This window comes from Arthrobacter sp. Soil764, from assembly GCF_001428075.1.
In the GTDB taxonomy this organism is placed as follows: Bacteria; Actinomycetota; Actinomycetes; order Actinomycetales; family Micrococcaceae; genus Arthrobacter.
The window spans coordinates 112879-169252 of record NZ_LMSI01000024.1; the positions used below are offsets into that span (position 1 = coordinate 112879).

The window sequence follows — 56374 nt, forward strand, 5'->3', positions numbered from 1 at the left end:
CGCTCCCGCCGTCCAGGGCGTGGTGGTGATCGCCACCGTGGTGGTGGTCGCCGTCAACCTGGTGCTGGAGCTGGCCACCAAGTTCCTCGACCCGAAGTTGCGTGCCTCATGATCCCAACAGTTGCCCCGGCCCCCGCCGACGCGGACCAGGCAGGAACTACGACGCCGGCAGGAACGCCCGCGCGCAATGCCGGCAAAGCGGCTATCACCAAATTCTCCCGGCACCGGCTGTTCACCTCACCGGGCGCCGTGGCCGGACTGATCTGGCTCGCGGCCATCGTCATCGCATCACTGACCGCTCCGCTCTGGCTGCCCTTCAAGACCGAGGACCAGGATTTCACCGCGGTCCTTTCCGGCCCCACCGCCGCCCATTGGCTGGGCACCGACGAACTGGGCCGGGACATCCTCAGCCGCATCTTCGCCGCTGCCGCCGGAACCTTGGGGACGTCGATGCTCACGGTGATTGTCGGCGTCGGGCTTGGGACTGTCCTGGCCATGCTCGCCGCCGGAGCCGGCACGCGGACCGAAGCCGTGATCAGCAGGGTCACCGAAATCATGATGTCCCTGCCGGGAACCGTGATCATCCTGGCCGTCATTGGCGCCGTGGGAACCAACATCCCGGTGGTCATGGCCATCCTGGGCATCCTGATGTCCGCAGGCATCTACCGCGTGATCCTGGGCCAGGCCAAGTCCCTGCAGTCCCAGCTCTACGTTGATGCAGCCAAGGTGGACGGCGTCGGCCCGCTGCGGATCAGCCTCCGCCACGTCCTGCCCGGACTGGCCAACACCATCGTGGTCCAGGCCGCGCTCATCTTCGCCGTCGGCATGCTCATCCAGGCCGGCCTGGCGTTCATCGGATTCGGGCCGCCCATCCCGCAGCCCAGCTGGGGCGGCATGATCCAAGGGGCTTCCCAGCACGTCTATGACGCCCCCTGGATGATGGTGCCCACCGGTGCCGTGCTGGCGCTGACCGTGCTGTCCGCCAACGCCATCGGCAACGCCCTGGGCAAGGCACCCAACGCCGCCGCCCCGCACCTGCCCTCCGCTGCGGCGCGGCGGCAGCGCGCCAAGGCCGTCGCCGCCATCGCCGCGGCGGCGCCGAAACCAGAAGACCAGGCTGCAGGGGACGGAGCCTCCCACAGCGCTGCCCCGGAAGGCACGCTCAGCGTCCGCAACCTGTCCGTCGGCGTCGACAGTGCAGGTGCAGGCAACGGCGTCCGCCTGGTCACCGACGTCTCCTTCGAGGTCCAGCCCGGCACCGTCCTTGGCCTGGTGGGGGAGTCCGGTTGCGGCAAGACCATGACCGCGCTGTCCCTCCTAGGCCTGCTTCCCTCGGGCGTCAGCGTCACCGGCGGCCAGATCCTCTGGAACGGGAGGAACCTGGCGGCGGTGGCGGACAGGGACATGGAAGCCGTCCGCGGCCGCGAGATCGCCCTGATCAGCCAGGAACCCATGCGGGCCCTGGATCCCATGTTCACCGTGGGCTACCAGCTGACCGCCACCATCCGCCGGCTCCGTGGCATGAACCGGGCCGAGGCACGCAAGGAGGCGCAGAGCCTGCTGGAAAAGGTGGGCATCGTGGACGCCGCCCGGATCCTGAAGACTTACCCGCACCAGATCAGCGGCGGCATGGCACAGCGCGTGGCCATTGCCCTGGCGCTCTCCGGACAGCCGAAACTGCTGGTGGCGGACGAACCCACGACCGCGCTGGACGTCACGGTCCAGGCCGAGATCCTGTCCCTGCTCCGGAGCCTGGTGAAGGACACCGGCATGTCCGTGGTGATGGTCACCCACGACCTCGGCGTGGTGGCGGACATCTGCGACCAGGTGGCCGTGATGTACGCCGGCCAGGTGGTGGAAAACGGCAGCACCCGGGCCGTCCTGGACCACCCCCGCCACCCCTACACCCTGGCCCTCCTGGCCGCCGACCCGCACGCCAACCATGCGGACGACATGCCCGAGCGGCTGGCCACCATCAGCGGACAGGTGCCGCAGCCCAAGGACTGGCCGTCCGGCTGCCGCTTCGCCGCCCGCTGCCAGTTCGCCGGCTCCGCCTGCCTGGAGCCCGTCCCGCTGCTGCCCTCCGGTACCGGCGAAGGACTGGTGCGGTGTGTCAAGGCGGACCAGCTGGCCGTCGAGGGCATGGACTGGCTGGCCACGGACGTGCCCGCCTCCCGCGCCCTGCAGGTCACTCCCAGACAGAACCTGCGCACTCTGAACACCATCGTTGAAAAGGACCCGGCATGAGCACCACAGTCACCGAACGCCGCGGTTCCACGCCGCCCGCCGCCACCACCCCCATCCTTGAGGTCAAGGACCTGGTGGTCCGCTACGGCAGGGGCCGGAAGGCAGCCGCCGCACCGGCCGCCGTCGACCGCGTCAGCTTCAGCATTGCCCCCGGTGAGACGGTGGGCCTGGTGGGGGAGTCCGGTTCCGGAAAGTCCACCATCGGCAAGGCCATCCTTGGGCTGCAGAAGGTCTCCGGCGGGTCCATCACCTACCAGGGCAAGGACATTACCTCCGCTGGGGCAGCCCAGCGCCGCGCTCTGGGCGGGGAACTGCGGGCGGTCTTCCAGGACCCCAATTCCTCCCTTAACCCGCGCAACACCATCAGCACGTCCCTGGCCGAGCCGCTGCGCCTCCGCGGGGTGTCCGCAGCGGAGGCGCGCACCAGGGCCGGGGACATGCTGGAACGCGTGGGACTTCCGCGCGAGGCCGTGGACCGGTACCCCAGCCAGTTCTCCGGCGGCCAGCGCCAGCGCATCTCCGTGGCCCGCGCCCTGATCTGCGACCCCCAACTGGTGGTCTGCGACGAGGCCGTCAGCGCCCTTGACCTGTCCACCCAGGCGCAGGTGCTCAACCTCCTGGCCGACCTCCGCGATGAACGGGGCCTCAGCTACCTCTTCATCGCCCACGACATCGCCGTGGTGCAGTTCCTGGCCCAGCGCGTGGTGGTGCTCTACCGCGGGCAGGTCATGGAAAGCGGACCTGCCGCCGCGGTCACGGAAAACCCGAAGCACCCCTTCACGCAGGCCCTCGTGGCCGCATCCCCGGTGCCCCGGCCGGCGGAACAGGCGGAACGCAGGGAAGCCCGCGAATCGCTGGGCGTCCGCACCGGGGCAGCCGCGGTCCCCGGGCCCGGCGGGTGCCCCTTCCGGCTCCGCTGCCCCCTGGCCACCGAACTGTGCGCCACGGAGCGGCCCGCCCTGCGGCGGGTGGGTGCGTCCGACGTCGCCTGCCACTACGCCTGACAGCCCATCCACCACCAGCCTTTGACCAGCTTCCACCAGAACGGAACCCCTTTCCCCATGACCTCCACCCCCTGGCAGGCCGCGATGATCACCCCCGAAAGCGACTTCGACGGCGCCCCGCTGCTCCGGAAGGAGTTCACGCTTGAACAGGGGCACGGCGGCATTGCGAAGGCCACGCTCCGTGCCACCGCATTCGGCGTCTACGAGGCGTTCATCAACGGATCCCCGGTGGCTGAGGACGTCTTGAGCCCCGGCTGGAGCTCCTACGAGTGGCGGCTCCGCTACCGCAGCTACGACGTCACTGCCCTGGTGGGGCCCGCCACGGTGATTGGGGTGGAACTGGGCAACGGCTGGTACCGCGGGCGGCTGGCCTGGCATGGCATGTCCAACCTGTACGGCAACGAGCTGGGCTTCTTTGGGCAGCTGGACATCGAGTTCGACGACGGGCACATCCAGTCCATCGCCTCGGACACCAGCTGGCAGGCAGGCCCTTCCGCCACCACCTTCAACGACCTTTACGATGGCCAGACCATCGATGCCCGGCGCCGCCAGAAGGGCTGGGCGGAGCCCGGATTCTCACCCGGCACTGACTGGACTGGCGTCCGGGAGCTGGCGTTCGACGGCGGCAGGCTGGCTGAGCCGGTGGGCCCGCCCGTGGTGCGTGCCGGCGTCGTGCGTCCCGTGGAAATCTTCACCTCACCCTCCGGGAAGACGCTGGTGGATTTCGGCCAGAACCTGGTGGGCTGGCTGCGGTTCACCGTGCAGGGCAATGCCGGAAGCAGCATTACCGTGCGGCACGCCGAGGTCCTGGAAAACGGCGAGCTGGGCGTCCGGCCGCTGCGTTCGGCCAAGGCGGCGGACACGTTCATCCTCTCCGGCGGCGAGGACTCCTTCGAACCGACCAAGACCTTCCACGGCTTCCGCTACGCCGAAATCACCGGCTGGCCAGGGGAGCTCACGGAGGATGTTCTGGAGGCCGTGGTGGTCCACTCAGACCTGGAGCGCACCGGCACCTTCGAATGCTCCAACGAGCTGGTGAACCAGCTGCACCGCAACATTGTCTGGGGGCTGCGGGGCAACTTCCTGGACCTGCCCACGGACTGCCCGCAGCGCGACGAGCGGCTCGGCTGGACCGGCGACATTGCGGTGTTCGCCCCCACCGCAGCCTACCTCTACGACGTCAAGGACTTCCTGCAGGACTGGCTGCTGGACCTCGCCGCCGAGCAAAAGGCGCAGGACGGCCTGGTCCCCATCACCGTGCCGGATGCCCTCAAGTACTGCCCCCAGCCGGCCGAATTCCCGGCACCGGAGTCCTCCGCGCTCTGGAGTGAAGCCTCGGTCTGGGTGCCCTGGGCGCTGTGGGAGGCCTACGGTGACCTGGGCGTGCTGCGGAACCAGTTCGACTCGATGGCCTCGCACACCCGCCGGGTGGAGGGGCTGCTTTCGTCCACCGGGCTGTGGGACTCTGGCTTCCAGTTCGGCGACTGGCTGGACCCGGACGCCGCGCCGGACCAGCCCTGGGCGGCCAAGGCGGACACCGGAGTGGTGGCCACGGCCTGCATGTACCGGACCGCACGAATCACCGCACAGGCTGCCGGGCTGCTGGGAAAGCACGACGACGAAGCCTACTTTGACGCGCTCGCCGCCCGGGTGCGTGCGTCCTTCGCCGAGCACTACGTGGCGGCCGACGGCACCATCCGCAGCGACTGCACCACGGTCTACGCCCTGGCCATTGCCTTCGACATCCTGGCCACGCCGGCGCTGCGGGAATTTGCCGGCAACCGCCTCGCCGAGCTGGTCCGGGACAACAACTACCGTGTGTCCACCGGGTTCGCCGGGACGCCGTTCATCACCCACGCACTCACCGACACCGGGCACGTGGACGAGGCGTACCGGCTGCTGCTGGAGGAAGGCTGCCCGTCCTGGCTGTACCCGGTGACCATGGGTGCCACCACCGTCTGGGAACGCTGGAACTCCATGCTCCCGGACGGCACCATCAACCCCGGCGAGATGACCAGCTTCAACCACTACGCCCTGGGGGCCGTGGCGGACTGGATGCACAAGGCCATCGGCGGCATCCGGCCGCTGGTGCCGGGCTACGCCAAGGTGCTCATCGCCCCGCAACCGGGCGCTGGCATCGACTGGGCCAGGACCTCCCTCAAAACTCCGCACGGAACCGTCCGCGTGGAATGGAAGCACGACGGCGGCACGTTCCGGCTCAAGGCGACGGTCCCTGGCGGGGTGGCTGCCGACGTCGTCCTTCCGGATGGTGAGCGGCACCCAGTTGTGGGCGGCACTCACAGTTTCAGCGCCCCTGCCGCCCTGGCCGTCCCGGCGGGGGCATAGCCGTGGCGGGTCCGGCGGAGCTGCTGGTCGTGGACAACGACTTCGGCGGCGATCCGGACGGGCTCGTGGCCCTGGCGCACATTCTTTTACGGTGCAGTCCGGATGTGACAGTCATGGTGACCACCTCCCCTCTGGACCCGGGACTGGCCGAAGCAGCCGGTGCTGACCCCCTCACCACAGCCAGCCAGGGTGCTGAGATCGCCGGGCAACTCCTGGAGCTGATGGGGATCAAGGACGTCCGGGTGATCGTGGGCGCGGAAGCGCCCGGGACCGGCGGGGACCAGGTCAGCGCTGCGGCGCGGGCAATTGTGGAGATGTCCGGCCGTTTTGAGCGGACGACGATTCTCTGTGGCGGACCACTGACCAACGTCGCCGCAGCGCTGCGGCTGGACCCGGCGCTCTCGGAAAAGGCAGCACTGGTATGGGTGGGCGGCACCCTGGCCGACGCGGAACGCGGCGAATACAACTCGGACACTGACGCCGCCTCAGCCGCGGAGGTGGCGGCCTCAGGGATGCCCCTGGTCCGGGTCCCGTACGAGGAATACACGCAGATGACTGTCGCGGTGGATGCGGTGAAGAACGAGCTTGCTGCCGCATCACGGGTTGGTTCCTGGCTGGCGGAGCGGCTGCTTGACGTCCCGCCGTTCGTGCAGTTGGGCAGCACCCTGACCCTGGGTGACAGTGTCCTGGTGCCGTTTGGGCCAGGCCCAGGACCAACCGGGATCGCTGCTGAATGGGGAACCGTCATCCACCGCCAAGTGGACAGTGCCGGATTGTGGAGGGACCTGATTCGTCATCTGGTGGGAGTGCGTTAACTGCCCGTTCCTTTAGGCAGCTATAGGGGGATTCCACCTCTGGATCGCCCTGTTGCCGCGTGATACTTTGACCGTCTTACGCCGCACATCGGAACTATCCAGAAGGAGCGCCGGCTCATGAGTGATACCAATTCCGCCGGAAACGTGGACGTCGTGGACATCCTGACCAGCGACCACCGGGACATGATCGCGCTGATCGGGCAGATCAAGGGCACCACCGATGAAACGCAGCGCAGGGACCTGGCCGACACCCTGATCGCGGAGGTCATGCGCCACGCCGTGGCCGAGGAAATGTACGTCTACCCGGCCATTGAGGACCACGTGCCCGACGGTCACGACGAAGTGGAACATGACAAGAAGGAGCACCAGGAGATCGTCGAGCTGATGAAGCGGCTGGAGAAAGTGGAACCTTCGGAGGCCGGCTTCATGGACCTGGTCAATGAGCTTGAGGCACAGCTGAGCCACCATGCCAACGACGAGGAGTCCGAACAGTTCCCGAAGCTCCGCCTCCACATTCCCCGCGAAAAACTCGTAGACATCGGCGAAAAGGTGGAGAGGGCGAAGAAGCTGGCGCCAACCAGGCCGCACCCGAGTGCACCTCATTCCGAGCTGTTCCACAAGACCGTGGGACCAGGGGTGGGCATGGTGGACCGGATCCTGGACAAACTCACCGGCAGGCACACGGACAAGTAGACCGGCGGCAATCTGCGGTTGGCGGCACGGGTCTGCGAGGATGGGCGAAAGACCCTTTCCCAGGAGGACCCGTGCCGTACACCGTTGACTTCAAGAACGTCTCCACCGTAGGCCTGGAATCGTCACCGGTGGCGGATGCCTTGGCCGGGCTGCGGGCCAATGAGGCGCGCTATTACAAGAACAAGTACGACCACGACTTCACCGTCACACCGGCCGGAGACGCGCCGGAGGTGCTCGAATACGTGAACAACATCCTGTCCACGGAGCGCAAGCTAGTGATTGCCTCCAAGCCGCTTGAGGTTTCCTCATTCGAAGTGGACGGGCTGCGGATGGCGTACGTGTTCTACGAGTCCGGGCTGTCAATCAACGTCATGTACGCCCTCGAGGACGGGGGCAAGCGCGCTGTCGGGTTCAAGCTCTCCGACGGCATGGATGTTCCGGACGAGCTCGCTTCCAGCTTCAAGTTCGCGCGGCAGAAGTCCAAGCTGGCAGGCACCATCCGCGGTTCGTACTTTGTGATCAAGGGCGAGTACTGAGAGTTTGATCCTGCTCCTAAATGGTCACGTTAAGTGCCGCTGTGTAGCCCGCCGCGGCGGAGCCGGTCATGGTGGCCAGCTGGTAGATGCCGCCGTCGTCCCCAAACACGTTGTCTGACTGCAACGTGGTCCGGGTCATGTTGGTGACGCTCTTTTCGTATCCTGCGGTTGCGTACACGTCGTCACAGGCCGCTTTGGTCAGGGCAATCTGCGAGACGGCGAGCACCTGGCCGGCGGCGGTGGCGTTGTTCATGGATTCGAACACTTCGAAGTGGATGTGCGGCCACCGTCCGGCGTAGGCACCGGGGAAGATGGACGTGAAGGTGACCTGGCCGTTGGCGTCTGCCTCCTGGACGCCGCGCAGGTAGTTTTCGTTCCTGAGGCTGGAGTCGTACATCGAGTACTTGCCGTCGCGGTCGCAGTGCCAGGCGTAGACTGCGGCGCCGGCAAGCGGTGTGCAGCCGTTGGCGTTGTCCAGCACAGTAAGGGTGAAGGTCAACGGGACACCCACCGCTTTAGCTGACGCCGAACCGAAGCTCGAGGTGATGTCCTGCCGCACCACGCCGGAGGCTTCCAGCACGTTGGGACCGTTGGAGCCGTCGCCCGGGTACGGTCCCGCTGTTTCCTTGGGAATCTCCACGCCGCACTCGGCAATGGCGCGGGTGATGGTGGGGGTGGACGTGGCGGAGGACGATGCCGTAGCCGACGCCGACGCGGTGGAAGTCGCCGTCGTGGTGCCGTCCGCGGTTGACGGCGCAGCCGTGGTTGATCCGCCGGGGCTGCAGGCAGCGAGAGCGACGGCGGCGCCGCCGGCACCAAAGAACATGCCGAGTGAGCGGCGGCTGATCATCGTGGACAGGTCGAATTCGAGGCCGCGGTCGTGATCCGGGTGCGGCTGCTGCGCGTCTTCAGGGAGCTCATTGCGTTTGTGCGAGGTGGTCATGAACCCATCAAAAGCCACCGCACTATGCATCTGGTAGGCGCATTCTGTGAGCGGGCTGTGAGGTAGCTGCCCGCGGGCATTAAGTCCGGAGCCTTCGCCCCCTACCCCTGCGAGTGCGTCCGCGCGTCGGCACTGACGACAGCCTGGTGCCCCAGGTTCCGGGACACGGCGCGCGCGGCCGCGCGGACGGCCGGGGCCAGCACGTTCGGGGGAGTGGACCCGTCCGGAACCACGATGGACAGCGACGCCACCACGGAACCCTGTGCATCGAAAATCGGGGACGCCACGGAGACGGTCCGGGACGGGACGGTGCGGCGGATCATGGCGATGCCGGTGCGCCGCACGTCCGAAAGTGTCCTGCGCAACTGGCCTTCCGGCATCTCGGGCACACCCGGCTCGTTTTCCGGCGGCCGCTTCAGGATGGTTTCCTGGAACTGTTGGTCCGCGCCGGCCAAAAGAACCAGGCCGATCGCGGTGGACCGCAGCGGCGCACGTCCACCCACCCGGTAAGCCACCTCGGTGGCGTCCTTCCCGGACAACCGCTCGATCAGAACCGCCTGCTCGTTGTCCCGTACCGCCAGCAGGACGTGGTGCCGGGTGACTTCGAACAGGTCCTCAAGATAGGGGAGCGCGATCTCCCGCACCCCGTGCCCGCGCGGGGACAGCGACGCCACTTCCCACAGCCGGACCCCCACCACGTACCGGCCGTCGTCGAGCCGTTCCAGGGCTCCCCAAGCCACCAGCCGGGCGATCAGCCGCAGCGCCGTGGGGGCGGGCATGTCCGCGTAGCGCGCCAGCTCGGACAGGGTCAGTGCCCGGCGCCGGTCGGAAAAAACCGCCAGCAGGCTCAGTGCCCGGTCAATCACCGGTTCGCCCTGTTTGGGCCGTTTTCCGCGTGCCGGCGGGGTTTCCGTTTCCGGAGTGACAGTCATGGCAGGAGTTCCTAGCGCCGTTGATAGCTGCAATGGCAGTGAGCTGAACCACAATACTATTCCAACCATTGAAAGAACCCTGTGGAGGGGAAGTGGTGGCGAACGAAGCTGGAACTCCCAGCAACCGCGCTTCAGGAGTTCCGCCGCATGACCGCCCCCACCCGGCTTCGGGCCGAGCACCTGTCCGAGGCGATGGGACTGACCATTACCGTGCCGCGGCTCAGCTGGACCCCGCCCGCCGGGACCGCCCGCCAGACGGCGTACCGCATCACCGCGGACAACGGCTGGGACACCGGGAAGGTTGATTCTGCAGCCTGCGCCATCCCGTACGGCGGCCCGGCGCTCCACTCGAGGGACCGGTTCGAGTGGCGCGTCCGTACCTGGAACGCCGACGAACACGGCACCGAATCACCAAGCGACTGGTCCGAACCGATGCCCGTGGAGCTGGGCCTGCTGCATGCCGGGGACTGGACAGCGCAGTGGATAGGCCCCGAAGAACCGGAAATAGGGGCGCCGGGGGAGCGGCCCGGGTACGCCCTCACCAAGACCTTCACCCTCCCGGCCGCCCCGCACAAGGCCCGCGCCTACGCCACCGCCCAGGGCATCTACGAGCTCTTCATCAACGGCCACCGCGTCGGCGACCAGCAGCTCACCCCCGGCTCCACCAGCTACAACACCACGCTCCAGGTCCAGGCCCACGACGTCACCACGCTGCTCCGCGAAGGCAGCAACACCATCCGCGCTGTGCTCACCGACGGCTGGTACCGCGGCACCTTCGGGTACACGCGTGACGCCGACATGTACGGCACACACACCGCTTTCCTTGCGCAGCTCGAGCTTGAGTCCGCCGCCGGCAGGCAGGTCATCGGCACTGACGGCTCGTGGCTGGTGTCCGCCACGGAGATCGTCAGCGCCGACCTCATGGCCGGCCAGCGCGTCGATTTCAGGACGGCCGACGCCGGGAGCCCGTCCCAGGCGGGCACCCGCGGCACTGGTGCCCAAGCACTAAAGCTGCTTCCCGCCGTCGTCCGTCCCGGCAGCTTCGACGCACTCACCGGACCCCTCGCGCCGCCCACCCGGGTGACGCAGGAGCTGGCCCCGGTGTCCATCACGAGGCTGGCCAACGGCAGCCAGGTGGTGGACTTCGGCCAGAACATCCACGGTTGGGTCCGGCTCACCAGGCTCGGGCCCCAGGGCCAAACAGCCACCCTGGAATACGGCGAAACGCTCGGGGCAGACGGCGACGTCACCCGGGACCACCTGCGCCCCCTCGACTTCCGGACGCCCGGTGCCTTCCGTGACGCCGGCCAGGTGGACACCGTCATCTCCTCTGGGGCCGAGTGCGAAGTCTTCGAACCGCGGCACACCACCCACGGCTTCCAGTTCGTCTCCGTCCAGGGCCTCGCCGCGGACGTGCAGCCGTCGGACATCACCGCCTGCGTGGTCCGGACCGACCTGGAACGCATCGGTACCTTCCGTTGCAGCGATGAACGGCTGAACAAGCTCCACGACATCGTTGAATGGAGCTTCCTGGGCAATTCCTGCGAGGTTCCCACCGACTGTCCGCAGCGCGAAAAGGCCGGCTGGACCGGGGACTGGCAGCTGTTCGTCCCCACCGCTGCCTACCTCTACGACGTCACCGGCTTTTCCCGGAAGTGGCTGCGCGACGTGCGTGCCGACCAGTGGGACAACGGGATCATCGCCAACATCTCGCCGTCGCCCGGGCCTGCTGTCACCTCGGCTGGGTTCATGGGCTTCACCAACGGCTCCGCCGGCTGGGGCGACGCGATCGTGATGGTGCCATGGGAGGTCTACCTCGCGTCGGGGGACGCCTCAATCCTGGCGGAGAACTGGGAAGCCATGAAGCGCTGGCTGGGCTTTGTCCGCGCCACCGCCGAAACGCACCGCCACGATGCCCGGGCCGCCGCACGCACCACCCCCGCATCCCACGAGCAGTACCTGTGGGACACCGGCTTCCACTTTGGCGAATGGATGGAACCGGGCGGGCCGGAGCCTGACCTGTTCGCCGCCCGCACCGCCGATCACGGGATCGTGGCCACCGCCTACTACCGGCACACCACGGACCTGATGGCCCGCATCGCCGGCGTCCTGGACCTGGCCGCGGAGGCCGCCGAGCTGGCAGAGCTGTCAGACCGGATCCGGGACGCGTGGGAGACGGAATACCTTGATTCCTCCGGCCGCGTCACCCGGGCCAGCCAGGCCAACTGCGTCCGTGCCCTCGCGTTCGGCCTCGTCAGCCCCGGGCAGCGCCCCACCGTCACCGCCCAGCTGGCGGACCTGATCCGCGAGGCCGGCACGCACCTCGGCACCGGGTTCCTGGCAACGCCCTACCTGCTCCCGGTCCTTGCCGACAACGGTGAACTGGACCTTGCCTACGAACTCCTGATGCAGGACTCCGAACCGTCATGGCTCACCATGGTGGACCGCGGCGCCACGACCGTGTGGGAGCTGTGGAACGGCATCGATGCAAACGGCACCGCGCACCAGTCGCTCAACCACTACAGCAAGGGCGCCGTGGTCTCCTTCCTGCACCGCTACACGGCGGGGCTGCGGCAGGCTACCGGCAGCGCGGGCTGGGAGCGCATCGTCATCGAGCCGCGCCCCGGCGCCGGCCTGACGTCCGCGTCCACAACGCACCAGGGCCCGCGCGGCCTGATTGGGGTGGAGTGGGGGACGGACGACGGCGTGCTGACGCTCCGTGCCACCATCCCCGCCGGCACCGCCGCGGAGGTGCGGCTGCCCGGCGAGCCGGCCGCCGTCGTCGGGCCCGGGCACCATACTTTCCTCGCCGGAACCGGCGCGGACACCGCACGACCTGAACTGATGAGGAGCACACTATGACAGTGGACAACGCTACCGACGTAATGGACCCGTCCCGGGACATGTCCAGGCCCGGAGGCAGGAAGGTTCCGCCGTTCCCCGTCTTCGATGCGCCGGGAACCCCTGAGCACGTCTCAGACGTCTCCTCGGTTTACCGTGAAGTCACCTACGCCAGGGCCATCGGGTTCCGGCCGCTGAAGATGGACATGTGGCTGCCCCGCAAGGCTGCCGGCCCTACCCCGCTGGTCCTCTGGGTGCACGGCGGAGCGTTCCAGCTGGGCGACCGCCGGCAACTCCCGTTCACCTTCGCGCCCGACTCCGTGTTCCGGCTGCTCAACGAGGCCGGCATCGCCTGCGCCACGGCGGACTACCGGCACTCCCTGGAAGCCCCGTTCCCGGCGCAGCTCCACGACCTCAAGGCCGCGGTCCGCTACCTCCGTGAGTTCGCCGCGGCCCTTAACATCGACCCCGACCGGTTCGGCGCCTGGGGCGAATCCGCCGGCGGCCACCTGGTGGCGCTCCTGGGCCTCACCGGCAACCGCGGCGACCTGGAAGGCGGACTCGGCGCGCAGGGGCACCCGAGCAGCGTCAGCGCCGTCGTCGATTTTTACGGCGTTTCCTCCCTGGTGGACATTCCCCCCATCAACACCCCCGACGGGCTCTTTCCCCCTGCACTGACTGCCGCTGTCCCGCCCGGGAGGTCGCTGCAGCCGGAGAACATGCTGGTGGGCGGCTCGGATGACCCGGAACTGCTGGCTGCGGCCAGCCCCGTCAGCCATGTGACCCCTGACGCCGCGCCGTTCCTCCTGGTCCACGGCGATTCGGATGGGCTGGTCCCGCATTCGCAGACCGACCTCCTGGCGGCCGCGCTCGCCAAAGCCGGGGTGGAACATGACGTGGTGACCATTATGGGCGGCGACCACTGCTTCTTCGGCGCCGAGGACCAGCTGGACACCATCCTTGCCACCGCCGTCGACTACTTCTCACGGAAGCTGGGAACACCATGACATCCCGGACAGAATCAGCCGCGGCGTCTGCCGGGCCCTCCCGGAACGCCAAGGGGGAGACCGCAGCAGGTTTCGCCGAGTACCTCGCCAGCCCGGAAGGCCCGCAGTTCCTGAACCCGGATGCCGTGCGCTCGCCGGGCCCGGATGTCCCCATCCGCACGGTGACCGCCGATGGGCGGCACGGCCCGGTGGGAATCCGGATCTACGGCGAACCGGCCGGCACGGACAGCCCAGCCCTGGTGTGGCTGCACGGCGGCGGGTTCGTCAGCGGCAGCGTGGATATTCCGGAGTCCGATTACCTGGCCCGGGTGCTCGCGGGCCGCGGGACCCCGGTGCTGTCCGTGGACTACCGGCTGGCCCGCGACGGCGTGTCCTTCCCCATCCCGCACGACGACGCGTTGGCAGGGTGGTTCTGGGCCCGGAAGAACGCCGAAACCCTGGGACTGGACCCCGACCTGCTCTGCCTGGGCGGTGCCGGCGCCGGCGGCAACCTGGCCGTGGGCGCCGCGCTCTATCTGATTGACGCCGGCAAGCCGCTGCCCGCCAAGCTCCTGCTGGCCTACCCCTTCCTGCACGCGGAACTTCCGCCGCCCGCCGGGGGACTGGACCCGGAGGTCATGGCCGGGCTGCCCAGGCACCTGCGGTTCACCGTGGAGGACTGCATCCGGACGGCAGAGAACTACGTGGGCGGGCCCGTCAGCATGGCATCGTCCTACGCGATGCCCGGCTACGCCGATCCTGCCGGACTTCCACCCACGGCTCTCCTGGCATGCGAGTACGACGACGCCCGCGGCTCCACCGAGCTGTTTGCCTCCGCTTTGGAACGGGCCGGGGTACCGGTGTCCTACTTCCTCGCCCAAGGCGCGGTCCACGGCCACCTCAACCACACGGCCGGCCTGCCCGAGGGGCAGGCAGCCCTGGATTTCCTGGCCGGGGAACTGGCCGGGGCTCGACGGGCGTAAGGGTATGGACGTCCGACGGCGCTGCCGGCACCTGGCCTAGCCGGGATTGGGGCTGCCTTCCACCACCGAAGCATGGCTGTGGGACCAGATGTCCCCCATCTCCTCGGTGGACTGTTCCACGATCCGGCTCATGGCAGCGTGCGCGGCGGCTGCCTGGCCCCGCTGAATGGCGCTGGCCACGTCCACGTGCAACTGCAGCGCCTCATGGTCCGGAAGGTGGGGCATCAGGCCGTGCTGGGTCCGGCCTGCCAGCACCTCCGCCACGAGCTTGTGAAGCTGCGAAAACATGAGGTTGCCGGAGGCGTTGAGGACCGCGGCGTGGAACTCAATGTCCAGGCGCAGGAAATCGTCCTGGTCTCCCCGCTGCCCGGCGGCCCACAGCCGGGCGGCCATGGAAACCAGGTCGCTGGCCTGGTCCAGGGACGCGCGTTCGGCGGCAAGCCGGGCTGCCTGCGGTTCGATGGCGCCGCGCAGTTCGTTCAGTGCCCGCAGCTGTTCCAGCCGCTTGGCCGATGCCAGCCGCCACCGGATCACCTGGGGGTCATAGAGGTTCCAGCTGGCCTCCGGCTGGACCACCGTGCCCAGCCGACGGCGTGATTCCAGCATGCCCATGGAGGACAGGACGCGGGTGGCCTCGCGGATCACGGAGCGGGACACCTTGTGCTGTGCCTCCAGCTCATCCAGCCGCAGGATCGAATTTGGTGCCAGGGTTCCCTCGGCAATGGCGAGTCCCAGGTTCTCGACCAGCGATGAATGCAGGTCAGGGGACAACGCCGCCTTTGGGATGGTCATGAATAAATCATATGGGGGAGTGGCAAGGTCTTGTATATGTCTGCCTTATTTGTTTATGCTCGCTAAACACAGCAGACGTAACGAGGCGTCTGTCACCCGCCCGCGAAGCTGCGGGCCCAAAAGGCAAAGGGAGTCGTAATGAAGCGGCGTTCAATTGTGAAGTACGCGGCAGTTGCCGCGGCAATGTCGCTGGGGCTGACCGCCTGCAGCGGCGGCGGAGGCGGCAGCGACCAGGCGAAGGAGTCAGGGACCGTCCGTGTCACCTTGGCAAACCACGTCTGGACCGAGGGCATCAAGTCCGCCATTCCGGAGTTCGAGAAGTCCAGCGGGCTCAAGGTGGAGCTGACCCAGCTCGGCGAGGACCAGCTCTCCGACCAGTACAACGTCAAGCTCAACGCAGGCAGCGACGAGATTGACGTCATGATGTACCGCCCCCTGCAGGAAGGCAAAGCATTCGCCAAGAACGGCTACCTGGCGGACCTGACCAAGAACGTCTCGTCGGACTCCGGCTGGGACTGGAAGGACTACCAGGAGGGCCCGGTCAAGGCCACCACCGTTGAGGGCAAGGTGGTTGGTGTTCCGATCATCACCGAGCGCGAAGTCCTCTACTACCGCAAGGACCTGCTGCAGGCGGCAGGCCTTCAGGTTCCCAAGACCATGGAGGAACTGGAAGCGGCAGCCAAGGCCATCAAGGCTTCCTCCCCTGACACCGCCGGCTTCGTGGCCCGCACCGGCAAGTCCACCGCGGTGACCCAGTTCTCCAGCTTCCTGTACAGCTTCGGCGGGGACTTCATGGACTCCAATGGCAAGGCCTCCGTCAACACCGATGCCGCCAAGAAGGCCTACGCCTACTACGGCGGCCTGATCCGCAATTACGGCCCCGCCAACGTCAGCACGGACATGAGCTGGCCGGAGGCAATGGCCATCTTCACCCAGGGCGGCGCCGCCTTCTACACCGAGGCCGATTCGCTCTACAAGAACGCCACGGACCCCGCCAAGTCCAAGGTCGCGGACAAGGTTGGATTCGCTCCGCTGCCTGCCGGCCCCGCCGGTTCCAAGCCGTACAACATCCCCTCCTGGGCCCTGGGCGTAAACCAGAACTCCAGCAACACGGACAACGCCTGGAAGTTCATCCAGTGGGCAACCAGCAAGGAACGCACCCTGGCAGCCCAGAAGGCCGGCGTCCCGGGTCCCCGCACGTCCGTATGGTCCAACCCTGACGGCACCTCCACCTACCCGAAGGACCTCGCGGAGGCCATCTCCGCGAGCGCCAAGAACGGTGTGGGCCACGACCGGCCCGAGGTTGTCACCGTTGGCAAGGCACGTGAAATCGTGGGTGCCCCGATTGTCGCCTCCATTACCGGGGCGGATGCCGCTGCCGCGGCCAACGACGCCCAGACTGCTTTCCAGACCTTCCTGGACAGCGAAAAGAAGTAGGACGCCGGGCACCCACCGTGCCTGAACATCCGCGCCGGGACGGCCCGAAAGTCGTCCCGGCGCGGCCACTTCACCGGCTCCCTTCGCCGGTCAACTTCACCCCCAACTCTTTAGGTGAACCATGTCTGTATTGAACCCACCCCGCAGCGCCGGCACCCGCCGGCCCAGTGGGCCCGTCGGCGCCGGGGGGCACTTCTCCGCCTGGGCCAACCGGCACCGCAAATGGCTCTTCGCCGCCCCGGCCATGATCTTCGTCGGCGTCCTGATCGTCTTTCCGCTGGCCTGGACCGTGTACCTCAGCCTCACCGACTCCCAGGGCTCCGTCCGGGCCGCCACGGATTTCATCGGGCTGCAGAACTACATCACGGTTCTCACCGACACCGAGCGTTTCTGGCCTGCCGTGGGCCGCACCCTGGCCTTCACCGGCGTCGCGCTGGCCTTCGAAGTGGTGCTGGGCATGTGCGTGGCCCTGCTCCTGTGGCGGCCCTTCCGCGGGGAAAAGTGGGTCCGCGTAGCCATCCTGCTGCCGCTGGTGGCCACCCCCGTGGCGGTCGGCATGATGTGGCGGCTGATCTTCGATCCCAACATCGGCTTCGCCAACCAGCTCCTGGGCATGGTGGGGATCCCGCCCCAGCCGTGGCTGTCCGGGCAGGACACCGCCCTAGGCACCACCATCTTCATGGACGTGTGGCAGTGGACCCCCATGGTGGTCCTGATCCTGCTGGCCGGACTGACCTCGCTCTCCGATGAACCGGATGAGGCCGCCCGTGTGGACGGCGCCAACGCCTTCCAGCGGTTCTTCTTCATCACCCTGCCGCTCATGATGCCCACCGTGATCGTGGCCATCCTGCTGCGCGGCATCGATGCCCTGAAGACCTTCGACATCCTCTACGCCACCAAGGGCAAGGGCGGCGGCTCGTTCCACGAAGTGGAGACGCTGAACGTCTACGCCTACGGATTGAGCTTCGACTACAACCAGTACGGGCTCTCCTCGGCGGTGCTGATCCTGTTCTTCATGATCATCATCGGCACCATGTGGCTGCTCACCATGCGCAAGAAAGCGGTAAGCAAATGACCGTCGTGACTGATTCCACCACTGCCGCCGCCCAGCGGACGCGGCGCCGCCGCAAGCCGCTCGCCACCCGCGCCTACAAGGTCTTCCGGGTTGTCGCCCTCATCCTCGTGGTGCTGTTCCTGCTCGCGCCGCTGTTCTGGATGCTCCTGGCGTCGCTGAAGACCAACGTGGACATCTACGACACCGGCAAGGCCCTGCTGTTCTCGCCCACCTTTGAGAACTACGCCAACGTGCTGCAGCGCAACAACTACTTCGTGTTCATCTTCAACAGCTTCTGGGTGGCCTTCGTCTCCACCGCGCTGTCCATCGTCCTGGGCGTCCCGGCCGCCTACGCCATGAGCCGGTTCACCATGCACCGCTCGGCGCTGGTGGTCCTGATGGCCCGCGTCATTCCGGGCGTCTCGCTCCTGGTGCCCTGGTACTACGTCTTCTCCAACCTGCGCATGGTGGGGAAGTTCGAGGTGCTGATCCTCAGTCACATGTTCGTGGCACTCCCGCTGATCGTGTACATCATGATGAGCTACTTCGACTCGCTGCCCCTGGAACTGGAGGAATCGGCCGAGGTAGACGGGCTCACGCCGATCGGCGCCTTCCGGCTGATCACGCTGCCGCTCGCGGTGTCCGGCATCGCCACCGCCGGCATCCTGTCCTTCATCTTCTCCTGGAACAACTTCATGTTCGCCCTGGTGCTCTCGGGCTCCAAGACCAAGACCCTGCCCGTGGCCATCTTCGACTTCGTCTCCTACGCCAGCATCGACTGGGGCGGGCTGATGGCCGCCGCGACCGTTGTCACCATCCCCATCATGATCATTGCGCTCTTCACGCAGAAGTACATCGTCTCCGGCCTGACCGCCGGCGCCACCAAGGGCTAGGGCTCGGACACATGACACTCATCAGCAGGATTGAGACCTTCCTCGTTGCCCCCCGCTGGCTCTTCGTCCGGATCGAAACCGAAAGCGGCATCGTGGGGTGGGGCGAGGCAACCTGCGAGGGCCGCAGCGAAACGGTGCGTACCGCCGTCGGGCAACTCTCGGAACTCCTCATCGGCCGCGACGCCCTCCGGATCGAAGACCACTGGCAGGTCATGACCAAGGGCTCCTTCTACCGGGGCGGACCCATCCTGGCCAGCGCCGTGTCCGGGCTGGACCAGGCCCTTTGGGACATCGCGGGCAAGCACTTTAACGCCCCCGTGCACCAGTTGCTCGGCGGCCACGTGCGGGACCGGATCCGGATGTACGGCTGGGTGGGCGGCGACGAGCCGAATGAGGTGGCGGACCAGATCAGCGCCCAGCTGGAGGTGGGCCTCACCGCCGTCAAGATGAACGCCAGCGGACGGATGAGCCCGGTGGCTTCGGTGGCAGAGATCGACGGCGTCATCCGCCGGGTTGCCGCAGCGAGGCAGGTCCTGGGCGACCACCGGGACGTTGCCGTCGACTTCCACGGCCGCTTCAGCCTGGCCAACGCCAGGCGGGTGGCCCCGTTGCTGGAACCGTTCCGGCCCTTCTTTCTCGAGGAGCCCGTGGTTCCGGAAAACACCCACCTGCTCCGGGAATTCACCGCCTCCACCACCACTCCCGTGTCAACGGGGGAGCGGCTGTACAACCGGCAGGAGTTCCTGCCGGCACTGCAGGCAGGCATTGCCGTGGCCCAGCCGGACCTTTCCCATGCCGGCGGCATCACCGAGGTCCGGAAAATCGCCGCGCTGGCCGAGGTCTATGAAGTCCAGCTGGCACCGCACTGCCCCCTGGGGCCCCTGGCGCTGGCCGCCTGCCTCCAGGTGGGCTTCGCGACGCCCAACTTCCTCATCCAGGAACAAAGCATCGGCATCCACTACAACCAGGGCGCCGAAGTCCTCGACTACGTGGTGGACAAGACCCCCTTCAAGTTCGTCGACGGCCACATCGAGCGGCTCACCGGGCCGGGGCTGGGCATCGAAATCGACGAGGCCGTGGTCCGTGCCGCGGACAAGCGCGGCCATGCGTGGCGCGGCCCGGTGTGGCGGCACCCCGACGGATCCTTCGCAGAATGGTGAACCCCATGACTTCCGACAATTCAGCCCTTACTTCCGCCACCCTGTTGGCGGGCATCCGGCAGGCGCGGCTTGTCGGCATCGTCCGCGGGAACGACGGCGGTGCTGCCGCCAAGGCCGCGCTGGCGGCAATGGAGGAAGGCTTCCATTACGTGGAGATCGCCCTCACCACGCCCAACGCGCTGGAGGCTATCCGCGAAGTCCGCGCGGCTGCCCCGGCCGGCTGCCTGGTGGGGGCGGGCACCGTGCTGAGCCAGGCCGACGTCGACCAGGTCACCGCTGCCGGCGCCCAGTTCATCGTGACACCTTCCCTGGCCCCCTCCATCAGTGAGGCGGCCAAGGCCGGCATCCCCGTCCTGGCCGGGGCGCTGACGCCCAGCGAGGCGTACCAGGCGATGGAGCGCGGCGCCACCGCCATCAAACTCTTTCCGGCATCGATCGGCGGGCCCGGTTACCTGAAGGCCGTCCGCGACCCCTTCCCGGACATTCCCTTCATCGCCGTGGGCGGCGTGGGCCTCAGCGAAGCCACCGGTTACTGGGAAGCCGGCGCCATCGCCGTGGGCCTGGGCGGACCGTTGTTCGGCACGGCAGCCTCCGGCGGAGACCTCGCCGAGATGCGGGACCGTGCCCGCAGTTTCCTTAGCCTCGCAGCGGAGTTCGCGACCCGTGGGGGAAGCGGGACCCGAGCGTGACGGCTGGTGCCGCGAGCGTCCCGGCCGGGCACGCGCCTGGCCCGCAACCGGTGGGCCTGCTGACCTTCGGTGAGGCCATGGTCTCGCTCCGGTCCGCCGGCCCGCTGGCGAACGGCGGCGCCCTGAACATGCAGGTGGCCGGGGCGGAATCGAACGTGGCCATCGGCGTCGCGCGCCTTGGCCACACGGCGGCCTGGGCCGGGGCGGTGGGCGCGGACCCGCACGGCGAGTTCATCGTGAAGCAACTGCGGGGCGAAGGCGTGCAACTTCACCACCGCGTGCATCCGGACCGCAGCACAGGGGTCATGTTCCTGGAGCAGCGCACCGCCGACCTCAGCAGGGCCTTCTACTACCGCACCGGATCGGCGGGATCCACCATCTCGCGCAGCCAGGTAGCTGCCGCCTTGGATGGCGGCGCCCGGATCCTGCACCTGACCGGCATCACCCCGGCGCTCAGCGCCGAAGCGCGGGATGCCGTGGAGTACGCAGCGGAGCGGGCGGCAGCTGACGGAGTGGCGGTTTCTTTGGATGTGAACTACCGCAGCAAGCTCTGGTCCCGCGACCAGGCAAGGGCCGTGCTTGGGCCGCTGGCCCGGCACGCCACCATCGTCATAGCGTCCGACGACGAACTCGACCTGGTTGCCCGGCCCCCGGAGGGGAGCGGGGCGGCAGCGCCCACGGCAGCTGAGTCCCATGCCGCCGCGTGCCTGTTGGAGCTGGGGATCCGGGAAGTGGTGGTGAAGCGCGGCGCGGCCGGTGCGGCCGTCCACACGGCTGAAGGCCTTCTCGAAGCACCCGCCATCGCCGTGACCCCCGTGGACACCGTGGGGGCCGGTGACGCGTTCACCGCCGGTTACCTTTCAGCCCTGCTCGACGGCGAGGACGTCCCCGCCCGCCTGCACCGCGGCATCCTGGCCGGCGCCTTCGCCGTCAGCACCCGCGGCGACTGGGAGGGCCTGCCCCGCCGCGAGGAAATTGCGCTGCTCGACGCAGCCCGGGGCAGCACCCAGCGCTGACACCTTTGTCCCACCCACCAAGAATTTCCCATCTACCCGAAAGCCAGCCATGAAGATCGTTGCCGCCGATGTGTTTGTGACCAGTCCGTCCCGGAACTTTGTGACGTTGCGGATCACTACGGAGGATGGCGTGACCGGTATCGGTGATGCCACCCTGAACGGCCGTGAACTCGCTGTTGCCGCTTATTTGAAGGAGCATGTGGCGCAGCTGCTGATTGGCAAGGATCCGCACCGGATTGAGGATACGTGGCAGTTCCTTTACCGGTCGTCGTATTGGCGGCGGGGTCCGGTGACGATGGCGGCGATCGCTGCGGTGGACATGGCGTTGTGGGACATCAAGGGCAAGCTGGCCGGGATGCCGGTCTACCAACTCCTGGGCGGTGCGTCCCGCAACGGCCTGCGTGCCTACGGACACGCCTCGGGGGCGGACATTCCGTCGCTGTTCGATTCGGTCCGGGAGCACCTGGAGCTGGGCTACAAGTCGATCCGGATCCAGACGGCGGTGCCGGGGATCAAGGCCGTCTACGGGGTTGCCGCGCAGGCGCAGGCGTCAGGGGAGCGGTATGACTACGAGCCCGCCGGGCGCGGAGCATTCCCGCAGGAAGAGGACTGGGACACCCGCGCCTACCTGCGGCACCTGCCCACCGTGTTCGAGGCTGTCCGGAACGAGTTCGGCCCTGAGATCCCGCTGCTGCACGACGGACACCACCGGATGACGCCCATCCAGGCCGCGAAACTGGGCAAGGCCCTGGAGCCGTATGACCTGTTCTGGCTGGAGGACTGCACGCCGGCGGAGAACCAGGAGGGCCTGCGCCTGGTCCGCCAGCACACCACCACGCCGCTGGCGATCGGGGAAATCTTCAACACCGTGTTCGACTTCCAGACACTGATCAAGGAACAGCTGATCGACTACGTCCGGGCCGCGTCCACCCACTTTGGCGGGATCAGCCCGTTGAAGAAGGTGATGGATTTCGCCGCGCAGTACCAGATCAAGTCAGGGTTCCACGGGCCCACGGACATTTCCCCGGTGGGATTTGCGGCGCAGCTCCATGTGGGGCTGGCGATCCACAACTACGGGATCCAGGAATACATGCAGCACTCGGACAAGACCAACGAGGTCTTCGAGCAGTCCATGACCTTCACCGACGGGTACCTGCACCCGGGCGACAAGCCGGGCATCGGCGTCGAATTCAACGAAGAAGCAGCCGCCGCGTACCCGTACCAGCAGGCCTACCTAGGTAGGCGCTTCCCGTTGACCCCGCGGCCACCCGGTGTGAGGATGGCGCAATGAACCAGATCTCGGCCTTCTACACCGGCCCCGGGGGACTTGTGGCGGCCATCGGTTCTGCCTTGGACGCGGCCGGTCTGGACCGTACAACGCTGCGTCCGGCCGATCTCGCTGCTGTTGACGAGTTCCACATCAGGGGCCGTAGGGCGACTCTGGAAGTCATCGAGGCTCTGGCCCTCACCCCGGATTCCCATGTGCTTGACCTCGGCAGCGGATTGGGCGGCCCCGCGCGGACGATTGCCGAGTTGACCGGGTGCACAGTCACGGGGGTCGACCTCACGCCGGAGTTCTGCCAGGTAGCGACGGCGCTCTCGGAATGGACAGGCCTGTCCGGCCGTACCCGCTTCCGTGTCGGGGACGCCACAGCCACAGGCCTTCCCGACAGGTCTGTGGATGCGGCACTGACCATGCATGTGGCGATGAACATTCCCGATAAACACGCCCTGTATTCGGAAGCCTTCCGTGTCCTTCGGCCGGGCGGGAGGTTCGTGGTTTATGACGTTCTGCAGGGTGAAGGCGGGGCAGTGCACTACCCGGTGCCTTGGGCCGGTGACCCCTCGGCAAGCTTTCCCGTGACCCTGGACGACATGCGCGAACTCCTCCCGTCGGCCGGTTTCGATGTGGTCTCGGCAGTCGACTCGTCGGACGAGAGCCTCGCCTGGTTCCAGCAGATGCTTGCGCGGATCCAACGGGACGGCCCGCCACCCGTGACCTTCGCGACGTTCCTGGGCGACAGTTTCACGCAGATGACAGCCAACCAGGTGGCCAACCTCGCCGAGCGACGCATTCGAACCGTCATGTTCGTGTGCTCGAAGCCGTCCTGAGCGTAAGAACCGACCCTCGCGCCCTGGCGCAGGCGGATGGCGCGGAGACTCTGCGGGCTTCGGTGTGTCCGGTCTGTTTTGGGGGACCGGAAAGTAGCGGAATTTGGGTTAAGCTGCGCGGCGGGCGAAGGAACGGCTGAAACCTTGTCCTGATTGCACGAGGTTCCGGGCGCTGCGGAGTCGTGCATTCTCGTAGCTGTGCAGTGCTGTGCTGGTGGTGCCGAAGTCGGTGATGGCGTCGGCGATGGCTTCGGCGTCGTGGAGGGATTCGGCGAAGCCGCTGCCTGTCATGGGGGTTGGAACGTGGGCGGCGTCTCCGACGATGGCCACCCTGCCGGTGGCAAGCCGTACGGGTACGTATTCGGCGATGGGTGTGCCGATGACGGCCCGCCGTTCAATGCTGTCAAGGATCGCGTCCTTCCATGGCGAGGGAAACAGTTCCCGGGCCTGTGCGGCGAGTTCCCGGAAAGTCCCACTGGGGATACCGGCGGGCATGAGCGAGTGCCGCACCACGGAACCGCTGACGCTGCCGGTGGAGCGGAGCAGTCCGTTTCTGCTGGAGTCGTACCAGGCCCAGCCCAGGCGGCGTGATCCTGGCTCGCGGGAACCCTCGGCGCCCGGGAGCGGGTAGCCGAGCAGCGTATGGTCGTTGTCGCCGAGGAAGGCCACGTCGCGTGGCCAGCGGCGGGCACCGATGGCTGACTCATCGGCGATGCCGATCCATATGACGTAGCCGGCGAACGTGGCATCAGGGTGATCCGGCGCGATGTGCCGGCGAACAGTGCTGCGGTGGCCGTCGGCCCCGATCACCAGGTCTGCCGTGATCCTCTGTTTGTCTGAGGTGAGGACCCAGGCGGATTGTCCGTCCTGGCCGACTTTGCGCACGGTGGTGTTTTGGTGGAGTTCGATGATCGGGTTTGTTTCTATGGCGGCGCGGAGTGCATCGTGGACGGCGAACCAGGTTTGGATCCCGGGTGCGAGGGGCTGGGGCACCTGGGAGGCGGGGAGGCCGGTGATGCGTTCGAGGAGACCGTCGGGGACCTGGAGGGCAGCTCCTGTGCGTCCGGTGTCATCGGAGCGTTCGAGCAACGTGACGTGGACGCCGGCCCTGGAGAGCGTCAGGGCAGTCATGAGCCCTGCGAGGGATGCCCCGACGACGAGGGCCGTGCCGGGTGAGCTGGGGTGGTCGGTGGGTTCGGTGAGAGGGCGGCCGTCTGCGCGCACGCGGGTCTCCTGTCTTGTGGGCGGTGGGCTGTTGGTTTTGGTGCTGCGGCCCGCCGTGGTGGCGGGCCGCAGCAGGGGGTCAGGCAGGAATCGGGAACCCGTAGTTCTCGAGGGTCAGCGAGTCGGGGTCAGGGCCGCCGCGCACGCCGGTGTCGAGCGCATCGATGGCAGTGACCTCATCGGGGGTGAGGGTGAAGTCGAAGACGTCAAAGTTCTCGTCGATGCGCTGGGCCTTGACCGACTTCGGAATGGCGGAGAAGCCGTGCTCAAGGTGCCAGCGGAGGATGACCTGGGCCGGGGTCTTCGCGTATTTCGCCGCGATCTCTGTGATGGCTGGCTCCTCGAGCGGGTTCTTCTCGTAATCGCCATAAATGTAGGAGCCCCCGATGGGGGACCAGGACTGGGTGAGGATGCCGTGGCGTGTGTTGGCCGCCCGCCACTCGGGCTGGGAGTAGTACGGGTGGACCTGGATCTGGTTCACCGCAGGCACCACGCTGGTGCGGGCGATGAGTTCCTCGAGTTGGGCCGGGGTCTGGTTGGAGACGCCGATGGCACGGACGTGGCCGTCGGCGAGGAGCTTTTCGATCGCTTGGTAGGCGGCGATGGTCTTCTCGAAGTCGGCGGCGAGGGGCTGGTGCAGCAGCAACAGGTCGACCTGGTCAACACCGAGCTTGCTGATGCTCTTCTCGAACCCGCCCAGTGCTTCGTCATAGCCGTAATCGCTGATCCAGAGCTTGGTTTCAATGAAGATCTCCGACCGGTCGATGCCGGACTGGCGGATGCCCTCGCCGACCTCGCGTTCGTTAAAATACGCGGCGGCGGTGTCGATCAGGCGGTAGCCGGCGTTGAGCGCGGCGTGGACCGCTGCTGTGGTGTCTTCCGGTGAGCTCTGGTAGACGCCCAGGCCCAGGGCGGGCATCTGGACACCACTGTTCAAGGTGATGTACGGGTTCTTTTCTGGCATGACTCTTCTCTTCCTTCGCGTCTAGGACTGGTTGTTGAAGATGAGTTTGGCGACGTTCATCGCGGAGACGGCCTTGGGCCAGCCCGCGTAGAACGCCAGATGGGTAATGGCTTCCTTGATCTCGGTCTCGGTGAGGCCGTTCCGGGGATTTTTCGGGTGGCTGGTTGCGCGCAGCGCCGGTTCAGACCAGGACGTCGTCATCGAGCTCTGCGGCGGCGGTGCTTTCGGTTGCGGCTGCCATGGTGGTCCGGGTGGCGCGCATGAGGGCCAGGATGAACAGCGGGATCAGGCCGAGGATGGCCATTGCTGCGCCAACGGTTGCCGGGCCGGTGGTGCCGAGGGTGGAGTCGAGGGCGACGCCGGCGAACCAGGTCGCGGCCGCGATGCCGACGTTGAATGCGGAGACGGTCAGGGCTGCGGCCAGGGACGGGCCGGAATGTCCGAAGCGCACGGCCAGCGGGGTGGCGATGGCGGTGACGCCCATGCCGGTGAAGCCGAGCAGGATGACCAGCACGATGGTCGGGACGACGAAGGTGGAGAGCGGGATCAGCATCAGGAGCACCAGGGCTGATCCGCCGCCGATGGCGAAGTACGTGGCGAGCGGCTTGCGGTCACCGGTTCGCCCGGCCACAACGGTTCCGAGCAGGGCGCCGATGCCGAAGCCGACGAGCAGCAGGGGCACGGCCGCTTCGGAAATGCCGGTGCGTTCGGTCAGGAGCGGGGAGATGTAGGAGTAGGCGGCGAGGAATCCTCCGGAGACCAATGCGGTGGTTGCAAGGACGAGCCACAGCTTGCCCTCGCGCAGCACACCGAGCTGGGAGCGGAGGGTGACGGCTTCCTGGTGTGCATCGGCGGGAGCGAACTTGCCGATGACGGCTGCGGCGAGGGTGGCGAGGATGGCAAGTGCCCAGAAGATGCCGCGCCAGCCGATGGCCTGGCCGATGAAGGAGCCCAGCGGTACGCCTGCCACGATTGCCAGGCCCATGCCGCTCATCATGACGCCCATGGCGCGGGAGGCGGTCTCGGGCCCGGCAGCGGAGGTGGCTACGACGGCGGCGATGGACAGGAAGGCGCCGGTGGCCAGGGCGGTGATGATGCGGGCGATGAGCACGATTTCGAAGGCCGGGCTGATGGCGGCAACGATGTGGCCGGCTGCGAAGAGCAGCAGGGACAGGACGAGGGTGAGGCGTTTGGGCAGGCGCATGGTGGCGACGGAAATGGTGGGGGCGCCGACGATCATGCCGATGGCAAATGCGGTGATCAGCAGCCCTGCCTGGGAGACGCTGACACCGAGGTCTGATGCCATGTTGGGCAGCAGGCCCGCGATGACGAACTCGGTGGTGCTCATCAGGAACGTGCCGATCGCCAGGAGCAGCACAACCAGCGGCAGCCTGGCTTTCTTGGTGGTGGAGGGCATGGGGGTAAACCTTCGCTTCGAGGGGGATGTGGTCGGCGTTTGATGCCGTCAATATCTACGAGACCACGCCCCATACGGGCGTAAACAGACCCGCCTAAGCCATGTACTGACAGGGCATGGTTACGCCCCGGGCCTCCGGCATACCGTTGAAGGCATGAGCATCCGAGATGACATCCAGGAGTTCCTGACCTCCCGGCGGGCCAGGCTGACGCCCGAGCAGGTTGGCCTGCAGTCTTACGGCCGGCGACGGGTGCCGGGGCTGCGCAGGGAAGAGGTTGCGATGCTCGCCCAGGTCAGCGTGGAGTACTACAGCCGGCTCGAGCGCGGAAACCTCACTGGCGTCTCCGAGAGCATCTTCGAGTCCCTGGTCCAGGCCCTGCGCCTGAACGACGTCGAGGAGCGGCACCTGAGGGACCTGGTCCGCGCGTCGGAAAACACTGTCCGCCCACGGCGTCCAAGGGCGTCGGAGCAGCGTGTCCGGCCGACCGTGCAGCGGATGCTCGACGCGATGACCGACCTGCCCGCGATCGTTCAGAACGGCAGGCTTGACATCATCGCTGCCAACCGGATGGGCCGGGCACTGTACGCGGCCCAGTTCGACACGACGGTCCTGCCGCCGAACCAGGCCCGGTTCATCTTCCTGGACCCCCGGGGGAGGGACTTCGCACCCGACTGGGACCGCGCGGCGAATGAATGTGTCGCCACGCTGCGGGCCGCGGTTGGACGGGACCCACACGACCGTCGGCTCTCGGACCTCGTCGGAGAGCTTTCCACCCGCAGTGATGAATTCCGGCTGCGGTGGGCAGCGCACAACGTCCACCAGCACAAGAGCGGATCAAAACGCATCCACCTCCCCGCCGTCGGGGAACTCAACCTGGACTTCGAAGTCCTGGAACTCACCGCCGATCCCGGCCTGATGCTCATCACGTTCAGTGCCGAACCAGGATCGCCATCCCACGACGCCCTGCAGCTGCTCTCCAGCTGGGCCGCAACCCAGCAGAACACCGGCTCCGCGGCCGCAGCAGCCCACAACTCCTAGCTGCCAGCAGCACCGACCCGACCTTGGCGGGATTCCGCGACATCACGGCCGGGACCTGTCGCCGTACACCACCAATTGCACCGTCCCCGTCCGGGTCTGGTGCGCCGTTGAAAGGACACTTCATGGAGTACACACGTCTGGGCCGTTCCGGCCTGAAAGTCAGCCGTATCGCCCTCGGCGGAATGAGTTTTGGTGACTCCTCCCGCGGATTCACCGACTGGGCCCTGGATGACGACGCGGCCGAGCCGATCTTCCGGCAGGCGGTGGAGCTGGGCATCACGTTCTGGGACACCGCAAACATCTATGGATTCGGTACCGCCGAGGAAATCATGGGCCGGGCAATTACGAAGTACACCCGCCGCGAGGACGTCGTCCTCGCCACCAAAGTGATGTTCAAAATGCACGACGGACCCGGCGGTGCCGGCCTCTCACGCAAAGCCATCATGGAGCAAATCGATGCCTCCCTCACCCGGCTGGGCACCGGCTACGTCGATCTGTACCAGATCCACCGCTTCGATCCCGAGACCCCGGTCGAGGAAACCATGGAGGCCCTGCACGATCTCGTGAAGGCCGGCAAGGTCCGCTACATCGGCGCTTCGGCGATGTGGGCCTGGCAGTTCGCCAAAATGCAGCACGCCGCGGATCTGCACGGATGGACGCGGTTCGTGTCCATGCAGGACCAATACAGCCTTATGCACCGTGAAGAGGAACGCGAGATGTTCGGACTCTTGAGCGACCAAGGCGTCGGCAGCATCCCCTACAGCCCACTTGCCAAGGGACGGCTTGCCCGGCCGTGGGGCGGCGACACTGCACGGTCCGCCAACGATCCCGTAGCCGAACGCAGCTTCAGCGAGGCCGACAAGCCCGTTACCGATGCAGTTCAAAAGATTGCAGAAGCACGGGGAATCCCCATGGCGCACGTCGCCCTCGCCTGGGTGCTGAACAACCCCGTAGTAACCGCGCCGATCGTCGGTGCCACCAAGGAACACCACCTCCCCGACGCTGTCGCAGCCCTCGACGTCCGCCTGACAGAGGAGGAAATCAAAGTCTTGGAAGAGCCCTACACACTCAGGATGCCCGTTGGCTACTAAAACCATGCGCCTCGGGTCTGACCTCGTGGCCAGCTGACTCCTGGCGTCTCAAAACCCTAGAGTCTGAGGCGCTGAGGTTATGAGACACCGACACAGGGATTCAGCTGTCCCGTAAGAGGATCCCTCACCGGACATCGCTCACTCGTCCTTCTCAGCCTCCGCATGACTCCTTAGTGAGGGGGTCGGCCCGCCCGTCTGCTCCGGCACGTCGCTTCGGGCTTGACCGTCCCGAACGAAAGTAATCCGAATTTGGCTTCCCCGCTCAAGGACCGACCCAGCGGACGGATCTTGGGAGGTCACCCAGAACAGCCCTGGCCACGTACGCGAACGGAGTCCCGGCCCGTCAGGGTCTCCGGCGGCGAGACCAAACCCAATGTTCGCCGCCATCTCTTGGGCAATGTGCACAGGCTGCCCAACGAGATCGGGAACCGCCAGCTTCTGACGTTCATCCATCTCTGCAACTCCTCTGAGCTTGACCAGCTAGAACGGTGAAACCAACCTTCTTCCGTCACCAAAATACCGCCGGTGGGTCCGCCGGGCCTGGCCAACCAGATTTCTTGGTTCCTAAAGCGCGCTTTAGTTAGGACAGCTTGGTGCCTACACCTTCACATATGGATGGGTGGGTGGAATTGGTTGGGTCCCCAGAGAGTAGTCCAGTGTTTGTGTGAGTTTCGTGTCCGAGAATGGACACAGGAGGAAATTCACGAATCATGGCACGCAGACACACCCCCGAGCAGGTCATCGCCAAAGTCCGGCAGGGCCAGAAGATGCTCAACGACGGACGTCCGATGGTCGAGGTCATCAAGGAACTTCAGGTCACCGAGGCGACCTGGTACCGGTGGCTGAAGGAGTACGGGTCCGAGAAGAACGCCGAGGCGTCCAAACGGACGAAGGAGCTGGAGAAGGAGAACGCCCGGCTCAAGCGGCTGCTGGCGGAGAAGGAACTGGCCATCGACATCCTGAACGAGGTGGCGAAGGGAAAATTCTGAGCCCCGAACCCCGCCGCCGTGCCGTGCGCATGGCGGCGGAGAAGTTCGGGGCATCCGAACGCTTCGCGTGCAAGGTCATCGGCCAGAACCGGTCCGCGTTCCGCAAGAAAAAACCCGACATGGGCTTCGAGGAAATGCAGCTCCGAACAGCCCTGCGCGCCATCGCAGTGAAACACCCCGCCTGGGGCTGGCGGAAGGCCCGCTGGCACCTCCTGGCCCAGCCCGAGTGGGGCGGCGTGGCGCTGAACCGGAAGCGGGTGCGCCGGCTCTGGCGCGACGAAGGCCTCGTCTGTAAAGCCAGGGCGCGGAAGAAGCGCCGGACCGGGCCCGGCGCCGGGGAACGGAAACGGCTCACAGCCGAGTATCCGATGCACGTGGTCAGCTTCGACTTCCAGTCCGACGTGACCTCCTGCGGCCGGCACATCCGGTTCTTCAACGTCATCGACGAATACACCCGCACCGCCCTGGCAGTCATTCCGCGCCGGTCCTTCAAAGCCGCCGACGTCGTCGCGGTGCTGGAGGACATCATCGCCGAAACCGGCACCGCCCCGACCTACGTCAGGTGTGACAACGGACCGGAATTCACCGCCGCCGCCCTGATCGAGTGGTGCAACACCGCCGGCGTCGACACCGCGTTCATCGACCCCGGCTCGCCCTGGCAGAACGGCTTCATCGAATCATTCAATGCCCAGTTCAGAAGGGAGCAACTCTCCGGAGAAATCATGGACACCATGGCCGAAGCGCAGTTTTTGGCCGAGGAATGGAAAGCTATCTACAATCATGAACGGCCCCACGGATCCCTGGACGGCATGACGCCGAAACGCTACTGGGAAAACTGGACGCAAGAAAACACATTAGCTATCGCATAGACGCTGGACTGCTAACGGGGGCCCAGCCAGAATGCTGAGGGCACTTTGCTTGTCCTTACGCGGTAGCGGACATTGGGGGAACAAGAATGAGACGGAGCCAACCGGGGCTGTGGCAGTACATAGTTCCACTTTTATTGGTTGGCGTGCTGCTGACATCTTGCGGTGATGTGAGAACCGCAATGCCGGAAACCGCCGTACCTGTTTCAGTCGAATCCCCTACGTCCACCAGCGCAGTTCCTGGTTCCACGACCACTTCACCGCCCCAATCATCCTGTGCGGCGTTCCTGCCGTCGGCCCCCTGCACGAAATACCTGGGCATCTCGGGCACGGCGAATGGCGAAGACCTCCCCTGGGTAGCATCCGGGGGCGTTAGCGCGCAGCTGGCCGCCGTAAACGGTGAACTTTGGCTGGCCGTGGTACCTAGGTGCGCGCCCATGAGCGGACCAGCAACAATCACTGGTACCACGCTCACTGTCAGGGACATCGTGATCGGCGCGAGCGGGTGCATCGACGGGGATCTGGGCGAGCAGCAACAGTGGGTGTTGGAGTTCCTGCACCGGCCTATCGAACAGACCTTCAGCAACGGGACTCTCACCTGGAAGAGCGGAAATGACACACTCAACTTCAGAAGCGAGTAGGCCGGCGCTAACGGAGTAGAGCTATTCTTTGCGCATGGCTGACCAAAGGCTTTGGCGAAGTGAAGGTCAATGGTCTCAAATAGCGGCTGATGTGAGCGGGGGAAAGCAGTAGGGGTCGAAAGACGAGCATTCGTTTCTTCTCCTCAACACCGTAGGGTCATTGAAAAGCCGATGATTGCAACACTCGTACCGCCAGAATCGGGACACCGAGCCGATGGAAAAGATGCGGTGCATTCAAAAGGAAACCCCTATATGATCCGATCAGCGTCCACTTATGAGGGAGCGCAATGCAGAGCATTGGGTCATGGCGATTCCTGGTTCCATCCATGGTTCTCACCCTGCTGCTGACCTCATGCGGCGGCGACGAGGTGACGGGTGGACCGGGAACTGGGGAACCCACGGCGAGTTCCGCGAGCCCAACTCCTGGATCTGCCAGCCCTGTGACCGACGGTGGCCCTGTAGCGTGCGTCGACTGGGTTTGGTTTAAGACCCCTCAGGACCAATACGACAAGGCCCCCGTGGTGCTCATCGGAAAACCTGAAGGCCAGGTCGGCGAGACCAAAATCTACGGCTCCAAGGCCACCACCCACCTTGTTGAAGTCGAGCGGGTTCTCAAAGGAGACCCCGGAGAGGGGAACATACGCATCTCCTCGATGCCCCCGACCTGCACAGCAGGAGATCCCTACCCGGACGGCGATCCCCTTGATACCGCCGAAAGGGTCATCATTTTTGCGACCAAGCAGGGCGCCGAATGGTTCGCGATGACGCCGGCACAAGGAGTCCTGCCTTTGCCCCAGGGCTCCAACCTTCCCTTCCAATAGGACTGTCCGATCCTGTGGCCTTGTCCCAGCAGTTGGCCTGTGCCCTGGTCCCCGGGAGCGCTCGCGCAGGCCGAAACCAGCCGGCCCAGTATTCATCGTCCACTGACAGTGGGCCGGGCCCGGGCGGGTCCGGCCCCGGCCCGTTCCTCGAAACCGCTAGGAGTATTTGAGGCTTAGTATCAGGGCCTTGAGCTGCGCGTACTGCTCCGTGGCCATCCATTCTTTCGCCGCCTGACGGCTGCTGAATGCCGAGCGGGTCGCCAGGGTGGCGGGCTCGTCGAAGAAAATGACCTGGTTGACTGAGCCGCCGTTCCCCATCACGAGCAACGTGCAGTGCGACCCGGCCTCACCCTCCTGGAGGTTGCGGCGGTTCATGACCGCCATGGCGTACTGGTCTTGTCCGCCGATGCGTTCGACGATGAATCCGAACATCGGCGTGCTGCCGTCGACCTCCGTCATGCCTGGGACGGCTGCCTCATCGAGCACGGTACGGCTGACGGGGCCTGCCGTGCAGCCGATCCCGTCCGCGCCGCTCGCGATCCGGAACAGGTCAGCGCCGGTTCCGTCCGAGACAATTGCCTCAATGGGCTGGAACCCAGGCCCCTCCCGGCCCGGCCCCCGCTGCGTCCTGACGGACCACGAAGCCGGGTAGGAGAAGGACATGTGCCCATCAGGGAAAGTGAACGACGCCAGTGCTGGCTGGACCGGCGCTGCAGGCTGGGCCGGAACGACAGGTGCAGGCTCTGCGGGGGCGGACTGTGAAGCGGGCTGTACAGGAGCCTCAGCGGAGGGCGCAGCTGATGAGGGAGCAGCTCCACTACTGGGTGTACCAAGAGCAGCCGGCGGCGATGATGTGGTGGCCCAAGATGCGGGAGCCTTACTTTCCGCTGCCGCATTCTCTGCAGGCTGAGGCCCGCAGGCCGAAAGGACAAGGCTGATGGCAACGCCCGCGACAGTCGCGGCGCCGTAAAGTCCGAAACGGTTTGAAGTCATGATTTTGAAGTCCCCCAGAAAGCGCTTTTAGGCGCGACATCTGCCCTCTCTCGCTCCTGGATAATCAGGGCTGGGGCATTAGTCACAGACTAGACGCGAAGTATCGTTCTGACAGCCGTTTTTCGAGGCGGGGCCATAACACATAAATAACGAAAATTCCCTGCGCTGCGGCGGATTTTGCGGGCTCCTGTGGCCTACTCCGCGGCGCCCCAAAGTGCTTTGCGGAGCAGCCGCTTCAACTCCTGCGACTCAGCGTCGGAAAGCCCCGAAAGCTGGTCCAGCTCCGCCGCGTCCATGGCAGCGCGGGCCTTGGTGTGCATCTTCCGTCCCTCGGCGGTGGAGACGATGATCTTGGCGCGCCGGTCCTGCTTTCCCTGCGCCCGCTCCACCAGCCCGCGCCGTTCCAGGTCGTCCACCAGCGTCACCACCTGGCTGGGGTCCAGGCTGAGGAAATCCGCGAGTTCCCGCTGCGTCGGCTCCAGCCCGCTGCAGGCCAGCGTCAGGACGGAAAAGGAGCGCTCGCGCAGGCCGAAATCTGCCAGTGCCTTGTTGTTCAGGACCGAACCTGCCGCATGCAGCTTGGCCAGCAGCAGGCCCACATCACTGCCGATCCTGGCGGCCGCAAGGCGCGGGGTCTGAACGTCTGTGCCCAAGGTGGCCATCACAACTCCGGTACTGGTAAAAAACAATCATTGACTTTTTCAATGATCCGTAATTTCATTGAATCCAACAAGGATCTCACACCGCAGTGGGACCACCCCAACGGCTTCGGCCGGCGCATGCGAAGGAGCAGGCCATGAGCTTGAACGGCAAGGTTGCAATCGTCACCGGGAGCGGGCAGGGCCTCGGCCTCGCCTACGCGAGGGAACTGGCCCGCCAGAGCGCCGCCGTCGTCATCAATGATGTAAGCGCTGAGACGGCCGCCCAGGCGGTGGCGCAGATCGAAAAGGACGGCGGCCGGGCCACCGCCGTGGTTGTCCCGGTGGGAACCACGGACGCCGCCAAGGCGCTGGTGGCCGGGGCCGTTGACGCGTTCGGCCGGCTGGACATCCTGGTCACCAACGCGGGAATCCTGCGGGACAAGAGCATCCTGAAGATGACGGACGAGGACTTCGACCTGGTGATCAACGTCCACCTCAAGGGCACCTTCACCTGCGTCCGCGAGGCGTACGCCTACTTCAAGGAACACAACATCCAGGGCCGCATCATCACCATCGGCTCGCCCACGGGCCAGCGCGGAAACTTCGGCCAGACCAACTACGCGGCGGCGAAGGCCGGGATCGTGGGCATGGTCCGGACCTGGGCGCTGGAAATGAAGAAGGCCGGCGTGACGGTCAACAGCGTCATCCCGGTGGCGGCAACGGCCATGACCAAGACCGTGCCGTACTTCCAGAAGGCAGTGGAAGCGGAGGAGCACGGTGAGGCCATGCCGGCCTTCTTCCGCCACGAGCTTGGTTTTGGAACGGCCGACGACGTCTCCGGGCTGGTTGCCTTCCTCGCCTCCGACGAGGCTGCCAACATCACCGGCCAGGCCATCGGCGCCGGTGGTGACCGCCTGCAGGTCTGGACCCACCCTGAAGCTGCCACCACCGAGTACCGGCAGGGCGGCTGGAGCTACGAGGCGCTGCAGGACAACGCCGGCCAGCTGTTCAACCAGGACACGCTGCAAAGCTACGGCGAACAATTCCTGCCCCTGCCGGAAGAGCTCAAGCCCGCACAGCCCGCCGAGGCCCGCTGACCATGGCTGACCGTTACGAGCCGGGCATCGACCCCGCGAAGCTGGATGCGATCGACATGCACGTCCACCTCGAGGTGGACAGCTGCGGGCACGGGTCCCTGCCGGAGGCCCTGACCGAGGCCTCGGCGAAGTATTTCAAGGCTGAGGACCGCACCCCGTCCCTGGACCGGATCGCCGAGGTGTACCGCGAGCTGAACATGGCCGCCGTCGTCTTCACCGTGGACGCGCGCACCCAGCTCAAGCACGAACCCAACAGCATCCCGGAACTGATCGCCGGCGCCGCCCGGAACAACGATGTCCTGATCCCGTTCGGCAGCGTGGACCCCCGCACGGGCGAGGACGCGATCGCCGGAGCCAAGCACCAGGCCATCGAGCTCGGCGCCCGCGGCTTCAAGTTCCACCCGTCCCTGCAGGGCTTCGACCCCTCCAGCGAGCGCTTCTACCCCCTCTGGGAAACCCTCCAGGAACTGGGCCTGCCCGCCATCTTCCACACCGGCCAAAACGGCATGGGCGCAGGCCTCCCCGGCGGCTACGGCATCAAGCTCGCCTACTCCAACCCCCTGCTGCTGGACGCGGTGGCCGCTGACTTCCCCGGCCTGCAGATCATCATGGCCCACCCGTCGGTGCCGTGGCAGGACGAGGCAAACTCCATCGCCACGCATAAGGCCAACGTGTTCATCGATCTCTCCGGTTGGTCGCCCAAGTACTTCCCGGAGTCCCTGGTCAAGGCCTCCAACTCCTACCTGCAGGACAAGGTCCTGTTCGGCACCGACTTCCCGCTGATCACCCCACAGAAGTGGCTGGGCGCCTTCGCCGACCTGCCGCTGAAGGATGAGGTCCGGCCCAAGATCCTCAAGGACAACGCGGTGCGCCTCCTCGGACTGGGTGGCTGAGATGGGAACCACGACGGCGGCACCCGGCCTGGGTGCCCGGCTGTACTCCGCAGCGGACTGGTACGACTCTGAGTCCCTGCTCACGCAGGACGAGCGCCGGGTCCTGGCCCGGCTGAGGGACTTCCTGGACCGCGAAGCGAAACCCCTGCTGGCCGAGTACTGGGAACGGGGCGAGTTCCCGGAGCAGCTCGCCCGGCCGCTGATCGACCTGGACCTGATGGAACCCGCCGAACTCACCACGGACGGGCCTGCCCGCGGGATCTACCAGGGCTTCCGGATCTTCGAGCTTGCCCGCACCGACGCGTCCCTGGCCACCTGGTACACCGCGCAGGCCGGCCTGTTCCGTACCGCCGTCCGCGTCGGTGCTTCCGAACAGCAGCAGGCCGAGTGGATGCCCAAAGTCATCGACTTCTCGCTCAAAGGCGTCTTCTCACTCACCGAACCCGAATCGGGCTCGGACATCGCCGGGGGACTGTCCACCACAGCCCGGCGGCAGGCCGACGGCAGCTGGATCCTGGACGGCGCCAAGCGCTGGATCGGCGGTGCCGCCACCGCCGACGTCCTGGCTGTATTCGCCCGGGACACCGCCGACGGGCAGGTCAAAGCCTTCCTCGTGGACCGCGCCGCGGCCGGCGTCACCCTGGAAAAGATCTCCGGGAAAACGTCCCTGCGGATGATGCAGAACGCCCACATCACCCTCGCGGGGGTCCGCGTCCCGGAGTCCATGCGCCTGCACAACGTGAACTCCTTCAAGGACGTCGCCGCGATGCTGAGGGCCATGCGCTCGGACGTTGCCTGGATCGCCACCGGCATCGCCGCCGGCGCCTTCGAAGCCGCACTAACCTATGTCAATCAGCGCCAGCAGTTCGGCCGCAGCCTCGGTTCCTTCCAGCTGGTCCAGGAGAGACTGGCCCGCATGCTAGGGAACGTCACCGGTTCCCTGTCCCTGGTGGTCCGGCTCACCGAGCAGCAGGCCAAGGGCATCTACCGCGACGAGGACTCGGCCCTTGCCAAGATGCAGACGTCCCTGTTCATGCGCGACACCGTGGCCCTGGCCCGCGAGGTGGTGGGCGGCAACGGCATCACACTGGCGACGGACGTGGCCCGGTTCCATGCCGACGCAGAGGCCGTGTACTCCTACGAGGGCACCCACGAAATCAACGCCCTCATCATCGGCCGCGCCCTCACGGGCGAAAGCGCCTTCACCCGCTGAACCCCAACTCCCTTACCCAATAAGCAACTGCCAGGAGGCAACGATGCCCAATCTCGTCGTCGATTTCGACACCCTGCTCACCTTGTCCGGCAAGGACCTCGGCACCACCGACTACCGCCAGATCACCCAGGAACAGATCAACCTGTTCGCCGACGCCACCGACGACCAGCAATGGATCCACACCGATCCCGAACGCGCCAAGGACGGCCCGTTCGGCGCCCCCATCGCCCACGGCTTCCTCACGCTCTCCCTGATCATCCCGTTCTGGGGCGAACTGTTCGACGTCGACGGCGTCACCACCAAGGTCAACTACGGCCTGGACAAAGTCCGCTTCACCTCACCCGTCACCGTGGGCTCCAAAGTCCGCATGCAGGCCACTATCGCTGAGGTCACCGAGGTCAAGGGCGGCGCCCAGATCAAGGTCAACGCCACCATCGAAATCGAAGGCCAGGAACGCCCCGCCGTCGTGGCCGAATTCCTGGCCCGCTTCTACAAATAAGCCGCTTCGACAAGTAAGCCGCACCACCGGCAGCAACCCCTCCGCAACACCGGCGGCGCCCCTTCCGGCACCGCCTCCGCAGGCAACCCCAAAACCCCATCCCTCCCTCCTTAGGAACAGCCATGTCCGGACACACCACGCTCGCACCTGCGGGCACGGCCGCCAAGCGCAAGGAAGCGCGCACGGTCATCCTGTCCAGCTATCTGGGCAGCACCATCGAGTTCTACGACTTCCTGCTGTATGCCACGGCCGCAGCAGTAGCCTTCCCCAAGGTCTTCTTCACCGGAACGGACGAATGGGTGGGAGTGGTGGCCGCCTATGCCACCTTCGCCGCCGGGTACGTGGCCAGGCCGCTGGGCGGGGTGATCTTCGGCCACTTCGGTGACAAGGTGGGCCGCAAGGGGATGCTGATCATCTCCATGGCCATGATGGGCATCGCCTCCACCCTTATCGGCCTGATTCCCGGCGCCGGCGTGATCGGGCCGTGGGGCGCCGTCATCCTGGTGCTGCTGCGCGTCTGCCAGGGCATCGCCGTCGGTGGTGAATGGGGCGGCGCCGCGCTCATGGCCCTGGAGCACGCGGATCCGAAACGCCGCGGTTTCGCGGCTTCCTTCGTCAACGCCGGCGCCCCCACCGGCGCCGTCCTGGGAACTGTGGTGATGGGCATCTTTTCGGCCCTGCCGCAGGATGCGTTCCTGGCCTGGGGCTGGCGCGTGCCGTTCCTGTTGTCCTTCGTGCTCCTGATCGTGGGCATGTTCGTCCGCCTGCGTGTCTCCGAAAGCCCCATCTTCGCCGAGGCCGTGGCCAAGGAGGACGCACAGGGCACCAAGCGCAAGATCCCGCTGCTGGACGTGCTGCGCCGGCCCAAGGCACTGATCATGATCATGTTTGCCGGTGCCGCCGGATTCGGCCTCCAGGTGGTGCTGCCCACGTTCTCGGTGACATACGCCGTCTCCAAGGGGGCGCCCCAGCAGGGCGTGCTCTACGCCTTCGCCGGTGCCTCGGCCATCTCCATCATCTTCGTGCTTCTGGGCGGACGCCTGTCGGACCGGCTCGGCCGCCGGCCCGTGATGATCGCCGGACTGGCCCTGTTCATCGCCTACCTGTTCCCCATGTTCGGCATGCTCGGATCCGGCAACACCGGCCTTGTCTTCGTGGCCTTCACCGTGGCACTGATCCTGCACTCATGCCTGTACGGGCCGCTGGCAGCCTTCGTCTCCGAACAGTTCGGCACCACGTCCCGCTACACCGGCGCAGCCGTCGGCTACCAGCTGGCCACCCTCATCGGCGCCGGCTTCACGCCAGGCATCATCGCCGGACTCTACAAGGACTCCGGCCAAAGCATCTTCCCGGTGGTGGTGTTCCTGTCCGTCATGGCACTGGTCTCGATTGTCTTCATCGCCCTGACGCGGGAGTCTAAGAACAACGACCTCACCACGGTCCGTTAGGAGAACCATGGACAACAACGGAGTTGGATCCTGGCTGGAGCGCCGCCGCCGGAAGTCGGGCGCCAAGACAGCCCTCCTGTCCGGTGCCGGCGCCCTGAGCTACGAAGAGCTGGCCGAAAGGACCGACCGCCTGGCCAACGCACTCCGGGACAGGGGAGTGGCACAGGGTGACCGGGTGGCCTACCTGGGCGAGAACCACCCGTCCTTCGTGGAAACGTTCTTTGCCTGCGGCCTCCTGGGCGCCATCTTCGTGCCGCTCAACACCAGGCTCGCGCCGCCTGAACTGCAGTTCCAGCTGCAGGATTCCGGCGCCCGGCTCCTGGTCAGCGCCGGCGCCCTCGAGGCGTCCGCCACCGCCGCCCTGGAAGGTACCGGCGTCACCCACCGCCTGGTGGTAATGGCCGACGCCGGGACGGTACCTTCGGCGGCCACGTCACCTGCCGCCGTCGGGCCCTACGAAGTGGTTCCGTGCGAGGCAACGCCCTATGAGGAGGCGCTGCGGGCGGCCACGCCGGAACCCCTCGATGTGCCCGTGGGGCACGACGACGGGGCGATGATCCTCTACACCTCGGGGACCACCGGCAAGCCCAAGGGCGCCCTGCTGACCCACGGAAACATCACGTGGAACTGCATCAACACCATCGTGGACATGGACCTGAACCGCAACGATGTGGCCCTGATGATCTCGCCGCTGTTCCATGTGGCATCGCTGGACATGGGCCTGCTGCCGATGCTGCTCAAGGGCGCCACCGTGGTGCTGGAGGCAAAGTTCGATCCCGCGAGGGTCCTCGAGCTGATCCAGGAGCACAAGGTGACCACCCTCAACGGGGTGCCCACCACGTTCCAGCTGCTCTGCGAGCATCCGGACTGGCCCGCGGCGGACCTCAGTTCCCTGGACAAGCTGACCTGCGGCGGCTCCGCCATTCCCCGCCGGGTCCTGGACGCGTACGAGGACCGCGGCGTCGGTTTCACCAGCTGCTACGGCATGACTGAAACGGCCCCCGGTGTCACCATGCTTCCGGTTGACAGGTCCAGGGACAAGGCCGGCTCGGCGGGCCTGCCGCACTTCTTCACCGACCTCCGGATCGCAGATCCCATGGGCGGTGCGGTGGCTCCCGGCCAGGTGGGGGAAATCCAGATTTCCGGCCCCAATGTGATCAAGGAGTACTGGAACCGGCCGGAGGCCACTGCTGCCAGCTACGCTGACGAGCGCTGGTTCCGTTCCGGGGACATGGGCTACCGGGACCCGGAAGGCTTCCTGTTCGTCTCGGACCGGCTCAAGGACATGATCATCTCCGGCGGGGAAAACATCTACCCGGCGGAGGTGGAAGCAGTCATCGCCGAGCATGCTGCCGTCAGCAGCGTGGCGGTCATCGGAGTCAGCGATGACAAATGGGGCGAGGTTCCCCAGGCGATCGTGACCCTCCGGGAAGGTGAATCGCTGACGGAGGAGCAGCTGCGCAGCTTCCTGGACGGCAGGCTGGCCCGCTACAAGATCCCCAAGTCCCTGGTGGTGGTGGCGGACATGCCCCGCACGGCCAGCGGCAAAATCCGGAAAATGGAGCTCCGCAAGCAGGTCCATTGACGGATCCGGCACGTCCGCGTGGTTCCGCCGTTGTTACCGTTCACGGTCATCAATTGGCGGAACCCTGCGGGCCGGTGCCAGCATGGTTAGATGCTTGAGGCAACTAAACCCCACAATTCCCCGGGCGGGACGCCCGTCAACCCTGCGCTGGAAGCGGAAAGCAGGATCGCGCGGATCGCCGTCACGGTGTTTCCCCTCCTGGTGGTGGCCGCAGGCGTCATCGGCTTCCTGCTCCCGGGAGTCTTCAAACCGATGGGTCCCAGCGTGCCCTACCTGCTGGGCATCATCATGTTCTGCATGGGTTTGACCCTGACCCCGCCGGATTTCGCGGCGGTGGCCAAGCGGCCGTGGGCGGTGGCACTGGGAATCGTTGCGCACTACATCATCATGCCCGGCGCGGGCTGGCTGATCGCCGGCGCCCTCAACCTCGAGCCCGAGCTGGCCGTCGGCGTCATCCTGGTGGGCTGCGCACCTTCCGGGACCGCCTCCAACGTGATGGCGTTCCTGGCCAAGGGCGATGTTGCCCTGTCGGTGGCAGTGGCCTCCGTGTCCACCCTGATCGCCCCGATCGTCACCCCGTTGCTGGTCCTGTTCCTTGCTGGTTCCTACCTCCAGATCGACGCCGGCGGCATGGTCCTGGACATCGTCAAGACGGTGCTGCTGCCGGTGGTGGCCGGCCTCCTGGCCCGGCTCTTCCTCAAGAAGCTCGTGGCAAAGGTGCTGCCGGCACTTCCGTGGGCGTCCGCCGTCGTGATCTCCCTGATCGTGGCCATAGTGGTGGCCGGCAGCGCCAGCAAGATCATCAGTGCCGGAGCCATTGTGTTCCTCGCCGTGGTGCTGCACAACGGTTTCGGCTTGGGCCTGGGCTACCTCGCCGGGAAGCTCGGCCGCCTGGACGACAAAGCGCGCCGTGCCCTCGCCTTCGAAGTGGGCATGCAGAACTCCGGCTTGGCCGCCACGCTGGCCACCGCCCACTTCAGCCCGCTGGCCGCGCTGCCGTCCGCCGTCTTCTCCCTGTGGCACAACATCTCCGGCGCCATCGTGGCTGCCTGGCTCGCCCGCCGGCCGCTGCAGGAACGTCCGCTGGAGCGTCAGGGCCGGGAAGCCCAGGCATAAGCGCCTGACCTGCACGCCCACTGCCGGACGGCACCAAAAACACCTGTTACCAGCAGCGTCTCCTGGGTACGGGACCCGTTAGGGACAACGTCGTTTTCGATGTTGCCTGCCGGTTCCGGACAGGAGATGGACAGATGACTCGGATTGACCGAATAGCTGAACCATGGGGGACAAGGACACCGTACGGCAGCGGCGGTGAATGGCCGGTCAGGGTGGACACCCACCTGGCCGAGGGCGTAACCCCGGAGGACGTGGACAGGTGGGTCCAGACGGCGTCGCTCCTCCACTCCAACGGTGACGCCATGGATATTGCCGTCAAGGACAACAAAATCGTCGGCGTGCGGGGTAGGGCCTCGGATAGGGTCAACCACGGCCGGCTGGGACCGAAGGACCTGTACGGCTGGCAGGCGAATGCGTCACCTGACCGGCTCACCAAACCCCTGATCCGGGAGGGCGGGAAGCTGGTTGAGACGGACTGGGACACCGCCATGAAGCGCGTGGTGGACCGGTCAAAGGCGTTGCTGGCGGAACAGGGCCCCAGTGCCATCGGGTTCTACACCACCGGCCAGCTCTTTGCCGAGGAGTACTACACCCTGGGCACGGTGGCCCACGGCGGCATCGGCACCAACCACGTGGACGGCAACACCCGGCTCTGCACGGCCACGGCGGCCGAGGCACTGAAGGAATCGTTCGGCTGCGACGGCCAGCCCGGCTCGTACACGGACGTGGACCACGCGGACGTGATCGCGCTCTACGGGCACAACGTGGCGGAAACCCAGACCGTCCTCTGGACCAGGATGCTGGACCGCCTGGCAGGACCCAACCCGCCCAAGATCATCTGCGTGGACCCGCGCATGACCCCCGTGGCCAAGGCCGCCACCGTGCACCTGGCCCCGCGGCCCGGCACCAACGTGGCCCTGATGAACGGCATCCTGCACGAGATCATCGCCAACGGCTGGGTGGACCAGGAGTACATCCAGGCGCACACCGTGGGGTACGCGGAGCTCGAAAAAGAGGTCAAGAACTACCCTCCCGCCCTGGCCGCAGAGATCTGCGGTGTCCCGGCGGAGCAGATCTCCGAGGCCGCAAGCATCATCGGCCACGCCGAGCGGCTGCTGTCCACGGTCCTCCAGGGTTTCTACCAGTCCAACCAGGCAACCGCCGCCGCCGTGCAGGTCAACAACGTCAACATCATCCGCGGCATGCTGGGCAAGCCCGGCTGCGGCATCCTGCAGATGAACGGCCAGCCCACCGCGGAAAACACCCGCGAATGCGGGGCCGACGGCGACCTGGCCGCCTTCCGGAACTGGTCCAACGACGCCCACATTAAGGACCTGGCCAGGGTCTGGAACATCGACCCCATGTCCATCCCGCACTACTCGCCGCCCACCCACGTCATGCAGATGATGCGGTACGCGGAGGACGGCTCCATCCGGATGCTCTGGGTCAGCGGCACCAACCCCGCCGTCTCCCTCCCCGAACTGGCGCGGGTCCGCAGCATCCTGGAGCAGGAACGGCTCTTCCTGGTGGTGCAGGACATCTTCCTGTCCGAGACTGCCCAGCTGGCCGACGTCGTGCTTCCCGCCGCCACCTGGGGCGAAAAGACGGGCACCTTCACCAATGTGGACCGCACCGTCCACCTGTCGGAAAAGGCGGTGGATCCGCCCGGCGAGGCCCGGCCGGACCTGGACATCTTCATCGACTACGCCCACCGGATGGGCCTGCAGGACAAGGACGGGCAGCCGCTGATCAAGTGGCACGATCCCGAGTCCGCCTTCGAAGCGTGGAAGGAATGCTCCCGCGGCCGCCCCTGCGACTACACCGGCATCACCTATGAGAAGCTGCGCGGCGGGTCCGGCATCCAGTGGCCGTGCAATGACGAGAACCCGGACGGCACCGAACGCATCTACGCCGGCGGCAAGTTCTGGGCACACCCGGAGTACTGCGAAACCTACGGCCGGGACCTGATCACCGGCGCGCCCGTGGATCCGTCCGAATACAAGGCCCTCAACCCGGAGGGCAAGGCCATCATCAAGGCCGCTGAATACGTCCCGCCGCACGAGCTCCCCAGCCGGGACTTTCCGCTGCAGCTCATCACCGGCCGCACGCTCTACCAGTTCCACACCCGCACCAAGACGGGCCGGGCGCCTGAGCTGCAGGCAGCCGCACCTGACGTCTGGGTGGAGTTGTCAGCGGACGACGCCGGCGCGTACGGGATTGCCGAGGGCGATCTTGCAGAGGTGGAGACACCCCGTGGTTCAGTCCGCGCAAAGGTGCGGATCAGCGGGATCCGGACCGGCGTCCTCTTCCTGCCGTTCCACTACGGCTACTGGGACACCGACGGCGGCCACCAGCCGGACGGGGCGGGCAGGGCAGCCAACGAGCTGACAATCACTGACTGGGACGCGGCCTCCAAGCAGCCCATTTTCAAGACGGCGGCGGCACGCATTACCCGGGTTTCGGGCGGTGACGGGCCGTCCCCGGCACCCACCACCACAGCGTCGGCTCCGGCCGGCGACTTCCCGGAAGAGGCCAGGACCAAGGGGATCGCCTCCGCCCTGGCGGACGAAGCCACGGGCACGGCAGGAGGGGCACGATGAAATTCGGGCTTGTACTTGAGGAAATGCACCGCTCCGAGAACGACCTGGCGCATCACCTGCTGACCATCTCGGAGCGGCACAAAGTGGACCACGAGATCTACCATCTGGCCCGGGACCTGGCGCGCTGGTCCCAGCAGCATGTCCGGGACATCGCGGCCATCGCCGGGAACTATGGCCAGGACCTGGATCCGGAGCCGCGCGGCGAGGCAGGCCTGATGGAAACCCTTCGCGAGAAGGGCAGCGAGATGGTGGGCCGGCGCCCGGAAACCGGGATGCTGCTGCTGCGCGACCTCCGGGAGCTTTACCTGAAGGCCTGCGGCGTATCGGCCGACTGGGAACTGCTGGCCCAGGCCGCGCAGGGGATGAAGGACAAAGACCTCCTGGCCCTGGCCGAAAAATGCCATCCCCAGACCATCCGCCAGATGAAGTGGGCCAACGGCAAGCTGAAGGAGTCCGCCACCCAGGTCCTGGTCAGCTGAAAGGTTCCGGACGGTTATCCGGCCTCGCGGGCTCCTTGCAGGTGCGCCACCAGTGCCTGCATCTGCTGGGCGGACCAAGGCAGGGCCTTGCTGAGTTCGCCACTGTTCCCGTTCCACATGGCGCGGGCTGCCTCCTTGGTGCCCTCGCTGCTGTGAAAGCGGGAGCCCAGCTCGTCCCAGCGGCGCACCAGGTCCCTGGCCTCGGGGCTGGTGGCGGGGATCCCGCCGTCGACCTGGCGCAGGCCCTCCTCAACCATGCCGGCCCACTCGGTCCGTGCGTCCTCCGTGGCCTGCCGGCCCAGGTGGGCGCGCCGCTCGGCGAGCTCCCGGCGCTGATCTTCGGTGAAGTAGTCCTCAAACATGCTCATGCCTTCCAACACGGTTACGAATAAGGCGGGGGCGGCGTCCCCGTCGTTGTTGATACGATCCAGCAGCTCCCGGATGGTCTGCTGGAGCTGGTCCAGCTGCCGGGCCTGCCCGCCCACGGCGTCCAGCTGCCGCTGCAGCAGATTTCGGATCGACTCCGGACCCCCTCCGGGCTGGTCCAGCACGGCGGCGATCCCGCCCAGCGGCACACCGAGGCTGCGCAATGTCCGGATGCCGTAGAGGCGCTGGAGGTCCTGCCTTGTGTAACGGCGGTGGCCTGCCGTGGTCCGGACGCTTGCCTGGAGCAACCCGATGCTGTCGTAGTGGTGCAGGGCCCTGACGGTGACGCCGGTCGCTGCGGCCAGCTCGCCAATGCTCCAGCAGTGTTCGTCCGGATGATCCATATCCCCACCGTAGGACCTGACGCAGCGTCAGGTTCAAGTCCTGGCATTTACTGTTTTGAGCCTGCAGGCTCATGCTTTCCAAACGGGTTTCATTGAGTGAAACCGGCGGCGCGTCCGTTCCTGTCCATGCCCCAGAGTTGTGTCCATGAAGGCGGACGCCGATAGTGGTCCGCTCCCAGCTATCCAGGACAGAAACGGCGCGGCACACATGGAGTCAACGATGACGGCACTGCGGATCCAAAGGGGGATCCAGTTCGCCCGACCACAGAATGCCGGGCCGCTGCTGCTGGACCTCTACCTTCCCGGCGCTGCCGCCGACGTCCAGGCCGGAAGGCCCGCGGTAATCCATTTCCATGGGGGAGGCTGGCGGGTGGGGGAGCGGTCCTCGCTGGGGCCGGGCGTGGACGGCTTCGGCCTGAGCCCCATCGAACAGCTTGCGGAGGCCGGGTTCGTGGTGGCCTCCGCCGACTACCGCCTGACGGACGTTGCCACTTTTCCCGCCCAGCTGCTGGATGCCAAGGCGGCGGTCCGCTGGCTTCGCACCCATGCCGCTGAGTACGGGGTGGATCCGCGCCGGATCTACGCCTGGGGCGATTCGGCAGGCGGCCACCTTGCCGCCCTCCTCGGACTGACCGCCGGAGCCGCGGAATTCGCTGAGCTGGAGGGCGCCCTGGAGGCTGACGGGGACGACCATGTTGCCGCCGTCGTGGCCTGGTATCCGCCCACGGACCTGGAACGGATGGGGGAACAGGCCAGGCCGGACGCCGTGGCCCGCGCCGATGACCCCGGCTCCCGCGAGGCGCTGCTGCTCGGCGCCCAGCCGGCCGACGCCCCGGACAAGGCCAAAGCGGCAAGCCCCCTCGCCTACGTGCATACGGACGCGCCGCCCTTCCTCCTCATCCACGGAACGGCTGACCGGTTCGTCCCCGTGGAGCAGTCCGCCGGCCTGGCCCAGGCGCTCGAAGGCGCCGGTGCCGCCGTCGAACTTCTCCTTCTGGAGGATGCGGACCATATGTGGCAATTGCCGGACGGCAGCAGCAACGCAGCAAGGCAGGCAACCACCGCCACCATCGATTTCCTTCGCCGCCAGGCGCAGCAGCACTGACCACCACTTCCTCCGGAGCGCCGATTCGCCCGGAACAGACCCGAAAGGCCCCTCCATGCAGTTCATTGGCATCACGCACCACGGCGAACCCTGGGCAGCAGCGCTCGCCGGCTCCCGCATCCTCCCGCTCGCTGCCGTCGCCGATTTCTGGGCCGACGCGGAGGGGTGGCAGGACAAGGCGGCAACCCTGGCTGCCGGCGTGGCGGAGCATGACGCGTCCGACGCCGGCGCCTGGCTGGAGCGCGGCACCGTCACCGAAGTGCCGCTCGTCCCGGCCTCCGCACGGGTCATCTGCGTGGGCCTGAACTACAAGGCGCACGTGGCCGAGGGCAGCTTCAAGGACCAGGAGCTGCCGCCGTACCCCACCCTCTTCGCCCGCTGGACGGCGTCCCTGTCCGTGGGCAACGTCCCGGTTCCCGTCCCCGCAGGCGAGGCGGGGCTGGACTGGGAGGGCGAGGTGGCCGCGTACATCGGCAGGCGCGTCGAGTCCGCGGACGAGGACACCGCTGCCGACGCCGTCTTTGGCTACTCCACCTTCAACGACATCACCTCGCGCAAAGCCCAGAAACTTACGTCGCAGTGGACCCTGGGCAAGAACGGCGACTTCAGCGGCCCCCTGGGTCCATTGGTCAGCCGGGACGAGGTGGGCGACCTGCGCGACGGACTGCAGGTCCGCACCCGCGTCAACGGCATCGAAGCCCAAAACGGCAACACCCGCGACATGATCTTTTCCGTCCCGGCCATCATCGCGCTCATCAGCCAAACCTTCACGCTGCACCCCGGTGACGTCATTGCCACCGGAACCCCGGAAGGCGTGGGCTACGCCCGCACCCCGCAGTGGCTGCTGCAGCCCGGCGACACCGTCGAGGTGGAGATCGAGAAGCTCGGCACCCTCACCACGCCCGTGGGCGATCTTTCCCTCCGGAGCCGTGCCTGATGAGCACCTTCCAGAACGCCAACGCCGCGGACATCCCGGAGGAGGCGCGGGTCCTGGTTTCCGGTGGCGGCCCCAGCGGGCTGTTCCTAGCCCTGGACCTCGCGTCCCGCGGCGTCCCCAGCACCGTCATCGACCCGCGGACCAGCGTTGACCCCACCCGGCCCCGGGCCAAGACCACCAACGCCCGCACCATGACGCACCTGCGGCGGCTGGGCCTGGCCGACGCACTCCGGAAGGCTTCGCCGCTGCCGGTGGACCATGCCCAGGACGTCATCTTCTGCACCGGACTGACCGGCCCCTCGGCCCATGAACTGCGCCGGTTCCGCAACGCCTTCCAGCTGGTTCCCGGCACCTACGGTCCCCAGCCGGAGTGCGGCCAGCAGGTCCCGCAGCCGGTCCTCGAGGAGGTGCTCCGCGCCGCCGTCGCTGACAACCCGCTGGTCACATTCCTGACCGGGTGGGCTGTCCAGGAGGTCCGGGGGCTGGGCGTTGCAGGAGACGACGCCGGCCTTTCCGGCTCTGGTCCCGGCGCCGGCACTCATGGTGGGGCAGCCACGGCGCCCTACGCCGTCGTCGTCGCTGATGTTTCCGGTAGCCGCCGCACCATCCACGCGGACTACGTGATCGGGGCCGACGGCGGGTCCTCCGCGGTGCGCCGCAGCCTGGGAATCCGCCTGGCAGGCGGCTCCGCGGCCCTGTCCAACATCAGCATCCTGTTCCGCTCGCAGTCACTGGCCTCCGCCGTTTCGCTGGATCCCGCCGTGCAGTATTGGGTGGTGGGGTCGGAAACCTCCGGGATGGTGGGGCCCATGGACCTTGCCGATACCTGGTGGGCGATTGTCCAGGGCGTGGATCCTGCTGTCACCGTCACCCCCTCCGATGCTGCCGCCATGGTCCGCTCCCTGGTGGGCGCTGAAGTCGACATCGACGTGGTGGCTACTGATCCCTGGACGGCCCGCATGCTGCTGGCCCCGGAGTACAGCCGCGGGAACGTCTTCCTGGTGGGCGACGCGGCCCACCTCAACCCGCCGTGGGGCGGCCACGGATTCAACACCTGCATCGGTGACGCCGTCAACCTGGCCTGGAAGCTCGCGGCCGTCATCAATGGCTGGGCGGGTCCCGGCCTCCTGGCCAGCTACGGGGATGAACGCCGGCCGGTGGCGGCCCGCACCATCCGCGACGCCGCGGAGAACGGCAAGGCGCTGGCCTACCACTTTGCTGATCCGGACCTTGCCCTCGCCGGTCCTGCCGGCGATGCTGCGCGCCGGGCCGCCCACGACGCCCTCGCCGTGAAGCAAAGCGAGTTCGATTCGCTGGGCCTGGTGCTCGGCTACGCCTACGCCGACTCACCCCTGGTGGTTCCGGACGGTTCCTCCCTCCCCACGGAAGACCCCATCCGCTACGTCCCGTCCGCGGTTCCCGGCGCCCTGCTCCCGCATGCTTGGCTGGCTGGATCGTCTTCCGTCTACAGTGCTCTGGGGTCCGGATTCACCCTGCTGGCCGACGCCCGGTCGCTGGGCGGGATGCCGGCGGCGACAGTCTTCGAGCCGGTGGTGGCGGCCGCTGCCCGGCAGGGCATCCCGGTGACCGTCACCGCCGTCGGACCCTCCGTTGAAGGAACCGCGCTTTCGGCGCTGTGGGGTGCCAACGCCGTGCTGGTCCGTCCGGACCAGCACGTGGCCTGGCGGGGCAACTCCGCCGATGAGGCGGCCGTCGCGCTGTCCGTCGCTGCGGGGTGGGCGCCCGTGGTGCCCGCCGACGCCGAATCATCCGAACGTGCAGTTTCCCTTGATCAGGGAACTTCCTTTGAAACCACCAGGAGCGCCCGTGTCGACGCCGTCATTCCGTGATTACCTGTTTGCCCCCGATCACCCGCGAGTGTCGGATATCCGTGGACTGAGCCCCAGGGAGTATGCCGAAGCCGCGAGGAGCGACCCGTTCGCCGGGCCCATGATCGAAGGTTGGCAGAAGCTGTACCCGCGGCCCTTCACCGGCATCACCAGCGACGGCGTACGCCGGGAGGGCCTGTATCCGCTGGTGCCGGCCCGGCCCGGGGAGGAAGCGCCCACCGCACAGATGGTGGCCGCGGCCCGCAAGCTGCTCGGTGCGGTCACTCCTGGCCAGGCCAGCAAGCTCAACTACGCGGTGGACGCGCCTGAATGGCAAAGCTGGGCCAACCCTGAATTCATGCAGCACGACACCGGGTTGCGCCTGGACGAGCTGGAACCGCCCGTCCGTGACGCGGTCCTGGGGCTAGTGGAGGCAAGCCTGAGCGCTGAAGGGTTTGAGCTGGTGCGGAACCTGATGCGCATCAACGGATTCCTTGGCGAACTGGTGGAGTTGCCGCTGCTGATGAACGAATTCAGCTACAACTTCGCGCTGTACGGGGAGCCGTCCGAGACCGGGCCGTGGGGGTGGCAGCTGTTTGGCCACCACGCGGCACTGAACTGCCTGGTGGTGGGGACGCAGCTGGTGATTTCGCCCGTGTTCATGGGCGCGGAGCCGGACATGATCGACGCCGGCCCGCACCGTGGCGTGAAGGTTTTCAAGGAGCGCATCGCGCTGGCCCGGCAGTTGATGGGTGCGCTGCCTTCAGAGCTTCGCGCCGGGGCTGTTGTGTATGAGTCGATGGTGGACCCGGCCATGCCTGAAGGCCGCCTCCACCCGGGCGATGAACGGCACCTGGGCGGCTGCTTCCAGGACAACAGGGTGATCCCGTACGAGGGGATCCGCGTGGCGGAGATGCCCGCGGAGGCCCGGGAGCTGCTGGACGCGGTAGTGGATGACTTCATCGCCTACCTGCCGGACGGACCCCGTGCCGCCCGCCGTCGGGAAATCCATGATCACTATGGGGAATCGTTCTTCAGCTGGATCGGGGGCTGGGAGGGGGCGGAAGCCTTTTACTTCCGGCTGCAGAGCCCGGTGGTGGTGCTGGAACTGGACCACCACACCGGCGTGTTCCTCAGCAACGACCAACCCGCCCCGTTCCACATGCACACCGTGGTCCGCACGCCCAACGGCAACGATTACGGCCGCGAACTGGTCAGGCAAGCCACCTCTTAACACCCCCATCGATTGCTGAGTAGCTGCCGTTTTCGGCCCCGAGAACGGCAGTTACGGAGCAATGGATATCCCTCAAACCGAAGGCCGGGCTTCCGCTTGGATGTCCGGCCCTACTGCTTCCCGTATTTGCGGTGCACGGCCTGTTTGCTCACGCCCAGGCACAGTGCGATCGCTTCCCAGGACAGGCCGGCTTGCCGTGCGCGCCGGACCAGGGATGCCTCGGCCCGGCCCACCTCTTTTCGCAGTTCGGCCACCGCATACAGGGCCTCCGCAGGTCCTTTCCCGTCCATTGATCCCACCAGCGTCTTCATCCGCTCCACCTCCATGACGTCAACATTAGTTGACACGGAAATGACCCGTCAACAGATGTTGACGGGCCATTTCTGTCCGGCGGTTTAGTCCCGGATTTCCATTTGGAAGTCCGGCCCTTCGCGTTGAATGAAGATCTCATCGAGTGCTCCGTAACTGCCGTTATCAGCGCTCAAAAGGGCAGGTACGGAGCAATCGATGGCGTGGTTGGCGGGTTAGGGGATGTCGAGTGCGGCGCGGCGCTGCGGCGGCGGGCCCACCACTGTCAGGTCCATCTCGGCCTGGGCGCGGCCGAAGCCTTCCATGTCCATGAAGGGCTCGCCGCCTTCGGTGTACATGTAGTCCTCGGTGGGCTGGTTGAAGTACTCGAAGAACCCGTTGAACACGGACGGGGTCAGGAAGCCCACCATCTGGGTGTTGTGGGCGTCGAACGCGAACGAGTGGATGGTCCCGGCGGGGGCGTGGACAAAATCGCCCTTGGTCAGGAGCATCTCGCGGCCGTTGGCATACAGCCACATGCGGCCCTCCGTGCAGAGGAAATTCTCCGTGTGCTCCGAGTGGAAGTGCAGCGGAATGTAGGGGCTCTTTGCTCCCTTGGTATGCACGGCGAAATAGTTCGAACCGGTGTTGGCCGGACGGGACAGGTAGGTGAACATCGTCTGGTAACTGACCAGCCGCTCACCCTCCCCGGCGCTCAGGAAATAGGGGCTCTGGGCAGGCGGAAGGCCGGCGTCGTGCTTGAACGACGGCGCCACACGCTCCACGTCCGGGAAAGTGATGCCGAACTCGGCGCCCACCTCGGCCTGCTCATGCAGGCTGGCCTGGTGTCCGGGCCGCACCGGCGGGACGTGCGAACCGATGGGTGTGCCCACCCGCTCGTAGTACTTTTCGCCGCCGCCGGGCGTCATCCAGGTCAGGAAGCGGGTGTAGTGGCTGGCCATCCGGTAGGCGTGCGGGGTGTTCGGCGGGATGACCACCGAGTCACCTGGGGTGAGGATCCTGCTCTCGCCGGGCAGCCAGACGTGCAGGATGCCGTCGAAGACGTAGAGGGTCTTGTGTTCGATGCTGTGGCTGACAAAGGGGGACTCGGCCCCCATGCCGCCGGAGATGTAGGCCGCGCTGAAGATGCCGCCCGTATCGGCGGCGCGGGCGATGACCGTCACCAGCTGGCCGTTGATTTCGTAGCGTGCGCCCTCGCCCGACGCCATGTAGTACGGGACTGCCTCTCCGGGCAGCGCGTTGGCCGCCGGGAGCTGCTTGTTCATTTCCTCAACGCTGAGGGACATGGTTTCCTTCTTTCCAGTCGGCCGGCCCTTGCCGGAGCGTGACCTACATCATGGCTGCCCATCGCTCCAGCCACGAGTGCGGATTCCAATGGTTGAAACCCAAAGTCGGCCGGCCGTCGTCCCCCTGCTAGCCCTCACATTCCTTGCAGTACTTCTTGCCGTCCTTTTCCCGGGCCAACTGGCTGCGGTGGTGGACCAGGAAGCAGGACATACAGGTGAATTCGTCGGCCTGCACCGGGACCACCTGGATGAGGAGTTCCTCGTTGGAGAGGTCCGCGCCGGGCAGCTCGAAGCTGTCCGCCAGGTCCGTTTCGTCCATGTCGGGAGCAGCCTCCCGGCGGGCGGACTTGTCGGACTTCAGCTCCTCCAGTGCGACGTTCGGCTCTTCCTCGGGTGTCACCCGCGGAGCGTCGTAGTCAACTGACATGTGGTGTGTTCTCCTGTCCAGCTGCTGATGTCCAGATTGTTCCGGACAGATCGACAACGCCGGACGCGGGCAACAAATTCCCGTGCCGGGCTGGATGCCGGCGATAGGCGGCCGCGGGTGGCGGCACGTCGGCTCAGCCCGTGCTCTGGAAGCCGGGGTTGTCGCGCAAGGCCAGGGCTGCCTGGACCATGGCGGCATGGGTAAGGCATTGCGGATAGTTGCCCAGGAAGGCGCCGGAGGCGGGGTCCACTTCTTCACTGAAGAGGCCCAGCGGGGACGCCAGGTCCAGCAGAGCGCTGAAGGTTTCCCGTGCCTCGCTGGTCCTGCCGGTCATGGCCAGCGCCTGCACCAGCCAGAATGAACAGGGCAGGAAGGCGCCCTCGCCGCCCTGCAGGCCGTCCTGGCCCGGCGGGTACCTGTACAGCAGGGGCCCGCCGGCGCCCAGTTCCTTCCACACTTCGTCAACGGTTGTCCGGACCACCTCGGAAGCAGTGTCCTCCAGCCCGATCAACGGAAGGACCAGCAGGGCGGCATCAAGGTCCTTGGATCCATAGGTCCGCGTGTAGCAGTTCCGGTCCGGGTCCACTCCTTTGCTCCGGATCTCCGTCCCCAGCTGGTCCAGGGCGGACTGCCAGCGCCGCCGCTGCCGCTTGCCCAAGCGGCGCGTGGCGCCGATCCGCAGCGCCCTGTCCAGCGCGAGCCAGGCCATGAGTTTGGAGTGGACGTGGTGGGCCGCATCGGCCCGGATCTCCCAAATCCCGGCGTCCGGCGCGGACCAGGTGTCCGCCACCATGTCAGCGAACCCGCGCATGGCCCGCCATGTCTCCGAATACAGCCGGTGGCCGCCCGCCACGAGCACCCAGGCTGCGTCCAGCACCCAGCCATATCCGTCGAGCTGATGCTGCCCGGCCGCGCCATTGCCGGTCCGCACCGGCACGCTTCCCGCATATCCAGGCCACCCGCGCAGGACGTGCTCCCGCGGCACGCGGCCGCCGGACAGAGTGAGCAGGGCCGGGAGCCGGGGCCTCTGGAGCCGGCTGGCATGCAGCAGCCACCCCAGGAAGCCCAGGGCTTCGTTCGTTTTCCCGGCGTGCAGGAATGCGGCCACTCCGATGCTGGCGTCACGGGGCCAGGCAAACCGGTAGTCCCAGTTGCGGATGCCGCCCGGGTTCTCGGGCAGGGATGTGGTGGGCGCCGCCACCGGCGCGCCTGAAGGCGAGTAGGTCAGCAGCCGCAGGGTCAGCAGGCTCCGCAGCACCTGTGCGCGGAAGGGGATGCCCGTGTCCATCTCCGCGGCCCAGTCCTCCCACCGCTGCTCGTCACTGCACACCAGATCCCAGGCCGCTTCCGGATCCACGTGGATGAGCGGTTCCCCGTAGGCAATGGCGAGGACAAGTGTCACCGGCCGCCCGGGGTGCACCATCACCGTCTGCTGGTGGCCGGCCGGTAGCGGGCATCCCTCGCTGAAGCCCAGCGATACCGCGAGCGGGCCCCATTCACACACCAGGTCCTGGCCGCGCCTGCTGACCCGCGGTTGGCGGTGGTTTTCGCCGAGCCGTGGGGTGAAGTGGACGACGGCGGCAACAGGACCGTCGTGTGCGGTCAGGCGCCGGACGAAGAGCGTGGTGGGCAGGAGTGCGCCGGACACCTCGGCAACCATGGCCTCGGTCAACGTCAGCTGCCCGCCGCCGGAGGACCATGTTGTTTCAAGGGTGGCGGTGTTGCCGCGGTAGTGCCGGCTTACCAGGTGCGCGGCTCCGGCGGGACCGGCCACGAACTGCCCCGCCTCCCGTCCGCCCAGCAGGGCGCCGAAGATGGGCTCGCCGTCGAACGCGGGGGCACACATCCAATCCACCGAACCTGCGGAGGAGACCAGGGCTGCGGTCCGGGTGTCACCCAGCAGGCCGTAGTCAGCGATCGGTGCGGGTTGCCAGGCCGCGGCAAAGGGCGCGACGGCGGCGCGCGGCTCCGGAGTTGTGTTCAATTCTGGTGCGGCCGGATGCTTCGGTCCGGATGCTGTTTGCACAGTGCCCTCGGTTTCAGAATGCCAGCGGTTTCACAGTGCCCTCAGGAGGAGGCCAAGAACAACGCCGTATGCAACGTGGGCGAGGATGGCCACGGCCGGGGTTTGGATGCCGTAGTTCAGACCCAGCAGGCCCGGCGGTTCCAGTACCGCCGTGCTGGAGGGGCCAGCCCGGGTGGAGGCCATTCGAGGGTGCACACCGGGCAGCAGCGGCAGGATGACGGTCAGTGCCACGCCCACGTGGAGCAGGCCCAACAGTGCACCGATCCACCAGGTGGCCCTGCCCAGGAGGGCGAAGGCCGCGGCATATCCGAGGGCGAAGACCTGGCCCACTGCGAGATGGATGAAGAACCCGGCAACCCGGGCCCGGTCGGGATCGGGCGTCACAAGGGTGCCCAGCACCAGCGGCAGGTCCAGCCGGGTCAGGCCGGCCATCTGGGCCGCGATCATGATGAGTGTCAGGAGGGCGGTTGCCAGGAGGCCGAAGAGCCCCCATCCTTGCCAGTCCATTTCATGCCGCCCAACCTTGGAGCCGCCGGGCCGGGGAGCTTGCTTCGCCGGAGGGGAACCGGACTTCTACTTGCTTGAGCATCGGAACCTCGCTCTAAAAACGTATATCTTAAATTTAGAGCTGGAGCACTTACGTGTCAAGTAGGTAGACTGGGCTACCTACCAATGTCGCGAGGAGTGCCCATGTCCATTTCAAGCCCGGCCTCGCCGGCGCGCCCTCCTGCCCGCCAACTGCTGCTTGAGGCGGCCGCCCGGCTTTTCTACGCCAATGGCGTGGCCGCCACGGGGATCGACGCGATCACCGCCGAAGCGGGAGTGGCAAAGAAGAGCCTGTACAACAACTTCAGGTCAAAGGCGGACCTGGTGGCCGCATACCTGGAAGCCCGGCACGGGGAATGGCTGGAGCTTTACCGTCGGCGTCTGGAAACGGCCGGCACTCCGCGCGAAGAGGTCCTGGCGGTCTTCGACGCCTACCTCGACCACGCCAACTTCGTCTACCGGCACGGTTTCAGGGGCTGCGGGCTGCTCAATGCGGCGGCCGAACTCCCGGCCGGGGACCCCGGGAGGGAGGCGGTGCGCCGCCACAAGGAACAGGTGCAGGAACTCCTTTCGCAGCATGTGGCCGGGCTGCTGCCAGGCCGGGAAGAGCTGTCCCCGGGACTTGCCGCGCATCTGGCCTTCCTGCTGGAGGGAGCCATGGCCAGGGCAGGCCTTGAAGGACACGATGCGCCCTTGCGGGACGCCCGGTCCATCGCCGGGCAACTGCTGGACGCCCTGTGAACAACATGCCTCACCATCAGCAGGCCGGGCGTTGGGGAGCGCTCTCCGTCGTGGCGGCATCGATCCTCT

The 56374-nt window shown here is 66.7% G+C and carries 54 protein-coding genes (2 of these 54 running past the window's edge); 38 read left to right on the forward strand and 16 right to left on the reverse strand.

The features are described 5' to 3' along the window. The 7 genes from ASG86_RS18295 to ASG86_RS18325 form a co-directional block, all read left to right on the forward strand. Positions 1-112, forward strand: partial view of an ABC transporter permease gene (locus tag ASG86_RS18295; protein WP_056337816.1) — the 3' end only. 842 nt of this gene lie to the left of the window's left edge; the window shows 112 of its 954 coding nt (coding positions 843-954); its start codon lies off the left edge, out of view; it ends in the stop codon at positions 110-112. After that, complete coding sequence (locus ASG86_RS18300; RefSeq protein WP_056337819.1) at positions 109-2247, forward strand: dipeptide/oligopeptide/nickel ABC transporter permease/ATP-binding protein; 2139 nt, start codon at positions 109-111, stop codon at positions 2245-2247. Before ASG86_RS18295 ends, ASG86_RS18300 begins: the two co-directional genes overlap by 4 nt. Further along, positions 2244-3251 (forward strand): oligopeptide/dipeptide ABC transporter ATP-binding protein, encoded by a 1008-nt coding sequence (locus ASG86_RS18305; RefSeq protein ID WP_056337821.1) that lies wholly within the window; start codon positions 2244-2246, stop codon positions 3249-3251. Before ASG86_RS18300 ends, ASG86_RS18305 begins: the two co-directional genes overlap by 4 nt. Before the next feature lie 57 nt (positions 3252-3308). Beyond that, positions 3309-5597 (forward strand): family 78 glycoside hydrolase catalytic domain, encoded by a 2289-nt coding sequence (locus ASG86_RS18310; protein WP_056337824.1) that lies wholly within the window; start codon positions 3309-3311, stop codon positions 5595-5597. A 2-nt stretch (positions 5598-5599) separates the two neighbouring features. Further along, positions 5600-6412, forward strand: coding sequence for a nucleoside hydrolase (locus ASG86_RS18315; protein WP_056337827.1), 813 nt, complete (start codon positions 5600-5602; stop codon positions 6410-6412). 117 nt (positions 6413-6529) lie between these two features. After that, positions 6530-7105, forward strand: a complete 576-nt coding sequence (locus tag ASG86_RS18320; RefSeq protein ID WP_056337830.1) for a hemerythrin domain-containing protein — start codon at positions 6530-6532, stop codon at positions 7103-7105. A 71-nt stretch (positions 7106-7176) separates the two neighbouring features. Continuing rightward, the gene (locus ASG86_RS18325) at positions 7177-7641 is read left to right on the forward strand and encodes a hypothetical protein (RefSeq protein WP_056337832.1); all 465 of its coding nucleotides are present in this window, start codon (positions 7177-7179) and stop codon (positions 7639-7641) included. A 16-nt stretch (positions 7642-7657) separates the two neighbouring features. On the opposite strand, the gene ASG86_RS18330 is transcribed toward ASG86_RS18325, so the two are convergent. Both ASG86_RS18330 and ASG86_RS18335 read right to left on the reverse strand, forming a co-directional pair. Next, the gene (locus tag ASG86_RS18330) at positions 7658-8584 is read right to left on the reverse strand and encodes an intradiol ring-cleavage dioxygenase (protein ID WP_056337835.1); all 927 of its coding nucleotides are present in this window, start codon (positions 8582-8584) and stop codon (positions 7658-7660) included. 101 nt (positions 8585-8685) lie between these two features. Beyond that, the gene (locus tag ASG86_RS18335; protein ID WP_082566845.1) at positions 8686-9516 is read right to left on the reverse strand and encodes an IclR family transcriptional regulator; all 831 of its coding nucleotides are present in this window, start codon (positions 9514-9516) and stop codon (positions 8686-8688) included. Between the two features lie 147 nt (positions 9517-9663). Between ASG86_RS18335 and ASG86_RS18340 the strand changes: the two genes are divergently transcribed. The 3 genes from ASG86_RS18340 to ASG86_RS18350 are packed head-to-tail and all read left to right on the forward strand — an operon-like array spanning position 9664 to position 14326. Then, positions 9664-12378, forward strand: a complete 2715-nt coding sequence (locus ASG86_RS18340; RefSeq protein ID WP_056337845.1) for an alpha-L-rhamnosidase — start codon at positions 9664-9666, stop codon at positions 12376-12378. After that, positions 12375-13364 (forward strand): alpha/beta hydrolase, encoded by a 990-nt coding sequence (locus tag ASG86_RS18345; protein ID WP_056337848.1) that lies wholly within the window; start codon positions 12375-12377, stop codon positions 13362-13364. Before ASG86_RS18340 ends, ASG86_RS18345 begins: the two co-directional genes overlap by 4 nt. Beyond that, positions 13361-14326, forward strand: a complete 966-nt coding sequence (locus tag ASG86_RS18350; protein ID WP_056337851.1) for an alpha/beta hydrolase — start codon at positions 13361-13363, stop codon at positions 14324-14326. The genes ASG86_RS18345 and ASG86_RS18350 overlap by 4 nt, the downstream gene beginning before the upstream one ends. Positions 14327-14362: 36 nt before the next feature. Here ASG86_RS18350 and ASG86_RS18355 read toward each other — a convergent pair whose 3' ends face one another. Further along, positions 14363-15118, reverse strand: a complete 756-nt coding sequence (locus ASG86_RS18355; protein WP_056337854.1) for a FadR/GntR family transcriptional regulator — start codon at positions 15116-15118, stop codon at positions 14363-14365. A gap of 138 nt (positions 15119-15256) precedes the next feature. Here ASG86_RS18355 and ASG86_RS18360 point away from each other — a divergent pair, with 138 nt between their 5' ends. The 8 genes from ASG86_RS18360 (at position 15257) to ASG86_RS18395 (ending at position 23479) form a co-directional block, all read left to right on the forward strand. After that, positions 15257-16555: an ABC transporter substrate-binding protein gene (locus ASG86_RS18360; RefSeq protein ID WP_056337855.1), complete on the forward strand. Its 1299-nt coding sequence runs from the start codon at positions 15257-15259 to the stop codon at positions 16553-16555. Positions 16556-16676: 121 nt separating this feature from the next. Then, complete coding sequence (locus ASG86_RS18365; RefSeq protein WP_235008798.1) at positions 16677-17630, forward strand: carbohydrate ABC transporter permease; 954 nt, start codon at positions 16677-16679, stop codon at positions 17628-17630. After that, positions 17627-18502: a carbohydrate ABC transporter permease gene (locus ASG86_RS18370; protein WP_056337858.1), complete on the forward strand. Its 876-nt coding sequence runs from the start codon at positions 17627-17629 to the stop codon at positions 18500-18502. The genes ASG86_RS18365 and ASG86_RS18370 overlap by 4 nt, the downstream gene beginning before the upstream one ends. Positions 18503-18513: 11 nt before the next feature. Next, positions 18514-19662 (forward strand): galactonate dehydratase, encoded by a 1149-nt coding sequence (dgoD, locus tag ASG86_RS18375; RefSeq protein WP_056337861.1) that lies wholly within the window; start codon positions 18514-18516, stop codon positions 19660-19662. Positions 19663-19667: 5 nt separating this feature from the next. Then, the gene (locus tag ASG86_RS18380; protein ID WP_056338183.1) at positions 19668-20351 is read left to right on the forward strand and encodes a bifunctional 4-hydroxy-2-oxoglutarate aldolase/2-dehydro-3-deoxy-phosphogluconate aldolase; all 684 of its coding nucleotides are present in this window, start codon (positions 19668-19670) and stop codon (positions 20349-20351) included. Further along, positions 20348-21367 (forward strand): sugar kinase, encoded by a 1020-nt coding sequence (locus tag ASG86_RS18385; RefSeq protein ID WP_235565227.1) that lies wholly within the window; start codon positions 20348-20350, stop codon positions 21365-21367. The genes ASG86_RS18380 and ASG86_RS18385 overlap by 4 nt, the downstream gene beginning before the upstream one ends. A 49-nt stretch (positions 21368-21416) precedes the next feature. After that, the gene (manD, locus tag ASG86_RS18390) at positions 21417-22658 is read left to right on the forward strand and encodes a D-mannonate dehydratase ManD (RefSeq protein WP_056337864.1); all 1242 of its coding nucleotides are present in this window, start codon (positions 21417-21419) and stop codon (positions 22656-22658) included. Beyond that, entirely contained in the window at positions 22655-23479 is an 825-nt protein-coding gene (locus tag ASG86_RS18395; protein ID WP_056337873.1) for a class I SAM-dependent methyltransferase, read from the forward strand. Before manD ends, ASG86_RS18395 begins: the two co-directional genes overlap by 4 nt. A gap of 108 nt (positions 23480-23587) precedes the next feature. Here the strand turns inward: ASG86_RS18395 and ASG86_RS18400 are convergent, their stop codons facing one another. The 4 genes from ASG86_RS18400 to ASG86_RS18415 all read right to left on the reverse strand — a co-directional run bounded on the left by ASG86_RS18400 (position 23588) and on the right by ASG86_RS18415 (position 27084). Next, a complete protein-coding gene (locus ASG86_RS18400) occupies positions 23588-24703 on the reverse strand; it encodes an FAD-dependent monooxygenase (RefSeq protein ID WP_056337875.1) in 1116 nt (371 codons plus the stop codon). Between the two features lie 79 nt (positions 24704-24782). Further along, complete coding sequence (locus ASG86_RS18405; protein ID WP_056337878.1) at positions 24783-25667, reverse strand: aldo/keto reductase; 885 nt, start codon at positions 25665-25667, stop codon at positions 24783-24785. A gap of 21 nt (positions 25668-25688) precedes the next feature. After that, positions 25689-25868, reverse strand: a complete 180-nt coding sequence (locus tag ASG86_RS18410; protein ID WP_082566847.1) for a carboxymuconolactone decarboxylase family protein — start codon at positions 25866-25868, stop codon at positions 25689-25691. After that, complete coding sequence (locus tag ASG86_RS18415) at positions 25849-27084, reverse strand: MFS transporter (RefSeq protein ID WP_056337880.1); 1236 nt, start codon at positions 27082-27084, stop codon at positions 25849-25851. The genes ASG86_RS18410 and ASG86_RS18415 overlap by 20 nt, the downstream gene beginning before the upstream one ends. Before the next feature lie 154 nt (positions 27085-27238). Here ASG86_RS18415 and ASG86_RS18420 point away from each other — a divergent pair, with 154 nt between their 5' ends. Together ASG86_RS18420 and ASG86_RS18425 are read left to right on the forward strand one after the other, a co-directional pair. Then, positions 27239-28123 carry a helix-turn-helix transcriptional regulator gene (locus ASG86_RS18420; RefSeq protein WP_056337883.1) on the forward strand — a complete coding sequence of 295 codons (885 nt, stop codon included), beginning with the start codon at positions 27239-27241 and terminating at the stop codon, positions 28121-28123. Positions 28124-28245: 122 nt separating this feature from the next. Next, positions 28246-29214 (forward strand): aldo/keto reductase, encoded by a 969-nt coding sequence (locus ASG86_RS18425; protein WP_056337892.1) that lies wholly within the window; start codon positions 28246-28248, stop codon positions 29212-29214. A 138-nt stretch (positions 29215-29352) separates the two neighbouring features. Here ASG86_RS18425 and ASG86_RS21235 read toward each other — a convergent pair whose 3' ends face one another. Continuing rightward, the gene (locus tag ASG86_RS21235; protein ID WP_056337895.1) at positions 29353-29667 is read right to left on the reverse strand and encodes a PASTA domain-containing protein; all 315 of its coding nucleotides are present in this window, start codon (positions 29665-29667) and stop codon (positions 29353-29355) included. A 257-nt stretch (positions 29668-29924) separates the two neighbouring features. Between ASG86_RS21235 and ASG86_RS18440 the strand changes: the two genes are divergently transcribed. The 3 genes from ASG86_RS18440 (at position 29925) to ASG86_RS18450 (ending at position 32531) form a co-directional block, all read left to right on the forward strand. Then, positions 29925-31072 (forward strand): IS3 family transposase gene (locus ASG86_RS18440; protein ID WP_156386230.1). Its coding sequence is split into 2 segments (ribosomal slippage): positions 29925-30198 and positions 30198-31072, totalling 1149 coding nucleotides; the frame shifts between segments, so codons are not numbered across the junction. 434 nt (positions 31073-31506) lie between these two features. Next, the gene (locus tag ASG86_RS20690; RefSeq protein ID WP_056337902.1) at positions 31507-31710 is read left to right on the forward strand and encodes an META domain-containing protein; all 204 of its coding nucleotides are present in this window, start codon (positions 31507-31509) and stop codon (positions 31708-31710) included. A 518-nt stretch (positions 31711-32228) separates the two neighbouring features. Then, positions 32229-32531 (forward strand): hypothetical protein, encoded by a 303-nt coding sequence (locus ASG86_RS18450; protein ID WP_056337908.1) that lies wholly within the window; start codon positions 32229-32231, stop codon positions 32529-32531. Between the two features lie 156 nt (positions 32532-32687). On the opposite strand, the gene ASG86_RS18455 is transcribed toward ASG86_RS18450, so the two are convergent. Then, positions 32688-33194 carry a hypothetical protein gene (locus tag ASG86_RS18455; protein ID WP_056337912.1) on the reverse strand — a complete coding sequence of 169 codons (507 nt, stop codon included), beginning with the start codon at positions 33192-33194 and terminating at the stop codon, positions 32688-32690. A gap of 524 nt (positions 33195-33718) precedes the next feature. Next, positions 33719-34186, reverse strand: coding sequence for a MarR family winged helix-turn-helix transcriptional regulator (locus ASG86_RS18465; RefSeq protein WP_056337915.1), 468 nt, complete (start codon positions 34184-34186; stop codon positions 33719-33721). Positions 34187-34320: 134 nt separating this feature from the next. On the opposite strand from ASG86_RS18465, the gene ASG86_RS18470 reads away from it, so the two are divergent. The 9 genes from ASG86_RS18470 (at position 34321) to ASG86_RS18510 (ending at position 45095) form a co-directional block, all read left to right on the forward strand. Continuing rightward, entirely contained in the window at positions 34321-35262 is a 942-nt protein-coding gene (locus ASG86_RS18470) for an SDR family NAD(P)-dependent oxidoreductase (protein WP_056337917.1), read from the forward strand. A 2-nt stretch (positions 35263-35264) separates the two neighbouring features. Then, positions 35265-36155, forward strand: coding sequence for an amidohydrolase family protein (locus ASG86_RS18475; RefSeq protein WP_056337918.1), 891 nt, complete (start codon positions 35265-35267; stop codon positions 36153-36155). Position 36156: 1 nt separating this feature from the next. Further along, the gene (locus ASG86_RS18480) at positions 36157-37368 is read left to right on the forward strand and encodes an acyl-CoA dehydrogenase family protein (RefSeq protein WP_056337919.1); all 1212 of its coding nucleotides are present in this window, start codon (positions 36157-36159) and stop codon (positions 37366-37368) included. Positions 37369-37411: 43 nt separating this feature from the next. Continuing rightward, positions 37412-37867: a MaoC family dehydratase gene (locus ASG86_RS18485; protein WP_018772160.1), complete on the forward strand. Its 456-nt coding sequence runs from the start codon at positions 37412-37414 to the stop codon at positions 37865-37867. Positions 37868-37989: 122 nt separating this feature from the next. Beyond that, positions 37990-39315 (forward strand): MFS transporter, encoded by a 1326-nt coding sequence (locus ASG86_RS18490; protein WP_056337920.1) that lies wholly within the window; start codon positions 37990-37992, stop codon positions 39313-39315. Positions 39316-39322: 7 nt separating this feature from the next. After that, positions 39323-40900, forward strand: coding sequence for an acyl-CoA synthetase (locus ASG86_RS18495; RefSeq protein WP_056337921.1), 1578 nt, complete (start codon positions 39323-39325; stop codon positions 40898-40900). 90 nt (positions 40901-40990) lie between these two features. Continuing rightward, positions 40991-42016 (forward strand): bile acid:sodium symporter family protein, encoded by a 1026-nt coding sequence (locus ASG86_RS18500; RefSeq protein ID WP_056337922.1) that lies wholly within the window; start codon positions 40991-40993, stop codon positions 42014-42016. Positions 42017-42150: 134 nt separating this feature from the next. After that, the gene (locus ASG86_RS18505) at positions 42151-44616 is read left to right on the forward strand and encodes a molybdopterin oxidoreductase family protein (RefSeq protein WP_056337924.1); all 2466 of its coding nucleotides are present in this window, start codon (positions 42151-42153) and stop codon (positions 44614-44616) included. Further along, a complete protein-coding gene (locus ASG86_RS18510; protein WP_056337926.1) occupies positions 44613-45095 on the forward strand; it encodes a hypothetical protein in 483 nt (160 codons plus the stop codon). Before ASG86_RS18505 ends, ASG86_RS18510 begins: the two co-directional genes overlap by 4 nt. 14 nt (positions 45096-45109) lie before the next feature. On the opposite strand, the gene ASG86_RS18515 is transcribed toward ASG86_RS18510, so the two are convergent. Further along, on the reverse strand, positions 45110-45865 hold the full coding sequence (locus ASG86_RS18515; protein ID WP_056337930.1) for a MerR family transcriptional regulator: 756 nt from the start codon (positions 45863-45865) through the stop codon (positions 45110-45112). Between the two features lie 220 nt (positions 45866-46085). On the opposite strand from ASG86_RS18515, the gene ASG86_RS18520 reads away from it, so the two are divergent. Genes ASG86_RS18520 through ASG86_RS18535 form a run of 4 tightly spaced genes read left to right on the forward strand, consistent with a single transcriptional unit; the run spans position 46086 to position 50970 of the window. Next, complete coding sequence (locus ASG86_RS18520; RefSeq protein WP_056337933.1) at positions 46086-46970, forward strand: alpha/beta hydrolase; 885 nt, start codon at positions 46086-46088, stop codon at positions 46968-46970. 55 nt (positions 46971-47025) lie between these two features. After that, positions 47026-47907, forward strand: a complete 882-nt coding sequence (locus ASG86_RS18525; protein WP_056337936.1) for a fumarylacetoacetate hydrolase family protein — start codon at positions 47026-47028, stop codon at positions 47905-47907. After that, complete coding sequence (locus ASG86_RS18530; RefSeq protein WP_082566848.1) at positions 47907-49757, forward strand: FAD-dependent monooxygenase; 1851 nt, start codon at positions 47907-47909, stop codon at positions 49755-49757. Before ASG86_RS18525 ends, ASG86_RS18530 begins: the two co-directional genes overlap by 1 nt. Continuing rightward, a complete protein-coding gene (locus ASG86_RS18535) occupies positions 49735-50970 on the forward strand; it encodes a DUF3500 domain-containing protein (protein WP_056337939.1) in 1236 nt (411 codons plus the stop codon). Before ASG86_RS18530 ends, ASG86_RS18535 begins: the two co-directional genes overlap by 23 nt. Before the next feature lie 110 nt (positions 50971-51080). Here ASG86_RS18535 and ASG86_RS18540 read toward each other — a convergent pair whose 3' ends face one another. The 5 genes from ASG86_RS18540 to ASG86_RS18560 form a co-directional block, all read right to left on the reverse strand. Continuing rightward, a complete protein-coding gene (locus ASG86_RS18540; protein WP_056337942.1) occupies positions 51081-51296 on the reverse strand; it encodes a hypothetical protein in 216 nt (71 codons plus the stop codon). Between the two features lie 198 nt (positions 51297-51494). Then, a complete protein-coding gene (locus ASG86_RS18545) occupies positions 51495-52565 on the reverse strand; it encodes a quercetin 2,3-dioxygenase (RefSeq protein ID WP_056337945.1) in 1071 nt (356 codons plus the stop codon). A gap of 127 nt (positions 52566-52692) precedes the next feature. Continuing rightward, a complete protein-coding gene (locus ASG86_RS18550; RefSeq protein WP_056337946.1) occupies positions 52693-52992 on the reverse strand; it encodes a DUF4193 domain-containing protein in 300 nt (99 codons plus the stop codon). Positions 52993-53125: 133 nt separating this feature from the next. Continuing rightward, positions 53126-54976: a glycoside hydrolase family 15 protein gene (locus ASG86_RS18555; protein ID WP_235565228.1), complete on the reverse strand. Its 1851-nt coding sequence runs from the start codon at positions 54974-54976 to the stop codon at positions 53126-53128. Between the two features lie 72 nt (positions 54977-55048). Continuing rightward, positions 55049-55525, reverse strand: a complete 477-nt coding sequence (locus ASG86_RS18560; RefSeq protein WP_056337947.1) for a hypothetical protein — start codon at positions 55523-55525, stop codon at positions 55049-55051. A gap of 183 nt (positions 55526-55708) precedes the next feature. Here ASG86_RS18560 and ASG86_RS18565 point away from each other — a divergent pair, with 183 nt between their 5' ends. Continuing rightward, the gene (locus tag ASG86_RS18565) at positions 55709-56305 is read left to right on the forward strand and encodes a TetR/AcrR family transcriptional regulator (protein WP_056337949.1); all 597 of its coding nucleotides are present in this window, start codon (positions 55709-55711) and stop codon (positions 56303-56305) included. 5 nt (positions 56306-56310) lie between these two features. After that, positions 56311-56374 carry the beginning of a DMT family transporter gene (locus ASG86_RS18570; RefSeq protein WP_056338194.1) on the forward strand. The gene runs 1001 nt beyond the window's last position, so only the first 64 of its 1065 coding nucleotides appear in the window; the start codon lies at positions 56311-56313; its stop codon lies beyond the right edge, outside the window.

Excerpts from the sequence above, each read along its gene's own strand:
- ASG86_RS18300 (WP_056337819.1), top strand. The coding sequence starts at position 109 with ATGATCCCAACAGTTGCCCCGGCCCCCGCCGACGCGGACCAGGCAGGA.
- ASG86_RS18305 (WP_056337821.1), top strand. The coding sequence starts at position 2,244 with ATGAGCACCACAGTCACCGAACGCCGCGGTTCCACGCCGCCCGCCGCC.
- ASG86_RS18310 (WP_056337824.1), top strand. The coding sequence starts at position 3,309 with ATGACCTCCACCCCCTGGCAGGCCGCGATGATCACCCCCGAAAGCGAC.
- ASG86_RS18320 (WP_056337830.1), top strand. The coding sequence starts at position 6,530 with ATGAGTGATACCAATTCCGCCGGAAACGTGGACGTCGTGGACATCCTG.
- ASG86_RS18330 (WP_056337835.1), bottom strand. The coding sequence starts at position 8,584 with ATGACCACCTCGCACAAACGCAATGAGCTCCCTGAAGACGCGCAGCAG.
- ASG86_RS18335 (WP_082566845.1), bottom strand. The coding sequence starts at position 9,516 with ATGACTGTCACTCCGGAAACGGAAACCCCGCCGGCACGCGGAAAACGG.
- ASG86_RS18340 (WP_056337845.1), top strand. The coding sequence starts at position 9,664 with ATGACCGCCCCCACCCGGCTTCGGGCCGAGCACCTGTCCGAGGCGATG.
- ASG86_RS18345 (WP_056337848.1), top strand. The coding sequence starts at position 12,375 with ATGACAGTGGACAACGCTACCGACGTAATGGACCCGTCCCGGGACATG.
- ASG86_RS18350 (WP_056337851.1), top strand. The coding sequence starts at position 13,361 with ATGACATCCCGGACAGAATCAGCCGCGGCGTCTGCCGGGCCCTCCCGG.
- ASG86_RS18355 (WP_056337854.1), bottom strand. The coding sequence starts at position 15,118 with ATGACCATCCCAAAGGCGGCGTTGTCCCCTGACCTGCATTCATCGCTG.
- ASG86_RS18360 (WP_056337855.1), top strand. The coding sequence starts at position 15,257 with ATGAAGCGGCGTTCAATTGTGAAGTACGCGGCAGTTGCCGCGGCAATG.
- ASG86_RS18365 (WP_235008798.1), top strand. The coding sequence starts at position 16,677 with ATGTCTGTATTGAACCCACCCCGCAGCGCCGGCACCCGCCGGCCCAGT.
- ASG86_RS18370 (WP_056337858.1), top strand. The coding sequence starts at position 17,627 with ATGACCGTCGTGACTGATTCCACCACTGCCGCCGCCCAGCGGACGCGG.
- dgoD (WP_056337861.1), top strand. The coding sequence starts at position 18,514 with ATGACACTCATCAGCAGGATTGAGACCTTCCTCGTTGCCCCCCGCTGG.
- ASG86_RS18380 (WP_056338183.1), top strand. The coding sequence starts at position 19,668 with ATGACTTCCGACAATTCAGCCCTTACTTCCGCCACCCTGTTGGCGGGC.
- manD (WP_056337864.1), top strand. The coding sequence starts at position 21,417 with ATGAAGATCGTTGCCGCCGATGTGTTTGTGACCAGTCCGTCCCGGAAC.
- ASG86_RS18395 (WP_056337873.1), top strand. The coding sequence starts at position 22,655 with ATGAACCAGATCTCGGCCTTCTACACCGGCCCCGGGGGACTTGTGGCG.
- ASG86_RS18405 (WP_056337878.1), bottom strand. The coding sequence starts at position 25,667 with ATGCCAGAAAAGAACCCGTACATCACCTTGAACAGTGGTGTCCAGATG.
- ASG86_RS18410 (WP_082566847.1), bottom strand. The coding sequence starts at position 25,868 with ATGACGACGTCCTGGTCTGAACCGGCGCTGCGCGCAACCAGCCACCCG.
- ASG86_RS18415 (WP_056337880.1), bottom strand. The coding sequence starts at position 27,084 with ATGCCCTCCACCACCAAGAAAGCCAGGCTGCCGCTGGTTGTGCTGCTC.
- ASG86_RS18420 (WP_056337883.1), top strand. The coding sequence starts at position 27,239 with ATGAGCATCCGAGATGACATCCAGGAGTTCCTGACCTCCCGGCGGGCC.
- ASG86_RS18425 (WP_056337892.1), top strand. The coding sequence starts at position 28,246 with ATGGAGTACACACGTCTGGGCCGTTCCGGCCTGAAAGTCAGCCGTATC.
- ASG86_RS21235 (WP_056337895.1), bottom strand. The coding sequence starts at position 29,667 with ATGGATGAACGTCAGAAGCTGGCGGTTCCCGATCTCGTTGGGCAGCCT.
- ASG86_RS20690 (WP_056337902.1), top strand. The coding sequence starts at position 31,507 with ATGAGCGGACCAGCAACAATCACTGGTACCACGCTCACTGTCAGGGAC.
- ASG86_RS18455 (WP_056337912.1), bottom strand. The coding sequence starts at position 33,194 with ATGTCCTTCTCCTACCCGGCTTCGTGGTCCGTCAGGACGCAGCGGGGG.
- ASG86_RS18465 (WP_056337915.1), bottom strand. The coding sequence starts at position 34,186 with ATGGCCACCTTGGGCACAGACGTTCAGACCCCGCGCCTTGCGGCCGCC.
- ASG86_RS18470 (WP_056337917.1), top strand. The coding sequence starts at position 34,321 with ATGAGCTTGAACGGCAAGGTTGCAATCGTCACCGGGAGCGGGCAGGGC.
- ASG86_RS18475 (WP_056337918.1), top strand. The coding sequence starts at position 35,265 with ATGGCTGACCGTTACGAGCCGGGCATCGACCCCGCGAAGCTGGATGCG.
- ASG86_RS18480 (WP_056337919.1), top strand. The coding sequence starts at position 36,157 with ATGGGAACCACGACGGCGGCACCCGGCCTGGGTGCCCGGCTGTACTCC.
- ASG86_RS18485 (WP_018772160.1), top strand. The coding sequence starts at position 37,412 with ATGCCCAATCTCGTCGTCGATTTCGACACCCTGCTCACCTTGTCCGGC.
- ASG86_RS18490 (WP_056337920.1), top strand. The coding sequence starts at position 37,990 with ATGTCCGGACACACCACGCTCGCACCTGCGGGCACGGCCGCCAAGCGC.
- ASG86_RS18495 (WP_056337921.1), top strand. The coding sequence starts at position 39,323 with ATGGACAACAACGGAGTTGGATCCTGGCTGGAGCGCCGCCGCCGGAAG.
- ASG86_RS18500 (WP_056337922.1), top strand. The coding sequence starts at position 40,991 with ATGCTTGAGGCAACTAAACCCCACAATTCCCCGGGCGGGACGCCCGTC.
- ASG86_RS18505 (WP_056337924.1), top strand. The coding sequence starts at position 42,151 with ATGACTCGGATTGACCGAATAGCTGAACCATGGGGGACAAGGACACCG.
- ASG86_RS18510 (WP_056337926.1), top strand. The coding sequence starts at position 44,613 with ATGAAATTCGGGCTTGTACTTGAGGAAATGCACCGCTCCGAGAACGAC.
- ASG86_RS18515 (WP_056337930.1), bottom strand. The coding sequence starts at position 45,865 with ATGGATCATCCGGACGAACACTGCTGGAGCATTGGCGAGCTGGCCGCA.
- ASG86_RS18520 (WP_056337933.1), top strand. The coding sequence starts at position 46,086 with ATGACGGCACTGCGGATCCAAAGGGGGATCCAGTTCGCCCGACCACAG.
- ASG86_RS18525 (WP_056337936.1), top strand. The coding sequence starts at position 47,026 with ATGCAGTTCATTGGCATCACGCACCACGGCGAACCCTGGGCAGCAGCG.
- ASG86_RS18530 (WP_082566848.1), top strand. The coding sequence starts at position 47,907 with ATGAGCACCTTCCAGAACGCCAACGCCGCGGACATCCCGGAGGAGGCG.
- ASG86_RS18540 (WP_056337942.1), bottom strand. The coding sequence starts at position 51,296 with ATGGAGGTGGAGCGGATGAAGACGCTGGTGGGATCAATGGACGGGAAA.
- ASG86_RS18545 (WP_056337945.1), bottom strand. The coding sequence starts at position 52,565 with ATGTCCCTCAGCGTTGAGGAAATGAACAAGCAGCTCCCGGCGGCCAAC.
- ASG86_RS18550 (WP_056337946.1), bottom strand. The coding sequence starts at position 52,992 with ATGTCAGTTGACTACGACGCTCCGCGGGTGACACCCGAGGAAGAGCCG.
- ASG86_RS18560 (WP_056337947.1), bottom strand. The coding sequence starts at position 55,525 with ATGGACTGGCAAGGATGGGGGCTCTTCGGCCTCCTGGCAACCGCCCTC.
- ASG86_RS18565 (WP_056337949.1), top strand. The coding sequence starts at position 55,709 with ATGTCCATTTCAAGCCCGGCCTCGCCGGCGCGCCCTCCTGCCCGCCAA.